At 63.6% G+C, this 57,457-nt stretch carries 41 protein-coding genes, 2 tRNA genes, 2 rRNA genes, 1 riboswitch and 1 other annotated feature (2 of these 47 cut by a window edge); of the genes, 26 read left to right on the top strand and 19 right to left on the bottom strand.

Translation table 11 applies throughout. The features are described from left to right. The 3 genes from ACWPWT_RS03440 to ACWPWT_RS03430 form a co-directional block, all read left to right on the top strand. Positions 1–706: ribosomal RNA gene (locus ACWPWT_RS03440) — 23S ribosomal RNA — on the top strand (it extends 2,085 nt beyond the left edge of the window). Between the two features lie 163 nt (positions 707–869). Next, positions 870–984, top strand: a 5S ribosomal RNA gene (gene rrf / locus ACWPWT_RS03435). A gap of 57 nt (positions 985–1,041) precedes the next feature. After that, positions 1,042–1,118, top strand: a tRNA-Met gene (locus ACWPWT_RS03430). A 162-nt stretch (positions 1,119–1,280) separates the two neighbouring features. Here the strand turns inward: ACWPWT_RS03430 and ACWPWT_RS03425 are convergent. Beyond that, positions 1,281–1,847, bottom strand: a complete 567-nt coding sequence (locus ACWPWT_RS03425; protein WP_261271227.1) for a TetR/AcrR family transcriptional regulator — start codon at positions 1,845–1,847, stop codon at positions 1,281–1,283. A gap of 98 nt (positions 1,848–1,945) precedes the next feature. Here ACWPWT_RS03425 and ACWPWT_RS03420 point away from each other — a divergent pair, with 98 nt between their 5' ends. Genes ACWPWT_RS03420 through ACWPWT_RS03410 form a run of 3 tightly spaced genes read left to right on the top strand, consistent with a single transcriptional unit; the run spans position 1,946 to position 4,328 of the window. Beyond that, positions 1,946–2,635 (top strand): DUF1349 domain-containing protein, encoded by a 690-nt coding sequence (locus tag ACWPWT_RS03420; protein ID WP_454278580.1) that lies wholly within the window; start codon positions 1,946–1,948, stop codon positions 2,633–2,635. 5 nt (positions 2,636–2,640) lie between these two features. Continuing rightward, entirely contained in the window at positions 2,641–3,189 is a 549-nt protein-coding gene (locus ACWPWT_RS03415; RefSeq protein WP_454278579.1) for a sugar O-acetyltransferase, read from the top strand. Then, positions 3,186–4,328 (top strand): acyltransferase family protein, encoded by a 1,143-nt coding sequence (locus ACWPWT_RS03410; RefSeq protein ID WP_454278578.1) that lies wholly within the window; start codon positions 3,186–3,188, stop codon positions 4,326–4,328. Before ACWPWT_RS03415 ends, ACWPWT_RS03410 begins: the two co-directional genes overlap by 4 nt. 7 nt (positions 4,329–4,335) lie before the next feature. On the opposite strand, the gene ACWPWT_RS03405 is transcribed toward ACWPWT_RS03410, so the two are convergent. Further along, positions 4,336–6,591, bottom strand: coding sequence for a TonB-dependent siderophore receptor (locus ACWPWT_RS03405; protein ID WP_454278577.1), 2,256 nt, complete (start codon positions 6,589–6,591; stop codon positions 4,336–4,338). Between the two features lie 103 nt (positions 6,592–6,694). After that, the gene (locus tag ACWPWT_RS03400) at positions 6,695–7,003 is read right to left on the bottom strand and encodes a hypothetical protein (RefSeq protein ID WP_454278576.1); all 309 of its coding nucleotides are present in this window, start codon (positions 7,001–7,003) and stop codon (positions 6,695–6,697) included. A gap of 86 nt (positions 7,004–7,089) precedes the next feature. Further along, positions 7,090–7,308, top strand: a riboswitch (cobalamin riboswitch). Positions 7,309–7,489: 181 nt separating this feature from the next. Here ACWPWT_RS03400 and ACWPWT_RS03395 point away from each other — a divergent pair. From ACWPWT_RS03395 to ACWPWT_RS03375, 5 genes are all read left to right on the top strand, one after another. Continuing rightward, positions 7,490–9,682, top strand: coding sequence for a TonB-dependent receptor (locus ACWPWT_RS03395; RefSeq protein ID WP_454278575.1), 2,193 nt, complete (start codon positions 7,490–7,492; stop codon positions 9,680–9,682). Further along, complete coding sequence (locus ACWPWT_RS03390; protein ID WP_454278574.1) at positions 9,615–11,105, top strand: PepSY domain-containing protein; 1,491 nt, start codon at positions 9,615–9,617, stop codon at positions 11,103–11,105. The genes ACWPWT_RS03395 and ACWPWT_RS03390 overlap by 68 nt, the downstream gene beginning before the upstream one ends. 52 nt (positions 11,106–11,157) lie before the next feature. Next, positions 11,158–11,829: a glutathione S-transferase family protein gene (locus tag ACWPWT_RS03385; protein WP_261271235.1), complete on the top strand. Its 672-nt coding sequence runs from the start codon at positions 11,158–11,160 to the stop codon at positions 11,827–11,829. Then, a complete protein-coding gene (locus ACWPWT_RS03380; RefSeq protein ID WP_454278572.1) occupies positions 11,816–12,178 on the top strand; it encodes a tRNA-binding protein in 363 nt (120 codons plus the stop codon). Before ACWPWT_RS03385 ends, ACWPWT_RS03380 begins: the two co-directional genes overlap by 14 nt. Positions 12,179–12,339: 161 nt before the next feature. Beyond that, the gene (locus ACWPWT_RS03375; protein ID WP_261271237.1) at positions 12,340–13,272 is read left to right on the top strand and encodes an alpha/beta hydrolase; all 933 of its coding nucleotides are present in this window, start codon (positions 12,340–12,342) and stop codon (positions 13,270–13,272) included. Positions 13,273–13,337: 65 nt separating this feature from the next. Here the strand turns inward: ACWPWT_RS03375 and pepN are convergent, their stop codons facing one another. Beyond that, positions 13,338–15,941: an aminopeptidase N gene (pepN, locus tag ACWPWT_RS03370; protein ID WP_454278570.1), complete on the bottom strand. Its 2,604-nt coding sequence runs from the start codon at positions 15,939–15,941 to the stop codon at positions 13,338–13,340. Between the two features lie 138 nt (positions 15,942–16,079). Here pepN and ACWPWT_RS03365 point away from each other — a divergent pair, with 138 nt between their 5' ends. Both ACWPWT_RS03365 and ACWPWT_RS03360 read left to right on the top strand, forming a co-directional pair. Next, positions 16,080–17,789: a M28 family peptidase gene (locus tag ACWPWT_RS03365; RefSeq protein ID WP_454278568.1), complete on the top strand. Its 1,710-nt coding sequence runs from the start codon at positions 16,080–16,082 to the stop codon at positions 17,787–17,789. 137 nt (positions 17,790–17,926) lie between these two features. Next, on the top strand, positions 17,927–18,766 hold the full coding sequence (locus tag ACWPWT_RS03360; RefSeq protein WP_454278567.1) for an NAD(P)-dependent oxidoreductase: 840 nt from the start codon (positions 17,927–17,929) through the stop codon (positions 18,764–18,766). Here ACWPWT_RS03360 and ACWPWT_RS03355 read toward each other — a convergent pair. From ACWPWT_RS03355 to ACWPWT_RS03330, 6 genes are all read right to left on the bottom strand, one after another. Beyond that, positions 18,676–19,596: a DMT family transporter gene (locus tag ACWPWT_RS03355; RefSeq protein WP_454278566.1), complete on the bottom strand. Its 921-nt coding sequence runs from the start codon at positions 19,594–19,596 to the stop codon at positions 18,676–18,678. The two genes, ACWPWT_RS03360 and ACWPWT_RS03355, sit on opposite strands and share 91 nt — an antisense overlap. Next, positions 19,593–20,609 (bottom strand): threonine aldolase family protein, encoded by a 1,017-nt coding sequence (locus ACWPWT_RS03350; protein WP_454278565.1) that lies wholly within the window; start codon positions 20,607–20,609, stop codon positions 19,593–19,595. Before ACWPWT_RS03350 ends, ACWPWT_RS03355 begins: the two co-directional genes overlap by 4 nt. Positions 20,610–20,689: 80 nt before the next feature. Beyond that, on the bottom strand, positions 20,690–22,171 hold the full coding sequence (locus ACWPWT_RS03345; RefSeq protein ID WP_454278564.1) for a SulP family inorganic anion transporter: 1,482 nt from the start codon (positions 22,169–22,171) through the stop codon (positions 20,690–20,692). A gap of 68 nt (positions 22,172–22,239) precedes the next feature. After that, positions 22,240–22,295 (bottom strand) — a sequence feature (sul1 is cis-regulatory element that is thought to sense ions involved in sulfur or methionine metabolism; They are found in Alphaproteobacteria). Between the two features lie 381 nt (positions 22,296–22,676). Continuing rightward, on the bottom strand, positions 22,677–24,782 hold the full coding sequence (locus tag ACWPWT_RS03340; RefSeq protein ID WP_454278562.1) for a transglycosylase domain-containing protein: 2,106 nt from the start codon (positions 24,780–24,782) through the stop codon (positions 22,677–22,679). A 73-nt stretch (positions 24,783–24,855) separates the two neighbouring features. Then, positions 24,856–26,148, bottom strand: coding sequence for a dicarboxylate/amino acid:cation symporter (locus ACWPWT_RS03335; RefSeq protein ID WP_454278560.1), 1,293 nt, complete (start codon positions 26,146–26,148; stop codon positions 24,856–24,858). 102 nt (positions 26,149–26,250) lie between these two features. After that, positions 26,251–26,325 (bottom strand) — tRNA-Thr (locus tag ACWPWT_RS03330). Positions 26,326–26,409: 84 nt separating this feature from the next. Between ACWPWT_RS03330 and ACWPWT_RS03325 the strand changes: the two genes are divergently transcribed. After that, on the top strand, positions 26,410–26,553 hold the full coding sequence (locus tag ACWPWT_RS03325; protein WP_454278558.1) for a hypothetical protein: 144 nt from the start codon (positions 26,410–26,412) through the stop codon (positions 26,551–26,553). Here the strand turns inward: ACWPWT_RS03325 and ACWPWT_RS03320 are convergent. Further along, entirely contained in the window at positions 26,550–27,005 is a 456-nt protein-coding gene (locus ACWPWT_RS03320) for a DUF3429 domain-containing protein (protein ID WP_454278557.1), read from the bottom strand. The genes ACWPWT_RS03325 and ACWPWT_RS03320 overlap by 4 nt on opposite strands. Before the next feature lie 454 nt (positions 27,006–27,459). On the opposite strand from ACWPWT_RS03320, the gene ACWPWT_RS03315 reads away from it, so the two are divergent. The 6 genes from ACWPWT_RS03315 (at position 27,460) to ACWPWT_RS03290 (ending at position 38,468) form a co-directional block, all read left to right on the top strand. Then, positions 27,460–29,235: a hypothetical protein gene (locus ACWPWT_RS03315; protein WP_454278555.1), complete on the top strand. Its 1,776-nt coding sequence runs from the start codon at positions 27,460–27,462 to the stop codon at positions 29,233–29,235. After that, positions 29,232–29,750 (top strand): TadE/TadG family type IV pilus assembly protein, encoded by a 519-nt coding sequence (locus ACWPWT_RS03310; RefSeq protein WP_454278554.1) that lies wholly within the window; start codon positions 29,232–29,234, stop codon positions 29,748–29,750. Before ACWPWT_RS03315 ends, ACWPWT_RS03310 begins: the two co-directional genes overlap by 4 nt. Then, a complete protein-coding gene (locus ACWPWT_RS03305) occupies positions 29,747–30,160 on the top strand; it encodes a TadE/TadG family type IV pilus assembly protein (protein WP_454278553.1) in 414 nt (137 codons plus the stop codon). Before ACWPWT_RS03310 ends, ACWPWT_RS03305 begins: the two co-directional genes overlap by 4 nt. A gap of 504 nt (positions 30,161–30,664) precedes the next feature. Then, positions 30,665–32,869 (top strand): TonB-dependent siderophore receptor, encoded by a 2,205-nt coding sequence (locus ACWPWT_RS03300; protein WP_454278551.1) that lies wholly within the window; start codon positions 30,665–30,667, stop codon positions 32,867–32,869. A 609-nt stretch (positions 32,870–33,478) separates the two neighbouring features. Then, on the top strand, positions 33,479–37,111 hold the full coding sequence (locus ACWPWT_RS03295) for an NACHT domain-containing protein (RefSeq protein ID WP_454278550.1): 3,633 nt from the start codon (positions 33,479–33,481) through the stop codon (positions 37,109–37,111). 334 nt (positions 37,112–37,445) lie between these two features. Continuing rightward, a complete protein-coding gene (locus ACWPWT_RS03290; RefSeq protein ID WP_454278549.1) occupies positions 37,446–38,468 on the top strand; it encodes a restriction endonuclease in 1,023 nt (340 codons plus the stop codon). 107 nt (positions 38,469–38,575) lie between these two features. Here ACWPWT_RS03290 and ACWPWT_RS03285 read toward each other — a convergent pair whose 3' ends face one another. The 6 genes from ACWPWT_RS03285 to ACWPWT_RS03260 all read right to left on the bottom strand — a co-directional run bounded on the left by ACWPWT_RS03285 (position 38,576) and on the right by ACWPWT_RS03260 (position 44,314). Beyond that, a complete protein-coding gene (locus ACWPWT_RS03285; protein WP_454278548.1) occupies positions 38,576–39,538 on the bottom strand; it encodes a TerB family tellurite resistance protein in 963 nt (320 codons plus the stop codon). Beyond that, entirely contained in the window at positions 39,492–39,917 is a 426-nt protein-coding gene (locus ACWPWT_RS03280; protein WP_454278547.1) for a hypothetical protein, read from the bottom strand. Before ACWPWT_RS03280 ends, ACWPWT_RS03285 begins: the two co-directional genes overlap by 47 nt. Then, positions 39,914–41,416, bottom strand: a complete 1,503-nt coding sequence (locus ACWPWT_RS03275) for a DUF2779 domain-containing protein (protein ID WP_454278546.1) — start codon at positions 41,414–41,416, stop codon at positions 39,914–39,916. The genes ACWPWT_RS03280 and ACWPWT_RS03275 overlap by 4 nt, the downstream gene beginning before the upstream one ends. Beyond that, a complete protein-coding gene (locus tag ACWPWT_RS03270; protein WP_454278545.1) occupies positions 41,413–42,528 on the bottom strand; it encodes a hypothetical protein in 1,116 nt (371 codons plus the stop codon). The genes ACWPWT_RS03275 and ACWPWT_RS03270 overlap by 4 nt, the downstream gene beginning before the upstream one ends. A gap of 14 nt (positions 42,529–42,542) precedes the next feature. Further along, entirely contained in the window at positions 42,543–43,232 is a 690-nt protein-coding gene (locus tag ACWPWT_RS03265) for a PGN_0703 family putative restriction endonuclease (RefSeq protein ID WP_454278544.1), read from the bottom strand. 62 nt (positions 43,233–43,294) lie between these two features. Continuing rightward, a complete protein-coding gene (locus tag ACWPWT_RS03260) occupies positions 43,295–44,314 on the bottom strand; it encodes a helix-turn-helix transcriptional regulator (RefSeq protein ID WP_454278543.1) in 1,020 nt (339 codons plus the stop codon). Positions 44,315–44,785: 471 nt separating this feature from the next. On the opposite strand from ACWPWT_RS03260, the gene ACWPWT_RS03255 reads away from it, so the two are divergent. Genes ACWPWT_RS03255 through ACWPWT_RS03235 form a run of 5 tightly spaced genes read left to right on the top strand, consistent with a single transcriptional unit; the run spans position 44,786 to position 54,249 of the window. After that, complete coding sequence (locus ACWPWT_RS03255) at positions 44,786–47,107, top strand: sigma-70 family RNA polymerase sigma factor (RefSeq protein WP_454278542.1); 2,322 nt, start codon at positions 44,786–44,788, stop codon at positions 47,105–47,107. Further along, a complete protein-coding gene (locus tag ACWPWT_RS03250; protein WP_454278541.1) occupies positions 47,108–48,595 on the top strand; it encodes an ATP-binding protein in 1,488 nt (495 codons plus the stop codon). After that, positions 48,592–51,459 carry a Z1 domain-containing protein gene (locus ACWPWT_RS03245; protein ID WP_454278540.1) on the top strand — a complete coding sequence of 956 codons (2,868 nt, stop codon included), beginning with the start codon at positions 48,592–48,594 and terminating at the stop codon, positions 51,457–51,459. Before ACWPWT_RS03250 ends, ACWPWT_RS03245 begins: the two co-directional genes overlap by 4 nt. Then, the gene (locus ACWPWT_RS03240; protein ID WP_454278539.1) at positions 51,443–52,450 is read left to right on the top strand and encodes a PD-(D/E)XK motif protein; all 1,008 of its coding nucleotides are present in this window, start codon (positions 51,443–51,445) and stop codon (positions 52,448–52,450) included. The genes ACWPWT_RS03245 and ACWPWT_RS03240 overlap by 17 nt, the downstream gene beginning before the upstream one ends. Next, positions 52,447–54,249: an AIPR family protein gene (locus ACWPWT_RS03235; RefSeq protein ID WP_454278538.1), complete on the top strand. Its 1,803-nt coding sequence runs from the start codon at positions 52,447–52,449 to the stop codon at positions 54,247–54,249. The genes ACWPWT_RS03240 and ACWPWT_RS03235 overlap by 4 nt, the downstream gene beginning before the upstream one ends. 4 nt (positions 54,250–54,253) lie before the next feature. Here ACWPWT_RS03235 and ACWPWT_RS03230 read toward each other — a convergent pair whose 3' ends face one another. Next, positions 54,254–55,762, bottom strand: a complete 1,509-nt coding sequence (locus ACWPWT_RS03230; RefSeq protein ID WP_454278536.1) for a DNA cytosine methyltransferase — start codon at positions 55,760–55,762, stop codon at positions 54,254–54,256. A 74-nt stretch (positions 55,763–55,836) separates the two neighbouring features. Here ACWPWT_RS03230 and ACWPWT_RS03225 point away from each other — a divergent pair, with 74 nt between their 5' ends. Then, complete coding sequence (locus ACWPWT_RS03225; protein ID WP_454278535.1) at positions 55,837–56,292, top strand: very short patch repair endonuclease; 456 nt, start codon at positions 55,837–55,839, stop codon at positions 56,290–56,292. 110 nt (positions 56,293–56,402) lie between these two features. Here ACWPWT_RS03225 and ACWPWT_RS03220 read toward each other — a convergent pair whose 3' ends face one another. After that, positions 56,403–57,457, bottom strand: partial view of a hypothetical protein gene (locus ACWPWT_RS03220; protein ID WP_454278534.1) — the 3' portion only. The gene runs 121 nt beyond the window's last position; the window shows 1,055 of its 1,176 coding nt (coding positions 122–1,176); the start codon falls outside the window, past its right edge; its stop codon occupies positions 56,403–56,405.

Here is a 57,457-nt window from a genome sequence, read left to right as displayed (position 1 = left end):
CTGTTGTTGTTTAATGTCTAACCTCGTACCGTGAAACCGGTACAGGGACCCTCTGTGGCGGGTAGTTTGACTGGGGCGGTCGCCTCCTAAAGAGTAACGGAGGCGCGCGAAGGTTGGCTCAGGCCGGTTGGAAACCGGCTGTTAGAGTGCAATGGCATAAGCCAGCCTGACTGCGAGACTGACAAGTCGAGCAGAGACGAAAGTCGGTCATAGTGATCCGGTGGTCCCTCGTGGAAGGGCCATCGCTCAACGGATAAAAGGTACGCCGGGGATAACAGGCTGATAACCCCCAAGAGCTCATATCGACGGGGTTGTTTGGCACCTCGATGTCGGCTCATCACATCCTGGGGCTGGAGCAGGTCCCAAGGGTTTGGCTGTTCGCCAATTAAAGTGGTACGTGAGCTGGGTTCAGAACGTCGCGAGACAGTTTGGTCCCTATCTGCCGTGGGCGTCGAAATTTGAGAGGAGTTGACCCTAGTACGAGAGGACCGGGTTGAACGTACCTCTGGTGTACCTGTCGTCGTGCCAACGGCGCAGCAGGGTAGCTATGTACGGACGGGATAACCGCTGAAAGCATCTAAGCGGGAAGCCTCCCTCAAGATAAGATTTCTCAGGACGGTCGAAGACCACGACCTTGATAGATCGGATGTGGAAGTGCGGTAACGCATGGAGCTAACCGATACTAATTGTCCTATTCGCGCTTGAGAGCTCCACACCCCCACCATCAGCCCTGGGCTAGATGGCAGGGTGCGGTCATTACCAAGCCAGGTGCATCGATTTTATACCCAATCCCCCGAAGCGAGGTCTCCTCCCCTCGGGGCCCCCATCAAGTACCACTTGATGGGGATTGTTATTCGCGGACTCTATTGCCTGGTGGCCATAGCGTCGGTGTCCCACCCGATCCCATCCCGAACTCGGCCGTGAAACCCGACTGCGCCAATGGTACTACTGCTCAAGCAGTGGAAGAGTAGGGCGTCGCCAGGCATTACAGCCCGCGAATACAAAAACCCATTCACTCGTCCTTGCCCCTATACCCAGTGTCGCGGGGTGGAGCAGCCCGGTAGCTCGTCAGGCTCATAACCTGAAGGCCGCAGGTTCAAATCCTGCCCCCGCAACCAACGCCTTTGAACTCGATACGCCGCCCCCACGGGCGGCGTCCGCGTTTAGGGCTTAGGCGCTGGCGACACGTCACGGCCTCCGTCAGGCAAAATAGCAACAACCCGGCTTCAATACGGATCATCTGGGAGCGGGGCGCGGCTGGGAAGCCGGAAACGCGCCTTCTATCCCGCTTGGGATTCTGCGCCCGCAATGCGGTGCACGATCGCGGCAATTGCCTGACGGTCCAGGGGCTGGGGATCGATCGAGTTGTGGATGCCGATCCCTTCCACCAGTGCGTCAAGCGCGCGGCTGGTGAGGGGATCGAAGAAACGCTCGAGCGCGGCGCGGCTGTTGTTCATCCATCCCTGCATCACGCTGGATACCGACGGATGGCGGGCGGCAAAGGCGTAGAGTTCGTAGCTGAGCAAAAGCGTGCGGGGTTCCGCCCAGACCGAACCGGCGATGATGTCGATAATGGCGTCACGGGCGCCAGCCACGTCTTCCGCCTGTGCCAGCCGGGCGCGAAAGGCGTTCGAGCTCTCCTCCGCCAATTGGGTGAACGCCGCCATCAACAACTCTTCGAGCGTGGCGAAATAATAGGTGACCGAACCCAGCGGCACACCCGCAACCGCCGCGATCCGGCGGTGGGTGGTGCCCGACACGCCCTGCTCGGCCAGCACGTCCAGCGTCGCGGTGACGATACGCTGTCGCCGGTCGGGGTCGTTCTGTCTCGATCGTCCTCCCGCCACGCAAAAACTCCATTGCATATGATGTGTACATTTGTACACATGCCCCCGACCGGAGGCAGGGATCTAGACCTGCTCTATCGCAAAAGAAGGTGAGGGCCATGCAGGAAGCGCATATTTCGCGCCGTGTGATCTTGGGCAGCGCGGTTGTGATGGGCATGCCGTCAGTTGCCGGGGCCGTACAGGCGACCGGAACGACGGTCAGCGCCTTGGGACGTTCGGACGGACGGTGGTTGAACGCTTCCCGGTCATGGCACGTCGAGCCGAATGGCGCGCTGACCCTGGTAACCGATCACAGCACCGATTTCTGGCGCGAGACCCATTATGGTTTCACCCGCGACAGCGGCCATTTCCTGGGCTTTCCGACCGGCGACGCCTTTACGGCGCAACTGCGGATTCGCGGGCGATATGAAAAGCTGTACGATCAGGCCGGGATCATGGTCCGGGTCGATGAGCGCCGCTGGGTCAAGGCGGGGATCGAATTGTCCGATGGCCGCGCAATGCTGAGCAGCGTGTTGACCGATGGTCGTTCGGACTGGGCGACCGGCCCCTATGCGGGCGATGCCAGCGATTTCTGGATGCGCGCGACGGTCGCCAAGGGCGTGTTGCGGTTGCAGGTTTCGGCGGATGGCAAGAATTGGCCTCTGGTTCGGCTGGCCCCCTTTCCGGTCGCCGCCGCCTATCAGGTCGGGCCGATGGCGTGCACCCCGGAGCGCGAGGGACTGGAGGTACGCTTTTCCGATCTGCGGATCTCGGCGCCGCTGGGCAAAGATCTGCACGATCTGAGTTGAGCGGGATGAGCCACAAGCGAAACATGCTGGCGGGCGAACTCTATCGCGCCGACGATCCCGAACTGATCGCGGATGCGGCGCGCGCATCGTCTTGGATGAGCCGGTATAATGGTTCGATCATGGCGAGCCCGGACGAGCGTCATGGCTTGCTGGTCGAGGGGCTGGGGCAAGTGGGGGCGGCCGTAGTGGTGCGGCCGCCATTCCATTGCGACTATGGTTATAACATCCATCTGGCGGAGCGGGTTTTCCTGAATTTCGGATGTGTCATCCTCGACGTGACGCGCGTCGAGATCGGCGAGGGGACGCAGATCGGCCCCGGCGTCCAGATCCTGACCGCCGATCATCCCCGCGATCCGGCTTTGCGTGCCGAGGGCTGGGAATATGGCCGCCCGATCCGCATCGGCGCCAATGTCTGGATCGGCGGAGGGGCGTTGATCCTGCCCGGTGTCACGATCGGTGACGATGCCATTATCGGCGCGGGCAGTGTCGTGACCCGCGACGTGGCGCCAGGGACGACCGTGATGGGCAATCCGGCAAGGCCCGCGCGAACATGAGCCATCCGGCCGCCCTGCATGCCGCTCCGCCGGCCGAAAGCACGCCCCGGGCCAAGCCGCATTTCGAGGTGCTGGACGGTCTGCGCGGCACCGCCGCCTTGTTGGTCGTCGCATTCCATATCCAGGGCATCACCGTCCTGTTCGAGGCGAACAGGTTGCTGCTGCCCCATGCCTATCTGGCGGTGGACTTCTTCTTCGCGCTGTCGGGCTTCGTCATCGGCTATGCCTATGACGATCGATGGGGGCGTATGACGGTGCGGGACTTCGTCGCGCGGCGGTTGATCCGGCTGCATCCGCTGGTCGTGCTGGGGGTCGTGCTGGGGCTGGTCAGCTATATGTTCGACCCCTTTTCCGGCGATCGCCAGCGGGCGCCGGGGATGCTGGTCGCGCTTGCCTTTCTGGCGGGACTGTTCGCCTTGCCGTCATGGCCGCTGCCCAATCGCCTGGGGGACAGCCATCCGCTCAATGCGCCCGCCTGGACGCTGTTGCAGGAATATATCGCCAACCTGGCCTATGCCCTGATCCTGCGGCGGCTGGCGTTGCGCTGGCTGGCCGGACTGACCATGCTCGCGGCGCTGGTGTCCGCGACGACGGCGCTGACGCTCGGCTCCTACGACACCGGCTGGGGGCTGGACAATTTCTGGGGGGCGCCGGTCCGGCTGGCCTATCCGTTTCTGGCGGGGCTGTTGCTCTATCGGTTGAGCGACCGCCTGCCGCGCGTCCGGCTGGGCTTTGGCGGATTGAGCCTGATCCTGCTGGCGGTCTTCGCCGCGCCGGTCCTGCCGGAGTCCGGGGGCATCAAGTGGAACGGCGTCTATCAGGCGGCCTGCGTCCTGATCCTGTTCCCCGCGATCCTGATGCTGGGGCGGCATTCGGGCGGAGGCGGGGTGACGCAGTCACTATGTCGGGCGGCCGGGCGGCTGTCCTATCCCCTTTACATCACCCATTATCCGTTCGTGTATGTCTATATGAACTGGGTGGTGAGCGATCGGGGGAGCAGCGGCATGACGGCGATCGTCGCGGTCTCGCTCTATCTCTTCACGATCGCCTTCGCCATGATCGCCCATCGGTTCTGGGATCGGCCGATCCGCCGCTATCTGAACCGGGGGCGGGGTGGGGCCGCCCCCGCCACCCCGTAACTCTCCCTCAATAGGTATAGCGCAGCGTCGCGTATATCGTGCGCGGGCTGCCATAATAATTGCCGCGTGCGGTCGAGTTGATACGGGCGTAATAGGTCTTGTCGAACACATTGTTGACGTTGACCGACAGGCCCAGCCGCTCGCTGACATCATAGCCGGCGCGCAAGTCCACCACGGCATAGGCGCCTTGCCGCACGATGGTGGAGGGGACGAACGTCCCTTGCGCATTGCGGGTCGCCGCCGCGCCGCCGAAGGTGGAGCTGAACCAGGTCACCCCACCGCCCAGGCTCGCCCCCTGCAACGCCCCGCCCTGCGGCTTATAGTTGGTGAACAGCTTGACCATATGCTTCGGGATGATCGGGGTCAGCGTCAGCCCTTCGACCACCGGGTTGATGTCCGACAGATATTTGGTCCGGGTCAGGCTGTAGCCGCCATTGATCCGCCAGCCCGGCACGATCTCGCCAGAGGCTTCGGCCTCGATCCCGCGTGCGCGAACCTTGCCAAGCTGATAGACGATCAGGACATTGTCGGGATCGTTGATCGTCCGGTTCCGCTGCGTGATCTGATAGGCGGCCGCCGACAGCAACAGCCGCTTGTCCATCAGCGCCAGCTTGGTCCCCGCCTCATATTGGTCGCCTACCAGCGGTTCGATCGGGCGTCCGTCGGGGCGCTGGCGCCCGCCCGAATTGACCGGGCTGAAGCTGTCCGCATAGCTGGCATAGACGTTCCAGTCCCCGGTCACATCCCACACTGCGCCCGCATAGGGGGTGAAGCGGCCGTTAAAGCCATAGCGGGTCGGCGCGGGGATGCTGCCCGATGCGAGCAGCAGGGTGCGGATCGTGGTATCCCACCATGTCACGCGCCCGCCGCCGGTCAGCGTCAGCCCCGCGACCGGGCTCAGCCGCATCTGGCCGTAAATGCCATATTGCTCCACATCGGTCCCGCTGGCGCCGTAAACCTGAGTCACCAGGCGGTTGGTGCCCGGCACGCGATAGGGAGCCGAAGGGCCATAGGGATTGAGCGGCGGCTCGGGCGGCGAGACGGGATTGAAGACGTCGATCGTCGCGAAGTTCGACAGGCGGCTATAATAGGACGTGCCCGAACTGGCCTGATAATCCCAACCCAGGATCAGCGTCTGGTCGCGCCCGAACAGCGGAAAGCTGCCGATCGCGTTGAAATCGAAGGCACGGGTGCTTTGCTTGCTATCGCCGCGATAGGCGATCTGGTTGGTGACGCCGCGATTGGCGGCGGTCACCGGCTGGCTGCCGATATAGCTGTAGATGTCGATGCGATCGACATCGGTGTAGAGCCCGGTCGCGCGCAGCGTCCAGCGGTCGCTGACCCGGTGCGCCAGTTCGGCGAACCCGCTCCACGTCTTGGATTCGAAACGATTCCAGTCGGCGCCCAGATAGGTGGAGCGATCGACCGACAGCAGCCGTCCGTCGCTGCCGTCGCTGCCGCCCACATAGCCGGGCAGGCCCGACTGGATCGCGGGGCGGAAGCGGTCGTAATGGCCGCCGACGGTCAGGGTGGTCCGCTCGCCGATCTTGAGCGACCCCGTCGCATAGGCGGCAACGCGGTTGCGGTGCGCGGTGTCGAAGAACTGATCCTGATCCTGGCCCATCACCCCGAAGCGGAAGCCCAACCGATCGCTGGCGGGGAGCGAGGCGTCCAACTCCAGCCGGACATTGTCGAAGCTGCCCAGTCCCGCCACCGCCTGCACCCGCGCTGTGTCGAGCGGGCGCTTGCGCACCAGGTTGATGCTGCCCGCCGGATTGCCCGCCCCGCTGAACAGCCCGGCGGGGCCGCGCAGCACTTCGACTCGGTCATAGAAGAACAGGTCCGGCACCACGGCGGGGAAAGCCAGCGCGAAGGTGGGTACGCCATCGATCAGGTAATTGTTGATCGCGAACCCGCGCGAGAAATAGGACGGGTCCTCGCTGCCCACGCCGTTGACGGTGATCCCGTTGGTCGCGGTCAGCGCGTCCTCCAGCGTGAAGAGATTCTGCGCCTCGATCTGGTCGCGCTCGATCACCGTGACGGTGTTGGGAATGTCCTTGAGCGGGGTGACGGTCTTGCCCACCTCTCGGCCATAGCTTTTGCCCAGCACCACGATGTCGTTGCCGGTCTGGTCGAGGTCGTCACGCTCGGCCGACGGCACGGTGCGATCCGCCATGACCGGCGGTCCCACTTCGGCAAGCGCCGGTGCCGCCACCCCCGACAAAGCCAGCGCAAGCGTCTTCAATGCCGAACCAGTCAGCATGTCGTTCCCCATCTTCTATTGATATGCAGTCGCAATAGAGGGGGTGGGCATCGGGGTAAAGCGAAATCATGACAAAAACATCATGATCCTGAACGGCCTGGTTCTAGCGACCCCTGCGCCTTCTCTTCCCGGTCGGAGACATGCCCTCGGGCGGCTCGGTGGATTCGACCAGTTCGACCACGTCAAAAGCATAGCCGACCCAGCCGCGCTGGCGCATCGCCTCGGCCATGGCGGCGTCGTTGGCCTGCGCGTCCTTCCGCGACTTGGCATGGCCCCAGAAGACTTCGGTGCGTCCGCCACCCAGATCGGCGACGATCCGCCAATAATGGGTGAAGGGGGCGGAGGTGGGGCCGATCGTTTTCACATAGCCATCGGGCATCGTCGCGGTCAGATAGCGGGTCTTGCGTGCCATGACGCCGCCATAGCGCGGTTCGCCCGCTCGCTCATCCCGCTTGACGACGTGATGGCGTCGCGCCTACCGATGCGACGCCGGAATGTTCCGGCAATGATCGCGCCGGTTCCCCCGACAAGGGGGATTAAAAGGGAACGCGGTGAGGGCGGCGACGCCCGAATCCGAGGCTGTCCCTGCAACTGTAAGCGGTGAGCGGAGGCGCAACGGACCGGTGAAGACCGGGCCAGCCACTGGGGCAACCTGGGAAGGCGCGCCATTCGCGATGACCCGTGAGCCAGGAGACCTGCCGGCGTCAGGTCGCTCATGCCTGGTCCAGGGGATGGCCGAGGCTAAGGTCCTTTCCGACGAGCGACGCCAATGGTGGCGGAGGCGCAATGGTTTGCCATGGCGAGTGCGGAATAGCGTCCGGTACGCATGGCATCCGGCCGTTCGGAAACGCAACGGAAGGCCTCGGCTTGTTCGCGACAGGACGCTATGGACTATAGAATGATATATCGTAACGGATTCGCATGGGCGCAATGGAGCCTGTGGAGTGGTGCCGCGCTTCTGCTCGGGGCCGGGGAAGCCAGCGCGCAACGGGCAGAGAGGCCGGGGGCCGAGGGGCAGGGGGCGGATGCCACCGTCTTGGTCGTCGGCACGCGCGAGAAACAGGCGTTGGACACACCCAATGCCACGGCCAGCCGGCTGGGCCTGACCCCGCTGGAAACGCCCGCGAGCATCGTGTCGCTGGACGGCGAGACGATCCGCGCGCGGGGCGACCTGTCGATCGTCGAGGCGGAGGCGCGCGCACCGGGCATCGCCAGCGTCGCCAATCCCGGCAATGGCGGCACCGCGCTGTCGGCCCGGGGCTTTTCGGGCCAGGGATCGGTGCTGCAACTGATCGATGGGGTGCGGCTGTTCCCGGCGGCGGGGACGATCACCTTTCCGACCGATCCCTGGATGGTCGAGCGGATCGATATACTCAGCGGCCCCGCGTCGGTCCTGTACGGGCAGGGCGCGCTGGGCGGCGCGGTCAATGTCGTGATGCGGGGGCCGACCGCCCGAACCCATGGCCAGGCCGAGATCGGATATGGCGCGCAGGACAGTTTTCGCGCAAGCGCCGGGATTGGCGGGCCGCTGGGCGATAGCTTGGGCTACCGCGTCGATGCCAGCTATCGCCGATCGGACGGCTATGTCGATCGGGGGCATTCGGACGGCGTCGCGCTGTCGGGGACGTTGAAATGGACGCCATCGCCGGTCTTCGCGGTGACGGTGCGCGGCGATCATGGCGACCAGCGGCCGATCGGCTATTTCGGCACGCCGCTGATCGACGGGAAACTCGATCTGCGGATACGCGACCGCAACTATAATGTCGGTGACAGTCGGATGCGGTTTCGCGATGACCGTGCCTCGGTCCGGATCGACTGGACGCCGAGTGCGAATGTCAGCCTGTCCAACATCGCCTATTATCTGACCAGCGATCGATTCTGGCGCAACCTGGAGGAATATTGCTGGGTCTCCGCAAACGGCCGGTGCGCGGACGGTTCGACGGGCATGCCGGGCACGATCCGGCGGAGCAGCAATTACGGCATTCGCCACGACCAGACCCAATGGGGCGATCAGGCGAGTGTGACGTGGCGCGCCGGGCTGGCCCCCGGCATCGCCAATGCGCTGGTGATCGGCGGGGAGGCCAATCTGGTCCGCTTCACCCATGAGAATGACTTCGGGTCGGACGGGCAGGTCGACGCGGTCGATCCCTTTGCCTTCGATCCGGGCCGTTTCCTGGATACGCAGGGGATCGCGCCCCGTTACCGGACCCGCACGGCGGCGCTGGCAATATTTGCCGAGGATCGGGTGACGCTGGGCCGCCACTGGTCGGTGGTCGGCGGCTTCCGCTACGAGGAAAATCAGGTGAGGCGCTGGGCAATCGCCTATCCGGGGGGCGTGCGGACCGACAGCTTCGCCTTCGAAAAGACCTTCCGCAACGCCACCTGGCGGGCGGGCGTCGTCTATCAGCCCATGCCGACCCTGTCGCTCTACGGCCAATATGCCACGGGCGTCGATCCGCTGGGCACGCTGACCACCGTGTCGACGGGGCAGGTGGCGTTCAGCAATGCGCGCGGCAACCAGATCGAGGCCGGAGCCAAATGGCTGTTCCTGAACGGGCGCGGCACCGCGGCGCTGGCGGCCTATCGCATCGTGAAGACCGGACTGCTGGCGCAGCGCACTCTGTCGAGCCCGGTCGAACAGGTCGGGCAGCGATCCGCGCAAGGCGTGGAGGCGGCGGTGACGCTCGACCTGCCGCAGGGGTTCGGGATCGATGCCAATGGCACGCTGCTGGACGCGCGGTTCGACGATTTCCGTTCGGGCGGGACCGACTATGGCGGGCGGACGCCGCCCAATGTGCCCGAGGCGCTTGCCAATCTCTGGCTGCGCTGGGACGCCACGACGCGGGTCCAGGCCCGCGGTGGCCTGCGCTATGTCGGGCGGCGCTTCTCGGACAATGGCAATGCCTTTCGCATTCCCGGCTATGCGACGGTGGATGCCACCCTGTCCTATGCGCTGACTCCGCAAATGGCGGTCGATGTCCGAGTCTACAACCTGTTCGACAAGGCCTATGCGATCACCGCCTATGGCGACCAGCAATGGATATTGGGGCGTCCGCGCTCGCTGGACATCGGCCTTCGTGCCGCGTTCTGATCGATCCTGGGGAAGGGCGGCCGTGCGGCTGGCCTTCCTCACCCATCGCTGGGCGGGGATCGTCGCCTGCCTGTTCTTCGCGATGTGGTTCGCAAGCGGGCTGGTGATGATCTACGTGCCCTATCCCGCGCTGCCCCCGGCGGATGCCTGGGCGGGGGCGGAGCCGATCGACTGGAGCCGGGTCGTCCATCCGCCCGCCGGGACCGAAGCCCGGCGGATCACGCTGGAGATGCGCGACGGCGCGCCGGTCTGGCGGATCGAGGACGGGGAGGGCGACACCCGCATCCTGTCGGCGGCGACGGGCATCGCCCCCGGTGCGGTCGATGCCCCGCTGGCCGCCCGCGTGGCGGCTCGCTTCGGACGGGCATCGGTCGAGCATGTCGAGCGGGTTACCCGCGACCAATGGACCGTCGCGGGTGGATTCGACCGGCATCGGCCCTTGTGGAAGGCGACGTTGGCCGATGTCGCCGGGACCCAGATCTATATCTCCGACCTGACCGGCCAGCCGGTGCAGCGAACGACCCGGGGGCAGCGCTTCTGGAACTGGCTGGGATCGGTACCGCACTGGATCTACCCGACGGTGCTGCGCCGGGACAATCAGGCATGGCGGCAGGTCGTCATGTGGCTGTCCGGCCCGTGCATCGCAGTGGCGCTGACCGGAATGTGGATCGGCATCTTGCGGATGCGGATCGGGCGGCGGCGTTATCGCGGCGGGCGGGTGACGCCCTATCATGGCTGGATGGTCTGGCATCATGTCAGCGGCCTGCTGGGGGGCGTGATGCTGACGACCTGGATCGTCAGCGGATGGTTGTCGGTCGATCCGTGGCATGGCTTTGCCGGAGGCGTCGCACCCGAGGCAGCGATGCGCGCCTATGCGGGACAGGCGGGCTCACCCCGAGCGCTGGGCCGGTTGCGGCAGATCGCCCAAGGTGCGCGAAGCGTCGAATGGAGCGGCGATGCCGGGCTCCGCCGGATCGCGATCGATCGTGCCTCCCCGCATCCACGCTGGCTGGAACAGGCAAGCCTAGCACCGGCGCGTCCTGCCGATCCGGTCGGGGCGGCGGCGCTGTTGGTCCCGGCCGGGCATGTCGTGCGGACCGAGACCCTGATCGAACCCGATTTCTACTGGACCGATGCCGCGCGTCTGCCGCTGATCCGGCTGCGCTTCGACGATGCCGCGCGGACCTGGCTCTATGTCGACCCGATGAGCGGTGCGCTGGTCCGGCGACAGGATCGGATGCGGCGGGCCTATCGCTGGATCTATTCCTTTCTCCACACCTGGGACTGGCCCTGGCTGACCGCGCGACGCCCGGTCTGGGACCTGTGGATGTGGCTATGGTCGATCGCCGGACTGGTGCTGTCGATCAGCGGCGTGGTGCTCGGCTGGCGGCGGTTGCGCCGCCCCGTCGCGCGAAGGCGTTAAAACATCATTGCCGGGGTTGGCGCGAGGGGGGCACGCCGCTTAGATGGGCGGCATGTGGCAACTCTTTCAATTCCCGCTCTGTCCCTTTTCGCGCAAGGTCCGGCTGCTGCTCGGGGAAAAGGGCGTCGGATATGAGTTGGTCCGGGAGTCGCCGTGGCAGCGTCGCGACGAGTTCCTCGACATGAACCCCGCCGGCCAGACCCCGGTGATGGTCGATGAAGAGCGCGGCGTCCTGCTGGTCGACTCGATGGCGATCTCCGAATATTTCGAGGAGACGGTCGAAAAGTCGGCGATGATCAACGGCACCGCGGTCAACCGCGCCGAGATCCGGCGGCTGGTGACGTGGTTCGACACGCATTTCTATCAGGACGTGACCGGCCCCTTGCTCCACGAGCGCATGGTCAAGCGGGTCGCACGCGTCGGCAGCCCCGATGCCAAGGGCCTGCGCGAGGCGATGAAGGCGGCGGTCGGGCATCTCGACTACACCGATTATCTGCTCGATCATCGCAACTGGCTGGGCGGTGCGACGATGAGCCTCGCCGATCTGGCGGCGGCGGCGCAGATTTCGGTCGCCGATTATCTGGGCGGCATCGACTGGAAGGGACACGAACAGACCGCGCGCTGGTATCGCGGGCTGAAGAGCCGTCCCTCCTTCCGCCCGCTTCTGTCCGAGCGGATGGAGATGGTCGCGCCGCCATCGCATTATGACAATGTCGACTTCTGACGCCGCGCCCGCCGGGCGGATCGGCATCGAGGATTTCCTGGCAATCGACATCCGCGTCGGCACCGTCATCGCCGCCGAGCCCTTCCCGGAGGCGCGCAAGCCCGCGATCAAGCTGACCATCGATTTCGGGGCGGTGATCGGCGTCAAGCGGTCCTCGGCACAGATCACCCGGCATTATACCCCCGAGACACTGGTGGGGCGGCAGGTGGCGGCGGTGGTCAACTTCCCGCCGCGCCAGATCGGGCCGATGATGTCCGAGGTTCTGACCCTGGGTTTCCCCGATGCGGAGGGGCAGGTGGTGCTGATCGCGCCGGACCTGGCCGTGCCCAATGGCGGGCGGTTGTTCTAGGAGATTCGCTTGGCCTTCGGCTTTGCTCCGTTCAACCTGAGCGAAGTCGAAGGCTATATGTCAGCCTCTGTTAGCCTTAACATTTCCCTTGCGCCTTGTGCCCCGACGCGTACCATCCCGCCTCGACCGTAGGGCATAACCCACGGAGAATAGGAGGGGTTATGAAATCCAATCGCTTGGCCCGCCATGCGCTGGCCGCCTTGCTAACGCTCTCGGTGGCGGCACCCGCCATCGCGCAGAGCGACAAGATGGCGCCGATCGCCATTCCTGCGCAGCCCAATGCCATTCCGCTGAACACCGGTCCGCTGCCCGGTGCGAAGAACAAGGAAAGCTGGCACAGCCAGTATGACAGCGTCTTCGCCCGCAACGTGACGCAGGCGACGCTGACCCCCTTCCTCCCCGATCCCGCCAAGGCGACCGGCACCGCCGTGATCGTCGCGCCCGGCGGCGGCTTTCGTACCCTGTCGATGCAGAATGAGGGCTGGGACGTGGCCAAGGCCTTGGCCGATCGCGGGATCGCGGCCTTCGTCCTCAAATACCGGTTGAACCAGACGCCCGCCGACATGGGCGAGTTCGAAAAGTCGATGACGGCGATGTTCTCCGCCGTGGCGCGTCCCACCACGCGCCCCAGCCCGGAGGAGGCGCTGAAGGGGCTGGCACCCCAGATCGCCGACTCGCGCGCCGCCTTCGCATTGGTCCGCCAGCGGGCGGGCGAGTGGAAGGTCGATCCCAACCGGATCGGCATGGTTGGCTTCTCGGCGGGTGCGATGCTGACCGTCGCGACCGTGCTCGACGGACAGGCCAAGCCCGCCTTTATCGGCGACATTTATGGCCCGCTCCAGCCGATGACGGTTCCTGCCGACGCGCCACCAATGTTCGCCGCGATCGCCGCCGACGATCCGCTGTTCGCGGGCAAGGGCTTCGGCCTGATCGATGGCTGGATGGCGGCGAAGAAGCCGGTCGAGTTCCACCTCTATGGCCAGGGCGGTCATGGCTTCGGCATGTATCCGAAGAAGACCACCAGCACCGGCTGGTTCGACGCCTTCTACCGCTGGATGGTGATGGAAGGATTCCAAACGCCCAAGGCGAACTGATCCTTCCGTGTAAGTTCAGGGTGACCACTCTGTAGGTGGTCACCCCCTTCCCGCGCCGGGGAGGATCATTCGATGCTCTTCGACGCCTGCTCGAACAGGTCCTTGGACAGGCCCGGCGTGCCGACGATCCGGATCAACTCCGCACACATCAACTGCGAGCGCTTGGTGTCGAACCGCCGCCAGCGACCGAGCGGCGGCAACAGCTTGGCCGCCGTCTGCGGGTTCAACCGGTCGAGCGCGATCAACTGATCCGCCAGGAAGCGATAACCAGAGCCATCGGCGGCATTGAGCGCACGCTGGTTCATCCCGAATGCGCCGATCAGCGCGCGGGCCCGGTTGGGATTGGCGAGGGTGAAGTCGGGATGCTCGGCCAGCTTCGTGACCATCGCCCCGGTGTCGCTGCGCGAGGATAAGGCCTGGGTCTGGAACCATTTGTCGAGAACCAGCGGATTGTCGGCATAGCGGTCGTGAAAGCGCGCCAGCGCCACCTCCCGCTCGGGTGCGTCGGAATTGACCAGCGTGGTCAGCGCCGCCTGACGGTCGGTCATATTGTCCGCCGCCTCGAACTGCGCAAAGGCGAGCGCCGCCGCATCGGGCGCGCCGCTGGCCGCGATATAACCCAGCGCGACGTTGCGCAGGCGTCGCCGACCCTTGGCATCGGGCGAATAGGCATAGGGGCCCTGCGCCATTTCGGCATAGAGCCGCCGCCACACCGGCTCCAGCGCATGGCCCAGCCGCTGGCGCAGTTCCTCGCGCGCGGCGTGGATCGCGTCGGGATCGACCGTCACCAGCTGATCGCCGATGAAATTCTCCGAGGGCAGCAATACGGCTTCGGCTAGGAAGGCGGGCTCCAGCCCTTCCGATTCCAGTGTGCGCGCGACCGCGTCGATCACCGCATCGGCCTGGACCGTGCCGTCGATCGTGCCCGCGACCAGCGTGTCGAGCATCAACTGCTGCATCGCCTCGTACCGGGCGAAGGGATCGTCGTCATGCGCCGACAGAAAGGCCAGATCCGCCGCCGTCCGGTCGCTTTCGATCACCACCGGCGCGGAAAAGCCGCGATTGATCGACAGGACGGGGCGCTCGGTGATGGCCTCGAACACGATCGTCTCGGCCACCTGATCGAGCAGGATCAGCTGCTCGTCGGTCAGCGGGCGTCCCGTCTCCGCGCCGAACAGCCGGACCTTGAGCGGCAGCAGCATCGGCTGCTTCACATTCTGTCCCGGTGTGGCGGGGACGTGCTGCGCCAGTCGCAATTCGGCGCGGCCGCCACCGGCTTCATGGTGCAAGCCCGCCGACACGCGCGGCGTGCCCGCCTGGCTGTACCAGAGGCGGAACTGGGTCAGGTCGACGCCGCCCGCTTCCTCCATACAGGCGACGAAATCCTCGCAGGTGGCGGCGGTGCCGTCGAAGCGGCTGAAATACAGGTCGGTGGCGGCGCGAAACTTCGTCGGGCCCAGGATCGTCGCCATCATGCGGATCAGCTCGGCACCCTTGTTATAGATGGTCGCCGTGTAGAAATTGCTGATCTCGATATAGCTTTCCGGGCGAACCGGATGCGCGAGCGGGCCGGAATCCTCGGGGAACTGGCTGGCGCGCAGCCCGCGCACATCCTCGATCCGCTTGACCGCGGCCGATCCCTGATCGGCGGAGAAACTCTGGTCGCGGTAGACGGTGAAGCCTTCCTTGAGGCTCAACTGGAACCAGTCGCGGCAGGTGATCCGGTTGCCCGACCAGTTGTGGAAATATTCATGCGCGACGACGGCGGCGATCGCGTCATAGTCGTAATCGGTCGCGGTGTCGGGATCGGCCAGGATGTAGCGGCTGTTGAAGATATTCAGCCCCTTATTTTCCATCGCGCCGAAGTTGAAATCGTCGACCGCGACGATGTTGAACACGTCCAGGTCATATTCGCGGCCATAGACGCGCTCGTCCCACGCCATGGACAGCTTCAGGGCGTGGAGCGCATGATCGGTCTTCGCCAGATCGGCGGCGCGCACCCAGATGCCGAGCTGTACCTCGCGCCCGCTCATCGTGGTGAAGGTCGCGGCGTTGACCGCCAGATCGCCCGCCACCAGCGCGAAGAGATAGGAGGGCTTGGGGAAGGGATCGTGCCACTCCGCCCAATGGGTGCCGTCGTCATTCTCGCCCTTTGCCACCGGATCGCCATTGGCGAGCAGCACCGGATAGCGCCCCCGGTCGGCGGTCATCCGCACCCGGTAGACGCTCAGGACATCGGGCCGGTCGGGAAAGAAGGTGATGCGGCGAAACCCCTCCGCCTCGCACTGGGTGCACAGATTGCCGCCCGAGGCATAGAGGCCCATCAACTGCGTGTTGCTTTCGGGAGCGATCGTCACCTCGGTCTCGACGACATGCGCGTCGCCGGACAGCGGCACGACCAGTTGCTCGCCGTCGATCCGCCAGTCGTCGACCACCACGCCATCGACCATGACCGACAACGGCGTCTGGCCCGCACCGTCGAGGCGCAGCGGCTCGTCATGTGCCCCGCCCCGCTCGACCGTCAGCGCGGCGCGGACCCGCGTCTCGGCGGGGTCGAGCCGGAAGTCGAGCGCGACCTGCGGCACCGCCCAGGCCGGCGGCGTATAATCCTCTCGCCGGATAGCGGCGGGGGTTATATTGGGCTGGGCGGCGCTGCGCTGAATGTCCATGGCCGGAATATAGCCCTGGTGGGCCCGTCCGACCACCTGCGCGGCGGGAAAAACCGGAATTCAGTCTCACGGGCGGGGTTGATCGCGGGAGGGGGCGTGATACGCCTATGCCACACCCTCTCCCCCGAAAGGTCCTGCATGTCGCGTTCGACGGCTCTGCTGCCGCTGTTTCTCCTGTCCACCGCCGCCTTCGCGCATGACCATGATCACCTGGCTCATCAGGCCGCCGGCGCTGCGCCCGCACAGGCGGCCAGCCCACGCAGCCCGGCCGAGCGCAATGCCATCGTCACCGCCGCGCTTCCCGAGGATCAGGCCGCGATGAAGGCGCATGTGATGTTCCTCGCCTCCGACGCGATGGCGGGCCGGGAGGCCGGAACGCGCGATTACGACATCGCCGCACAATATGTCGCCGCGCAATTCTATGCCGCGGGCCTTCGCCCCGGCGGCGATGACGGCGGCTATCTGCAGAAGGTGCCGCTGGTCGCCTATAATGTCGCCGACCAGGGCAGCGCGATGTGGATCCCGGCGGGCGGCCAGGCGCGGGAATTGGTGTTCGGGGAGGATTTCGTGCCCTCGCCCGTGCCCGATGCCAAGGAAACCAGCCTGTCCGCGCCGGTCGTCTTCGTCGGCTATGGCATCGACGCGCCGCAATATGGCCTGAGCGATTACAAGGGCGTCGATGTGCGCGGCAAGATCGTCGCCTTCGTCCCCGGCACGCCCGAGGGGTTCGGCGGCGAGGAGCGCGCCTTTTTCGGATCGGCGGGGAACAAGGCGTCGCTTGCCGCCGCGCGTGGCGCGGTCGGCGCGGTCCAGATCGACATGCCGCGCGCGGGTGGGCGACAGCGGCCCTTCGCCGCGCTCGCCCGCTATTACAATGCGCCGCGCGTGACCTGGGCGAATCCGGACGGCACCGCCCATGCGATGACGCCTTCGACGCCGGTGCTCGGCACCCTGTCGCAGGCCGGGGCGGCCAAGCTGTTCGGCCAGGGATGGGGTGCCGTAGTCAAGGCCGCCGCGAACCCCAAGCCCGCCTATAAGCCGTTGATGCCCAAGGGCCAGTTGACGGTCGCCTCGAAGACCAGCTTCAAGCCGATGGACAGCGGCAACGTCATTGGCCTGATCCCCGGCAGCGATCCCAGGCTGAAGGACGAGGTGGTCGTGCTGTCGGCGCATCTCGACCATATCGGCACCAATGAAGGCGGCGATGGCGACCGGATCAACAATGGCGCGCTCGACAACGCCATCGGCATCGCCAGCCTGATCGAGGAGGCCAAGCGGTTCAAGACCGCCGCCACCCCGCCCAAGCGGACCGTGATGTTCCTGGCGGTGACGGCGGAGGAAAAGGGGCTGGTCGGCTCGGACTATTTCGCCAACCATCCGACCGTGCCGCTCAAGTCGATCGTCGCCGACGTCAATCTCGACATGCCGATCCTGACCTATAAGTTCGAGGATATGGTGGTGTTCGGCGCCGACCGATCGACGCTGGGCCCGATCGTGCGCAAGGCGGTGGGGGCGATGGGCCTGCCCGTCTCGCCCGATCCGATGCCGGAGGAGGGGATTTTCGTCCGCTCCGACCATTTCCGCTTCGTGCAGAAGGGCATCCCCTCGGTCTTCCTGTGGCCGGGCCAGAAGGGGCCGGGCAAGGCGGCGGTCGAGGATTTCATGAGCCACCGCTATCACCGCCCCGGCGACGAGGTGGACCAGGGCATCGACTGGAGCCAGGGGCCGCGCTTCGTCAGCGTGAACTATGCCATCGCCCGCGAAATCGCCGATGCGCCCGAGCGGCCGGTGTGGAACAAGGGCGATTATTTCGGCACGCTCTATAAGGGGCTGATGGCGGCGAAGTGATGCGTGCCACCGCAGCCAAGCCGCCCCCCATCCGTTCAGCCGGAGCAAAGTCGAAGGCCAAGGCTAAGGGATGACCTTGGCCAGGTGGCCCGTCCGGGGCATGCACTTCGACTTCGATCAGTGCGAACGGAGGTAGGGTGAGCAAGCTATTCGTCTTCGGCATGGGCTATGCTGCCGGTCATCTGGCGGCTTTGCTGGAAGGGCGCGGCTGGTCCGTTTCGGGCACCACCCGCGACGGGCGCGGCGGCACGCTCCGCTTCGACGACCGGGAACGCGTCGAGGCGCAGATCGCCGCCGCCACGCATATCCTGTCCTCCGTCCCACCCGAGGGCGAGCATGATCCGGTGCTGGTCGCTTACGGCGCGCACCTCGTGAAATCGGACGCCTGGATCGGCTATCTGTCCTCGACCGGCGTGTATGGCGACACCGGCGGCGCGTGGGTGGACGAAACCGCGCCGATCGGCTCGGGCCGCCGCGCGGCGCGGGCGGTGGCGGATGCGGACTGGCAGGCGCTGGGCGCGCGGGTGTTTCGCCTGCCCGGCATCTATGGTCCCGGCCGCTCGCCGATCGACCGGGTTCGCGGCGGTCGGGCACACCGTGTCGGGCTGGCGGGGCAGGTGTTCAGCCGGGTGCATATCGCCGATATCGTATCGGGCGTGATCGCCGGGTTCGATGGCCCGGCGGGCGCCTATAACCTGGCCGACGATTTCCCCTGCGACCAGGATGCCGTCGTCTCCTATGCCGCCACGCTTGCAGGGATGCCGCCGCCGCCGCTGGTCCCACTTGAGAGCCTGTCGGCGGCGGCGCGGGGTTTCTATGCCGAGAACCGGCGGGTGGCCAACGGCAAGGCGAAGCGGGTGCTGAACTGGCGCCCGCTCTATCCCGATTACCGGTTGGGCCTGCGGGCCTTGAGCGCGATGACCAGCCCCAGCGCGGTCACGCCCGCACCCGCGCCCGCCAGCAACGACCAGCGATAGCCCTCGAACACCGTCGACAGGCTCATCGCGATCACCGGCACGATGACGCTGGAATAGGCCGCCTTGGCCGGGCCGATCGCGCGCAGCACCCGGTAATAGAGCGGAAAGGCCAGGGCCGAGGCGAACAGGCCGAGATATAGGATGCCGGCGACATAGCCGACCCGCATCTCGAACACCGGCGGGCCGTTCAGGCTATAGGCGATGATCGCGTCCAGCGCCGCGCCCGTCAGCATCGCGACGCTCAAGGTCGCGTGCATCGGGAAGCGCTTGGCGGTCTTGGTCGCCTGCATGACGTTGGCGGTGGAGGCGGACAGGATCGCGATGATGGTCAGCGCGATGCCGGTCAGCGCGCGCGTGGGACCGGCGGGATCGACCCGCGCCTCATGCACGAACAACAGGGCCGCGCCGGCCATCGCGATCCCCGATCCGATCAGCAATTGCCGCCCCATACGCTGGCCCAGAAACAGCCGCGCGAAACCGGCATTGGGGATCAGCAGCATCGCGAACACCACCGCGACCAGCCCGGAGGTGATGTACGCCTCCGCCCGGTAGACGAAGTTGAAGTTCAGCACGAACTGGAACAGCCCGATCCCGGCGGCGAACAGCCAGCCGGTGGTATCCAGGCGGAAACTCTCCCGCCGTGCCAGGGCAAAGGCCCCCATGGCGAGCCCGCCGATCAGGAAGCGATAGCTGACCGACCAGGTTGCGGGGACGACGGTGATCTGGTCGCGGATGACCAGCCAGGTCGATCCCCAGATGAGCGTGACGATCGCAAAGGGGATCAGGATCGCGGCGCGGGTCGAACGTGGGGCGGTGTCGAACTCGCTCATGTCGAAACCGTGCCCAGGGCGGCGATCGCATCGGCCAGCCGCGCGACCTGATGGCCGTCGCTGTCCCAGGCGGTGACGAGGCGAATTTCCCCCTCCGCCCAGTCGTAGAAGTCGAATCCCTGGGCGCGGAGGCTTGCGGCTTCCTCGGGGGTGGCGCGCAGGAAGAGCTCGTTCGCCTCGACCGGGTGGACCAGCCGGTCGCCGCCCGCGCCCGCCAGCCGCTCGGCACAGGCATTGGCGAGTGCGCCATTGGCGATCCACAGGTCATCCTCGACCATCGCCAGCACCTGCGCCGCCAGATAGCGGCCCTTGGACATCAACAACCCCGCACGCTTGCGGCGGCGGCGGGTGACGTCGGCCAGGCCGGGCTTGAAGAAGACCAGCGCCTCCGCGCTCATCGCGCCATTCTTGACGAAGCCGAAGGACAAGGCCTCGACCCCCGCCTGCCAGGTCAGCGCGGCGGGCGTGCAACCCAGCCGCGCGACGGCATTGGCGAAGCGCGCGCCGTCCATGTGGAAGCCGAGGCTCCGTTCCTTCGCCAACGCGCCGATCGCGGCGACCTCGTCGGGGTTGTAGACGCGGCCATATTCGGTGGCGTTGGTGATCGAGATGGCGTGTGGCTGGACCCGGTGCACGTCGTTGGCGATGGCGTCGATCACCGTCCGGATCGTATCGGGGGTCATCTTCGCCCCCTCGCCATCGGCCAGCATCAGCTTGGCACCATGGGTGTAGAATTCGGGCGCGCCGCCCTCGTCATTCTGGATATGCGAGTCGCGGTGGCAGACCACACCACCATGAGGCGGGCAGAGCGCGGCCAGCGCCAGGCAGTTGGCGGCGGTCCCGGTGGGCACCCACAGCACTTCCACCTCGGTCCCGAACAGCTCGGACAGCCGCTCGTCCAGCGCCCGGGACCAGCGATCGCCGTCATAGGCGGTGTCCATCTGGTCCGCCGCGGCGATGGCCTTCATCACCTTGGGGTGGATACGGGCGGCGTTGTCCGAGAAGAAGCGCATGACCCAGCCGTTTGGGGGAGGCGGCGGATCACGTCAACACCACCTCCCTATTCGATGGGATCGGCGGTTCGCCGTCCCGATCAGTGCGGCGCCATGCCCAGTTCCACCCCGGTCTTGTCGTGCAGGGCGAAGCGGTCGATCAGATCGGCGCTCGCCTGGTTATAGCCGATCACTTCGACCAGCGAGCCGTCGCGGCGCAACCGCGCCACGATCTTGTCGAGCGCGCCGACACCCGAAATGTCCCAGAAATGCGCTGCGGATACGTCGATCAGCACCGGCCGCCCCTGTTCGGGAAGGAAGGCGCGGGTGAAGCGGTCGACAGAGGCGAAGAATATCTGCCCCGTCACCCGGTAGCGTATCGCCGCATTCTCCTCGGTCCGCTCGACCGCGAACAGGCGGCGGACCTTGCCTGCGAAGAAGATGCCCGACAGCAGCACCCCCGCCAGCACCCCCTGCGCCAGGTCGCGGGTCGCGACCACGACCGCAACCGTCACCAGCATGACGACCGACGATGTCGGTGGATGGCGGCGCAGATTGGCGATCGAGTTCCAGCTGAACGTCCCGATCGACACCATGATCATGACGGCGACCAGCGCGGGCATCGGGATGCGCCCGACGATCGGCCCCAGCCCGGCGAGCAGGATCAACAGCACCACGCCGGCCGTCAGGGTCGACAGCCGCTTGCGCCCCCCTGAACTGACATTGATGACCGACTGGCCGATCATCGCGCAACCGCCCATGCCCCCGACCAGCGCGGCGGCGATATTGGCGCCGCCCTGTCCCATGCATTCGCGGCGTTTGTCGCTGTCGGTGTCGGTCATGTCGTCGACGATCTGCGCGGTCAGCAACGATTCGAGCAGGCCGACCGCGGCCATGGTCAGCGAATAGGGCAGGATAATCCGCAACGTCTCGAAGGTCAGCGGCACGTTGGGGAGGGCGAGGCTGGGCAAGCCTTCGGGCAGGCGGCCCATGTCGCCGACCGTCCGGACGGGCATGCCCATGGCGATGCTGATCCCGGCCAGCACCAGGATCGCGACCAGCGGCGAGGGGACCGCCTTGGTCACGCGCGGCAAGAGGTAGATGATGGCGAGTCCGCCCGCGACCATCGCATAGCTGTGCCAGGTCACGCCGGTCAGTTGCGGCAGCTGCGCCATGAAGATCAGGATGGCGAGTGCGTTGACGAAGCCGGTGATGACCGAGCGCGAGACGAACTGCATCATCAGGTCGAGGCGCAATATCCCTGCGACGATCTGGATCAGCCCCATCAGGATGGTCGCGGCGAACAGATAGTCGACGCCGTGGTCGCGGACCAGCGGCGTGACCACGACCGCGACGGCGGCGGTCGCGGCGGAGATCATCGCGGGCCGCCCGCCAAGGAAGGAGATGACGATCGCGATCGCGACCGAGGCATAGAGCCCGACGCGCGGATCGACGCCGGAGATGATCGAAAAGCCGATCGCCTCGGGAATCAGGGCCAGCGCTACGACGAGCCCGGCGAGCACGTCGCGACGCGCTTCGCCCAGGCTGGCGAACCATTGGGTTCGATAGGTTTGAGCAGTCATGAAAATACCAGAATATCGCGCATGACGCTCGCTCTCTCGGAACGGGAGCGGGGCAGGGCCATGCATTCTGTTGTCCGGCGGATCGGCGGCCGGAATAGCCACCCGGAATTGCACCGGGTCCTTGCGAATGGCCGCGCGTTTAACGGCGAAGGGGGGGACAGGGCAAGCCCTTACGTCTCATGGTTTTGGTTCGCAGAGGCGCGGAGGACGCAAAGAGCATGATAGTGATCTGCTCTCAATTCCTCCCCTGCAAGGGGAGGGGGACCATCCGTAGGATGGTGGAGGGGTGTCACCAGGCGTGAGCGTGGTCTCACCTAACGAGTGGGTACACCCCTCCGTCAGGCCTTCGGCCTGCCACCTCCCCTTGCAAGGGGAGGAATGTCGATTGTTTCTCTGCGCCTCCGCACCTCTGCGCGAACCAAATTTCTTCGCGCCATCGCGTCTTTGCATGAGCTATGAGTGGATGCGCGAAGCCGCGATGACATCCCCCGCCCGGAAGCGTGCGTTATTCCTCTTCGTCGCGCTCGTCGGGCGGGCGGCGATCCTCGGGCGGCGGGCCTGCGCGGTCGGGGCGACGGCGGCCGGGGCCGACGGTGATCGATCCGTCGTCGCCCATCCGCATATCCAGGCCCATGCCCTGGATGATGTCGCCGACGGGATCGCTTTCCTCCGGCATGACTTCCTCGTCCATGCCATTGGTGATGGCGTCGGGATCGACCTGTTCCTCGACCACCGGTGCCGCAACCGGCGGGATGTCGAGCGCGGACTGCATGAACGCGCGCCAGATACGCGCGGGCACGCCGCCGCCCGACAGGCCGGGATTGGGCTTGTTGTCGTCATTGCCAACCCATACGCCCACCACCAGATCGCGCGCGAAACCCATGAACAGCGCGTCGCGCGAGTCCTGCGTCGTGCCGGTCTTGCCATAGGCATCGACGGTCAGCAGCGCCTGCCGCCCCGTCCCCGTCTTGATTGAGGAGGACAGCAGGTCGAGCATCCCGTCATGCACGGCGGAGGAAAAGCCCGTCTTGCGGTTGGTCAGCGACTGATACCAGCCCTTGTCGCGCACCTCGGTCAACCCATGGGGCGTGACCGGGTAACTTTCATTGGCGACTGCGGCATAGGCGGCGGTCAACTCCAGAAGGCTGACGGTTGAGGTGCCCAGGCCGATCGTCGCCTCGTTGGCTATCGGGGTGGTGATGCCCAGGTCGCGCGCCGCCTTGATCACCGACTTCACGCCCACCGCCTGGGTCAGCCGCGCGGCGGCGACGTTAGACGACCGGGCAAAGGCCTGGCGCAACGTGATCTTGCCCAGATAGCGCCCATCGCTGTTGCGCGGCTTCCACCCGGCGATGTCGATCGGCTCGTCCTCGATCGTCGAGTCCGGCGTCATGCCCGAACGCAGCGCGGCGAGGTAGACGAACAGCTTGAACGCCGAACCCGGCTGGCGCCGCGCCTGGGTGGCGCGATTGAACGGGCTCTTGGAATAATCCTTGCCGCCGACCATCGCGACGACACGTCCGTCGGGGCGCATCGCGACCAGCGCGACCTGTGCCTGGTTGAGCCCGGCGCTGCGCACCGTCCGCTCGGCAATCCGCTGGAGCCGCGGGTTGAGCGTCGTCTGGACCGTCGCCTCGGTCTTGATCTCACCCGCCTGGTCGCGGGCCTCGGGCAGCACCCAGTCGGCGAAATAGGTGCCGCTGGGCAGCGTCTCAGGCCGCGAGGCGAGCACACGCTGTGGCTGGACCGCGTCGGCTTCACGCTTGGTCAGGAAGCCCGCATCCTCCATCGCCGCGACGACGACCGCCTGCCGCGCCCGCGCGCCTTTCAGGTTGGTGGTGGGGGCAAGGCGGGAGGGCGCCTTGACTAGGCCCGCCAGCATCGCCGCCTGGCCGATGTTCAGCCTGTCCGGCGTGCGGCCGAAATAATGTTTCGAGGCGGCGGTAATGCCATACACATTGTCGCCGAAATAGACGTTGGACAGATAGCGCGACAGGATCTCGTCCTTGGTCAGCCACGCCTCCAGCCAGAAGGCGATCATCGCCTCGCGGATCTTGCGGCCCGCCGTGCGGTCGGAGTCCAGAAACGCGTTCTTCGCCAGCTGTTGGGTGATGGTCGATCCACCCTCGCGCACCCCGCCCGATCCGACATTGTGCCAGGCGGCGCGCAGGATGCCGCGCGGGTCGATGCCCCAGTGCGAATAGAAACGCCGGTCCTCGATCGCCATGAACGCCTCGCGCACATGGGCGGGCAGCTTGGCGGCATCGACCGGCGCCCCGATGATCGCCCCGCGCCGGGCGATCGGCGTGCCGTCATCGGCGGTCAGCGTGATCGAGGGCGGCGTCGGCGGCTGGAGCGATCGCGACAGCGGTGCGGTGATCGCCAGCCAGATGATCGCCAGCACCAGCAGGATGATGCCCGCGCCCGCGCCCCGCGCGATCCACCGGCCCCAGCGAATGGGGCGACGCCGCGGCTCCGGCCCGGCATCCTCCTCGTCGGGGCCGAAGGACCAGCTTTGGGTCTCCGCATCGTAAAGCGGATAATGGGCCCCCACCGGCTCATAGGGGCGGTCCAAAGGGGTACGATCGGGATTGAACGGGTCGGGGCGCATCACAGGGTTCCGGCGGTCGGCCACTCGCGTGTATTACTCCACCAGAACACCGCGCGCAAGCTCATGCCGATGTTTACCCTGTTTGCGGCACCTCGGGCAAGCGCTCGACCGAGGGCGTGTCCTCGATCAGGCCGGCACGGTGCGCGACGATGGTCGGGACCAGCGCCTGGCCTGCGACATTGATCGCGGTGCGCCCCATGTCGAGGATCGGATCGATCGCCAGCAACAGCCCGGCGCCCTCCAGTGGAAGGCCCAGCGTCGACAGGGTCAGCGTCAGCATGACGACCGCACCGGTCAGCCCGGCGGTCGCCGCCGAACCCAGCACCGAGACGAGCACGATCAGCACATAATCGCCGACATGCAGCGGCAGGCCATAATATTGGGCGACGAACAGCGCCGAGATGGCGGGATAGATGGCGGCGCACCCATCCATCTTGGTCGTCGCGGCAAAGGGCACCGCAAAGGCCGAATAGGCGCGCGGCACGCCCAGCCGCCGCTCCACCGCATCCTCGGTGACGGGCAGGGTGGCGATCGAGGAACGCGACACGAAGCCCAGTTGGATCGCAGGCCAGGCGGCGGCATAGAAGCGCTTGGGCGACAGGCCATTGGCGAGCAGCAGCAGCGGATAGACGACGAACAGGACAAGGCCGAGCCCGATATAGATGGCGAGCGCAAAGCTGCCGAGCGCGGACAGCGACTGCCAGCCATAACGCACGATCGCGTTGCCCAGAAGCGCGCCCGACCCGATCGGGGTGAGCCGAATCACCCAGGACAGGATTCGCCGGAAGATCGCGAGCGCCGAGGCGTTGAACGACAGGAAGCCCTCGCCCTTCTCGCCCACGCGCACCGCCGCCACGCCGATCGCGACCGCCATGACGATGATCTGAAGGATGTTGAACGACAGCCCGGTCTTCAGCGCCCCGTTGTCCCCCGCGCTGGTCGATGCGGAGAGGCCGAGTATGTTGGAGGGGATCAGCCCGCGCAGAAAGTCGAGCCAAGAGCCCGCCGTATCGGGCCGCACCGCGCTGCCCGGCGCGACGCCCGCATGCAATCCCGGTTGCAATACCGTGCCCAGCGCCAGGCCGATGGTCACCGCGATCAGGGCGGTGATCGCGAACCAGACAAAGGTGGCGGCGACCAGCCGCGCCGCATTGTTCAGATCGCGAAGCGCCGCGATCGACGCGACGATCGCGGTGAACACCAGCGGCACGACCAGCACCTTGAGCAACTGGACGAAGCTTTCGCCGATGATGCGCAACGCCTCCGCCAGCCCGGCGACGTTCTGGCTTCGCGCGACCAGCCCGAGCAACAGCCCGACGGCCATGCCGACAAACACCTGCGCCCCGAAGGAAAAACGGAATCTCATGCTGCCATAGCTAGCGAGCGGATGAAACGATCCCAACCAAGATTTGCAAGGGGGGAAGAAAGCTGGAGGATCGCCCCGACCCGTTTTGCGGGTCAGGGAGAATGGTGCTGCCGGTGAGGATTGAACTCACGACCTCAGCCTTACCAAGGATGCGCTCTACCACTGAGCTACGGCAGCACTCGCGTCTCGACGCGGGAAGCGCGCCTAGAGACGATCGGGCGGACATTGTCAAGCGCTTGTCGATGGGATTATGCGCAATTCATGGAAAAAGACGAACGCGCGGAACGGCTGGCGGCGTTGCTGCGGGAAAATCTGAAGCGCCGCAAGGCCCAGGCGCGCGGGCAGGACGAAAGCCGGGATGGCGAAGGAGAGGGGGCGGCTTCTCCGACCGGGCGCAACCCTTAACGCCAGGCGAGCGCGGCCAGGATCAGGCTCATCGCGCCCAGTCCGAAGGACAGGAGCAGCCGCAGGCGTCCCCAGCCCGGCATGTCCCGCACCACCGACCCGGTCCGGGTATCGCCCAACGGCGTCAGCAAGAGCGCCGCTCCCAGGATCAGCAGGGCGGCGGACACCGGCACGTCCGCAATGACCGTCGCCAGCAATGCCGCCCACCCGATCAGACTGGGCACCACGGCCACGCCGTAAGGCCAGAGGCGCACTTCGCTGCGCAACAGTGCCTCCATCCACCATAGTCCGCCCAAGAAGGACAGAATCAGTGCGGCATAAAGAGCGCCCGCCATCGCGACCGGCAGGATGAACCCGGCCTCGCTCGACGCCAGCGCAATGCACAAAAGACCAGGCAGCAGGCCCGCGACACCCCAATAGAGCGGCGCGCGCGGCAATGGGCGATGCGTCATCGATACCTCCAACGACGCTACGCAGCGAACGGGGATTGGTTCACACGGCGGCACGGAGACTTGCCGGGCTCCGTTGATGCGGATGGCAAATCCCGCCTGTCCCGACGCATCGAGCACCGTCCGCGTCACCCTTCGGGCATGTTACATCCTCAGTGAGGCGACGTTGACGTGCCCGGCCTTTTGGCCGGGCTCCGGCCGCTATCTCCGGAGTCGCAGATCCCCTCTGCCGGAGCCGCCCTAGCCTGATAAAATATCAACGATGTTGCGATGGCAGACCAAGCAATGGCAGGAATATCAAAATTCTTAAGCCAGTGTCGTAAGTTAAACGATTGATGTTGATTAGTATGCTTTTAACTGTAGCGGTACCATAATGCCGATGGAGAATCATGGAAAGTAACATAGATGATAAAATGGAGGGGATCATCTTGCCGTTATGAAAAATCTGGTTTCGTAAATGCTTGGAAGCCATAGCGGATCTGTAAGCGTCCTTGGTGCTCTGGCGCTCGTCAGTCTGATAGGTAGCGCTGCCCTCGCGGTCGAACTGGGCCAGGGCTATCGGGCGAAGATCGCCTATCCAGGTCCGGCGGATGCGGCCGCGCTCGCCGCCGCCAATGCGTATGTGCAAAATCCCCATGACGCGGTGCTGGTGACGACCGCCCAGGACATCGCCCGTGCCAATGGCATTGCCGTGCAAAAACTGGCGGTGCAGCACCTCAAAAACTACAGCGCGACCGTCAGCGACGCGGTGCAGGTGCGGATCACGATCTCGATCCCGCTGTATTTCGCGCGTGTCCTGACCAGCAACGCCAGCTACGGCGTCACGATAACCTCCATCGCATCGCTGCCGAGCCGGCAGACCGCGCCCTGCATCCTGGCCCTGGCCAATGCCGACGGCATTTCGCTGAGCGGAGGTACGTCCATCAGTGCTCCCGACTGCGCGGTCGTCTCGCAAAGCTCGGTTTCGATCGCGGGCGGCTCGACCATCGGCGCCAAGGCGGTCTCGTCCTCGGCCGATATCGGCCTCAACGGCGGCAGCACGATCAAGGCCGACACGATCACCTATGGATCGAGCATCCGAACCACGGGCGGCAGCAGCGTCACTGGCAAGCAGATCAGGGCCCCCAACGGCGTCTCCGATCCCCTGGCCGACAATGCGGCGCTGGCGGCGGCCTTCGCCAAATTGGGATCCTATACCGCACCGAAGACGGTCGCCGTTCCGGGCGGTGACGATCTGAGCCTGTCCTATTATCCGACCACCATGACCTTCCAGGGGAAGGTGGGCACGCTTTCCGACAGTGTGTGGACCTTCCCAGCGGGCGAATATCATATCGCCAATCTGAACACCGGCTCGCTGAAACTGCGGATTCTCGGGCCATCCGTCGTGACGGTCAGCAGCAGCGTGACCATCGGCGGGGGTGGTGGCCTGCTCCTGCCGGACGGTCCAGTCACCATCAATGCGCCGATCAGCCTGAGCGGCGGAGCGGTGATGGTGATCGGGGCAGGCCGCCATTATTTCGGTCAGATCACGATCGGCGGGGGATCGACCGCCACGGTCGGGGCGGGCGACATGGACGTCAATGGCGCCATACTCGTCGATGGCGGCGACAGTCGCTTCACCGTCGGGGCGGGGGATTATGCGATCGGCAGGGACGGTTCGGGCCGCTCCATCAATCTCTCGGGGGGAAGCGCCGCCCGCTTCTCTGACGGCGCGTTCAGCGTCAGCGGGGGGATCAAGACGGCGGGCGGCAGCAACATCGTCTTCGGTGCGACGGCCAACCACTTCATCAACGGCGATCTCGACCTGAACGGCAGTTCGACGTTCGGATCGGGAATCTACACGATCAATGGCGGCTTCACCAACAATACGGGAGGGACCATGTCGGGAAGCGACGTCTCCTTCATCCTGGCGGGTACGCTGGTGGCGTCGGGGGGCACGTCCATCAATCTCAGCGCGCCCTCAAGCACGTCGTCCCGCGGGATCGCGGATATCCTGTTCGCCACGCGATCCAGTGCGGTCACCTCGCTGGGAGGGGGGACGCAGGATGTCTATTCGGGCATCGTCTATGCCCCCAATTCGGATTTCCAGATGAAGGGCGGCGCGACGGTGGGGGGCGGTTGCTTCTCGCTCGTGGCCAGGACGGTGACTTTGTCGGGTGGGCCGGCGGCGGCGACCGCCTGTGGCAGCATGGGCGGCGGGGCCACCAACACCAGCGTGGGGCTCATCCGATGAGGCGGTTTTCCTTCGCATTCCTCTCTGCGGATCGCCGGGGAGTCGCGGCGATCGAGTTTGCGCTCTGGTCGCTTCTGATCTTCGGCGCGCTGGTCCCGGCGCTTGATTTCGGCCTGTACCTGCTGACGAACGCGAAGCTGAGCGGCGCGGTGGGGCAGGCGTCGATGCTGACCTATAACATGCGCAATGCCAGTAATCTGGATGTCGGCAAGATATCCTCCTATGTCACGGCGGCCAGCGGCCTTCCCGCCGATGGCGTCGTGGTGAGCGTCACATGCAATGGCGGGGCACAGGACTGTTCCGCGCCGGCAGCCAGCCGGGTCTGCGCCTGCGTGTCGGACGGCCCGCCCATCAGCTATCTGCCGACCTCTACCTGCGGTGCGCCATGCGCCAGCGGCGCCACCTCGGGCTTTTACGTCTCGGTCGGCGCGACGTCGCGATACCGTTCGGTCGTCAAGAATCCGTGGCTCGACGGATCGACCATGTCGAACGTCACGACCGTGAGACTGCAATGACGACGCGGGGCGATATTTCCCATGATCGTCGGGGCGCGAGCGCCGTGGAATTCGCGCTGATCGTGCCGGTGTTGTTGGCGTTCGTCTTCCTGTTGATCGAAGGGGCGCGGCTCGAATGGAGTCAGCAGGCACTTCAGCAGGTCGCCTCCGAGACGGCGCGATGTTACGCTCTTGGCGCCCCTGGGTGCGAAACCGCGCAGGCAACGCAGATATTCGCCGTGAAACTCGCGCGCGACCGGGGAATCTCGGTCGCCGAAAACGCCGTCGCGGTCGCGCGGAATCAACGCTGCCACGATGTCGACGGAATGAGCATGGTGACGATCCAGGTCCCGTCCGCGATCGAAACCTCGCTCCTGCCGCGTTCCCTGTCGACCTTGGAAGCCTCGTCCTGCTTCATCGCGCCGTCGTGAAGTCGGTTGGCGACGATTGTCGCGGGTGTTTATCCCGCCCCCTGGCCGTCGATAGGCCCGTTGCCATTATGATCCATCCTGCTTTTAGCCCGATCTGAGCGGACGTTTTCTGGTTCTTTGAGGTCCCAACTTTTGTCGTCCAGCGATGCCGGTCTGCAAAGGCCATATGGCGGCCGCTCAATAAGCGCGCCTTTCAAAAGATCAGTCAGGAACGACCGTTTCGTCCCAAACCTCGCCTATCGAAGGCTTGCCGGCGCAGATGAATGAACGGCGGGTTTAGGGGAGCGCAACGAGCCAGATGAATGCCAGGATGGTGCGCTTGCAGGACCAGCTGCCCCCGAGACGCCCTGCTCCGTCTCGACCTCCGTCTCGACTGGGAACCATCAGCGAGACGGCCGGGCGTTCTCGTTAGGATGGTAAAATAGAAATTTCGAGGCGGAGGCATACCAAAGTTGAACTCAAAAATTCCCCTTGCTAATGCGAACTGGTATCAAGGGGAATGAGATGGATTTTGGTGCGCATGCGCCGGTTATGTGGTGCCGGTTTATATTGGGCTCTCTGCTGGCGAGCGTTGCATTTCCTTCGATCGCGGTGGCACAGTCAGCGCAGTCCGTACCTGCAAAGCGCGGTGAGCAAGAAAGCCGTGCGGCCAGCGACGATCAGTCGAAGGAGCGCGACGATATTACCGTTATCGGGCGCTACACTACCAACGACCGTCTTGATTCTGCTACCGGGCTCGGCCTCACCATCCAGGAGACGCCACAGTCCGTGACGGTGGTGACGTCCCAACGGCTCGACGACCAACAGCTCCGCAGCCTGACCGATGTCGCCAACAATGCCGCCGGCATCTCAGCCAAGGCGTTCGACAGTTCGCGCAACGTCTTTGCGGCACGCGGTTTCGATATCGACAATTACCAGATCGACGGGATGCCGCTCCAGTACATGGCGGCTTACAGCGCCGGCGAGTCCGAACTGGACCTGTCCATTTACGATCGCATCGAGATCGTGCGAGGCGCCACCGGACTTTTGACCGGCGCCGGAAATCCGTCCGCCTCGATCAATCTCATTCGTAAGCACGCCACCAGCGACCATCTGACGGGATCGTTCATGGCATCGGCCGGGCGCTGGAACGATTACCTCGTGCAGGCCGATGTCAGCAGTCCGGTAACTCGCGACGGCAGCGTTCGCGTGCGCGGCGTTGCCCGGTTTCAGGATTCCGACTCCTACGTCGATCTGCTCGGCAACCGGAAGGTCGTGCTCTACGGAGTCGTGGACGCGGACCTTTCGCCATCGACACGGCTCAGTGCGGGCGCCAGCTACCAGGATAACAGCCCGCGCGCGACGCTGTGGGGCGGGCTCCCGACATGGTATGCGGACGGCAGCCGGACCGACTGGTCGCGGTCGAAGACCATCGGTGCCGACTGGACGCGTTGGGATTCGAAGCAACGTACTGCCTTCGTGAACCTCGAGCATGATTTCGGGCGCGACTGGACGCTCCGCCTCTATGGGAACTACAGCAAGAACAGCGGCGATATGCGGCTCCTCTACCTGTATGGCCAACCGGATCGCACCACCGGTCTTGGCCTCGTGCCGATCCCGGCAAGATATGACAGCCGATTGTCGCAACTGGACTTGACCGCCCGCTTGAACGGCACGTTCGAACTGTTCGGGCGCCGTCATAACGTGATCGCCGGCGCGAGCTACGCCAAGCAGAACCTGGATTTCTTTGGATACGATAGCAGTAACATAGCGGCGGCGGGCGACTTCAACGTATGGGACGGCTCCTATCCCGAGCCGATGTGGGGCGTACGCTCGCAAGTGGTCGATGTCAGCACCAAGCAGTGGGGCTATTTCGCGGCGACCCGCTTGTCGCTCGCCGACTCGCTCAAGGTCATTCTAGGCGCGCGCCTGGCCTCATGGGAGCGGAAGGGTGTTTCCTACGGTACGGTCGCCGACTACGGCAACCGGAACGAATTCATCCCCTATGGCGGCATCCTCTACGACTTGACGCCCAATCATACCGTCTATGTCAGTTACACTAAGATATTCCAGCCGCAGGATGCGCAGGACCGCAATGGCGGCTATCTTCCGGCGGTCACCGGGGTCAATTACGAAGCCGGCCTGAAGAGCAGCTTCTTCGGCGGACGGTTAAAGACCGCCTTGTCGGTATTCCGGGTGGAGCAGGACAATCTGGCGCAGATCGATCCCGGCTATCTGATACCCGGCACGATCAACCAAGCCTATTATGCTGCGAAAGGCGCGCGGAGCACCGGTTTTGAGGCCGAAGCCAATGGCGAGATCAAAACGGGCTGGGCTATCAGTGTAAACTATACCCAATTCAAGGTACGCGACCAAAACGATGAAAGGGTCAACAGCAACTATCCCGATCGCCTGTTGCGCCTTTTCACTACCTATGAGTTGCGAGATGGCAGCTTGAAGGGCCTCACGATCGGCGGGGGCGTCAATTGGGAGGGTTCGAGTTACACCGATACGACCAATCCCGTCACCGGCAATGCCGAGCGATTGAGGATCAACAGCTACGCACTCGTCAATCTCATGGCGCGGTATCCGGTGACGGACAAGTTGTCCGTGCAGGTCAATGCCGACAACATTTTTGACAAAAAATATTACTCGCAGATCGGCTTCTATAATCAATTGGCCTATGGCCGCCCGGCCGACGTGAAGGCCACGCTCCGCTACGCTTTCTAAGGGTGCCTCCGCTATCATGCCGCCGCGAGAAGCGGCATGATAGCCGTTTTCGAGGGTTGTGCGTAAGCCACTTTCATGCGGTCGGTGCCCATCAGGGCCTAAGCCAGCTTGAATAATGCCTGCTGTGTACGATGTGCCGCTACTAAAGTCGGCCGATATCGTGTTGGCTTCAACTGTGCCTGTCAAAGGCGCCCCAAACAGGACCCACGCGAGAACCCAGCCGAAAGGCTCTTCCGCCTTGGCTGCCGCCGCTTCCCTTGTGGATGTGCTATAAAAAGGATGGTGCCCCACAGAGGACAAAGCTGGGCACTCAGATTATTGGAAAATCTCGGTTTGGCGCGGCTGATAATGGGCCGTCTGCGGCCAGACAGCTTCTGATCGGCTGACCCGCGACAGCGGACATCAACGGCTTGCGTGGCAACGCTCAATTGGCGGATGGAATACGCGCCAGGGGCTAAAGAACGAGTTATTCAAGGGCGTCGAGGCGGACGCGGGGATGCTCGCCGCCCGATCCGCCCGATCGAAACATGCGACATCACGGAAATATTGCACGCTTGAAACCCCGTCTGGCAAGAGTTGGTTTCTACTCGAAACCAACCTAACCAGACGATGACCGACTTGACGCAAAACTCTCCCGCCGCCGACCCAAATGCCTTGCCCGACCGCAACGGTGGTGGGACCGGCAATGCCGGTGGCACCGAAGTTCACGCGATGGCCATGGTCTTGGCCGCCGTGAACATGATGCGCGGAACGAAAATCGGCTGGCTTGATGGGGTGGCCGAGGATGTGCCCGTCGCCATCACCGCCGAAACCGGTGGACCGGGCGACGATATCGGCCTCGACCTGATCAACGGCGAGAAGGTCGAGGTTCAGTCGAAGAAGAACCTGCAGCGGGGCAAGGACCTTTGGGAGGCGCTCGATGCCTTGGCGCTCGGCATCGAGAAGGGTGTGATCCAGTACGGCGTGCTAGCCGTGACGCCCGACAGCAGCGGATCGATCCGCAACAAGCTGGCCGCAGACATCGTGAAGATCGGTCAGGGGACGCACGATTCGCTCGACGACATTGGCGAAGAGCTGTTGCGGCGGCTGAAAGAGGCGAAGCGCGATCCGAAAACGTGCGCGAGAATCCGTATCCAGACGCTTGATCTGCTCCAAGGGCAGAATGCCGATCGCCGTATCGCCATCGAGGGGCTTCGCGCGATTTGCGCCCAACTCGATCAGGCGGAAGCCGCATACGCCTTCATCTGTCGCGATGCGATTGCCGCCATGCGCCTGCGTGGTCGATGGTCGATACCGACACTGGTCGGCTTCCTGCAGTCCTACGGTATCACGCTCCGCGAGAACGCGACGCCCGCCGGCATCGTCGCCAAGCTTGCGCGATGGTCGGAGGAAGCACAGGCGACCTTCACGCTGCCAGGAGCGCGCAATAGCCTGCCGATCCGCGACATGCTCCCGCCTCGCCTGAGAATCACGACGCGCGAGGCCCCTGAAGCGGTCGACGCGTCAGCGGCGCTCGAGCGATATCACTCCGGCGCGTCCTTTTCGATCGGTGACACACTCATCAATGGCGAGTGGGCCGGCCGCTTCCATCGCCTAAGTGTCGTTGTGGCTGGTCCCGGTCTCGGCAAGACCACGCTGGCGAGCAGGATCGCTTGGGAATATGCAGTGGACGGCATCCCAGCGCTCATCGTCCCGCTAAAGCGCCTCGCTGCCGCCATCGAAAACGGCCTGTCGATCGAGGCCGCCATTGAGCTTCACGGCCTCAGCGGTTCGGCCGTCGATGGTGCCGAGCTTCGCAACGCCAGATCGCGCATGGTGATCATTGCCGACGCTCTCGACGAGGCCGGGAAGCTCCACGACGAAATTGCCAATGGCCTTGTCGGTTATGCCGCCGGACATCCCGAGGCGACGATCATCGTTACGACTAGGCCAATCGGATATGAGACCGGGCGCCTTGCGGAGTGGCGCCATTACCGCCTCGAAGGCCCGGACGAGAAGATGGGCGGCGAAAATCTTGGCCGCCTCATCGCTGCCACCCGCGGCCGGCGCGTTGACGATCGTGACAGCCGCACCATCGCGGATCGCGAGCTTGCGAAAACGGCGGCCAAGGAAGCGATCGCGCGCAGCCCGTTGTTGCTGGGCATGTCGGCGACCCTCATTGCCCGCAACGAGAGGCTGCCGGCCACGCGCCCGGCAATGTACGAAGCGATGGTCGCGCTGTTCGAGGAACGCGACACCACAACGCCCGCCGAAGCGCTCAGCAGTGCAGAGGCCAAGCGGATACTCGACATCATCGGGTGGCACCTGACCGCCGACCCGTTGCTGACCTGGGATAAGCTCGCTGCGCGCGGTCAACAGCAACTCGCCAAGGACCTCGCTAAGCCACCGCTAGCCGTCGCCGCCCTGTTCGAACGAGGCTTTGAACATTGGGAGCGCGCCGGGATCGTCGAGCGGGTACACCATGCCGGCACCCGTTTGGTGACTTTCGTCCACAAGACATTCGGCGAGTTCGCGGCGGCCCGCTTCCTTATCGATATGACCGAAACCCGGCATGCCGAGATGGAGCGCATTGTCGACACCCCGGCACTGGGCGAAATCGTCGCCTTCGCTGGGGCACTGGGGCTGGGCAATGATCTGGCGCAGCTGTTCGTCGGTCGACGGACGGCGGGCGCGCCCGGGCAACTCGAACGCGCTCTCGCGCTAGCCGGCGACCGCGACGCCAAAGTCGATGACGAGAAGGTTCGCGAACTTGCCGTCATCGCTTTCGACATCGCCGCTTCCACCGCCGACGATCGCTTTGTGGTCGGCCTGAAACTTGCCGAACTCGGGGGGCGCCGCCGTCGGATTGTCGGTCCGGTCGCACAGGCCAAACTCGATGACCCGAATGCGGATGTGCGACTCGTCGCTTGGGCAACTGCTGTCGCTGCGGGCGCGGATTATTACGACACCGCTCGCCTCGACGAACAGCTTAGAGCGTTCGTACCGATGATCGTCGGCGCCGAACCGACGCGTCGCGCCGGCATTCGGCCCGCTCCTATGGGTGATGATGTCGAGCTCATCCAGCAAATCGCGTTGGCGGCGCTTCGAGCGAAGCCGGCCAATGAAAGGCAAGCCTTTGCCGACACCATATTGTCTGATCGTCCCTTCACGACCTGGGGATTCACCAGTTTGGTAAAGGCGATACTCGCTGAAGGTGGCGGCAATCTGTCCGAGATAATGTTCGGGCGGAAACGCGGCCAGGGGATTTCGCTGTTCGGGCCGAACGATGCTTGGGACCGAGCGGCCAATCGCGCGCTTCACAGTCTGGCCGTCGCGGCTGCCGATGGCGTAGGCGACGGTGCCGAGCCCCGACATGACGGGCGATTCCCGGAGTTCAGCGCGCTCGTTCAGCTGACCGGGATGATGGAGGCCGATGCCTCAGATGTCGGCAAGTGGGCGAAGCCATTCGATCAGGAGGCGGTGACCGAGGCCGTTCGCGGCCTGATCGCCGCATCGGCGATCGACGCGACACAATTGTCGGTCGAAGCCCGGCAGATTCGTGAGCGCCTCGACGCTAACCGCGAGGACCGTCTGCAAGACGCCCTTGGAAATCCCGATGTGCCCGAGGTGACTTGGGCATCCGTCGCCAATCTGCCTTTCGATCGGGCGAAGATCGAGACCGCTTTCCATCATGGCTCCGCCTGGATGCTTTCGATCGCTGCCAACCTGCTCGCCGTGCTGCCGATGACACGGATCGAGTGCGAAGGGCTTTTGCAGGAAGCTGTCAGCGTCGAGCTCTTCTACGCGTCGCAGGTCGTCGCGCATCACATGCCACCACTAGAATGGCGCGATCTGGTCCTCGAGCGGCTCAATGACGACATCTCCGATGGCCACCATCATTTGCTGGAGGCTCTCGCGACCGCATCGGTAGAGTTGCCCGACAATACGGACGAGGTCATCGAACGCGCCTTACAGGACGACGACCCACGTGTAGTCGAGGCGGCGGCGAAACTCGGCGTTCGCTGGATAGAGCGCGACGGTACGTTTGATGTCGATCTCGCGCTCGCGGCCTTCGACAAGAAGCTGTCCCGCGAAGGGCGGATAGCGGGAACGAGAATACATAGCGACTATCGCTCCGAACTGCTGAAGCTCATGCTGGCGGCGGACGCATGCGACGATATGGCGCTGGAGCCATTGCGCACCGACTCCGATACCAAGGTCCGCGCTATCGCCGAGGCCGAGTTCGTCCGACGCCAAGCGTAATCGACTTGACGAGGAGGGGCGATCGACCAGTGCGCTGATCGCACCTCTCGGGGGCTCGTTATTCGGTAGCGCCGCCGCCGAGCCGTTCTTCGTTATCGCGAAATGTCTGTTCAAACACGCGGAACCCTGCCGCCGGATCGGCAACTGCTCACCACCAGTGCAGCAATTCAACCGACCCCTTTGGGCGTTTGACGTATGAGGCTAAGCGTCTGGAATGGGGCGCGTTGCCGACCACAGAGCCGACCGGCGCGAACAGCGGCTAACGAACCAAAATCGGGCGTAGCCAACACGTTACGTCAACCATAAGAACAGCATATAACAAGCTAGTTTCGAGGTGGCGGCGGTGGCAATTAAACGGACGGTCGCAGCACAGATCGGCGGTGTTGCAGGACCCCGCATGAAGCCACCGAGATTCAAGATGCCGATGATTACGGTGCGCCCGATCCATTTCGAGGATTTCGATGGCCACGAGTTCGAACGCTTGGTGTTCGCCTATCTCGTGAGAGCGGGGTGGCGTGACGTCGAATGGTACGGGCAGACCGGCAGCGATCTCGGCCGCGATATAATCGGCATTGAGCCATTTGATGGCGAGCCCGATCGCCGCACCGTAGTACAATGCGTGAATCGCGCCACGCTGACGATTACGAAGGCGAAGCACGACATGAAGAACGCGGCCGGCCCCGAGAAGGGGAGGCTCGACGCGTTCCTTTTTGTTTGCCGCAGCACCGTCTCCTCGCAACTCCGCGACAAGGTGAAAGGTGCTGCTAAGGCGCTGGGCACTGAACATTGCACCATCTGGTCGGGCGCGGAGTTTGAGGAGCATCTTCGGCTGCGCGCCGAATTTCTGTTGAAGCGGATGGTTGAGGGTGTTCCGTTTCCCGATGCCGGCGAAGGGCTACGTAAGTTCGCTAACCAGTTCGCCGACCTGACCGATGAGGAGGCGCTTTCACTTCTCGGCTTGCCATTCGACAGGCCTGCTTTCTGGACACCGTTCGCCGAAGAATGTCGGCTACCCGACTTTCGGGAGGCAATCGAAAACACGATCGGTGCGCTCAATACGGGTATCTGGAAGTCGCGCGACGGCGTGGAAATCCGACGATTGCCGTCGATTCTGCATATTCAGAATCCGAAGGCGCAGAAGGAGCTCACCGGAATTGTCCGTGACCTCGACGATCTGCGGCGACTCTTCAACCGGCGACTGAAGGATGGCTCGATCGTGCCGTGTCAGTGCAGCGATCCGACCTGCGACGTTTTCCAGTTCTATAACGGCGCGGACCGCGAGCTCGACGACGCACGTCATGCGATCCTAGACAGGGCGCGGCGCACGATTCCGGGGTTCGGCGTGAACATTCGATAAAAAGTTCGCAAATCGTCGCCCACCCACTACTCTAACAAGCCGCTGGCGCGAGCCAAGGCGCGGCTGATCACTGTTCGGCCTCAAGTCACGCCTGGAGTTAGGCTTCCTCACGCGTCGCCGCCGCCCGCCGTGCCTTGCTTCCCGCTGAGCGGGTTGAGATTTCTCATTTTGTCCGGCAGGGTCTGCGCGACCGCTGCGACCGCATCCGTAGTCGCCGACCATGCACGGCTCGCACCGTCCCCAAGTCTCGCGATCACTCCAAGCTCTGACTCCGCCATAACGCCGGCGATGGCGTCGATAGCAAAGTCTTCGCGTTCGTCGATGCGTCCATCGGCCATCGCAATGTCCTTCAAGAATGCGGTCAGCGTTCCGGACATTGCGGTCGCGTTGCAGTCAGGGTTGGCGGCCATAAACTTCGCCAGTTCGCCTGCGAGTTCCTTGATCGTCGCCTTGGCGATGTTTGCCTGAAACACGAACAGTGCCTGTTCGACGTAATCTCGATCCATGCCCCAATCGGCAACGAAGTGATCGACGATAGTCTCGACCTCGCGATCGTCGATGTCACCGTCGATGGCGGCCACTCGGATCGCCAGCCCGCCCATCAGGTCCAGCAGGGCAGCGCCGAGGACGTCGATCGGCGTGTTGATGAACTTCGGTATCGTGTCGACCCGTGATCCGGCATAGCGGCCGAACAGGCGCGTGACGCCGTAATAGGCACCCGCCGACGTCACCGCCGCCGCCACGACCCATCCGACCGGCGTCGCCGCGGTGCCAAGGCCGAGCAGTGCCATGAAGCCGGTCGGCGCGAAGAACGTGCTGGCGACGATCTTCGACGAGGCCACCGCCGCGCCGGTCCCGCCCCAACTGCTGATATCCCACACCTTCAGGACGTTGTTCTTGAGGCGCAGCGAGGTGTACGCGTCCTCACCAATGCCGAGACGCAGCTTGAAGTGTACCGGATCCGCCACCACGCGGTCGATGGTGGCGAAGCCCGCCTTCAGCGTCAGGTCGGATGCATCACCTTCACGCATGATGCGTCGCGGATGCGAAATGGCGTTCCAGCGCGCCAACCCGTGCTCGTAGCGGGGCGTCCTTGAGATCTGCGATCGCGCCGGCAGCCAGACCGAATGCCAGCAATAGCGGCGAAAGAAGCGGGCCGAGCACAAGGCCCAGCAGCGGGATCGACGCGATCAGCGTGGAGACCACCAAAGCGACGATCACGCCGAAGGCGCTGTTCGGAAAGCGTTCGACCAGATCGAAGATGAAGGCGAGGATACGTCGGCCGACGTCGATGACACGACCACCGACCTCTATCGCCATCTCGAGCAGATCGTTCAGCAGCGCCTTTGCATCCGCCGACACCGACAGGCGGTCGATACGGTCGCGAAGCGCGCGCTTCGGCGGCATCGATTCCAGCACCAGCGAATTGGCATCGTCGTCCATCGTCATATCTCCCCTCCGCATACATCATCATGAAGTTGCAGCCGTCGCGCCAGCACGATCATCGCCTCGGTATCGCGACCGCAATAGGCGCGCAGTGCGGCGTCCAGCGCCAGCCGGCGTTCGGCCGTGCAGTCCGCAGCGATCGCCTCGGCATAGGCTTCCTGCGCGCTGCCGCCGTCCTTCACTTCGAGCGTGGCGTAATCCAATTCGGCGGCGATCGTCGGCAGCACGGCCTTGATCGACCAGCTGCCACGCTGGTCGCGGTGATACCAGTTGGCGCGGGTCACTGGCAGCAGGTCGACGACGCGCGCCGCCATCGCGGACAGCGCGTCGGCAAGGTCCGGGAACGCGGCGGCCAGTTCGAGGATGCGCCCCTTTTCGAAGCTGGCGTTGTAGCCGATGACCGCGCCGGTCGGCGGCACCATTTCGACCAGCGCCTCGGCGCACGCGCGGCGCGGATCACCCCCATCAAGGCTGAGGAATTCGCGGTGCATGATGACGCCGTCCGCGGTCTCGACATGGGCAGAGAACTGGAACGGCACTTGGCTGTACGGTCGCGTGCCGATCCAGCGCGGCACTGCAAAGCCGATCGTCTCGAAATCTAGCCAGGTGCGCGGGAACGCCCAGCCGGCCATCGCTGCGCGGGCGCCCTCGACATCGTGATACACCTCGCCTGATACGGTTGCGCGATGTACGCGAGCGTGGACGGCGTTGGTCAGCGCGGCGGGATCGACGGCCAGCAGATCGACGACACCCTGCTCGATCCAACGCTTGCCGCCGCCGTGCGGCAGCACTGTCACCGGCCATTCCGGTCCGGCGGGCAGCGCCGCATGGCAATAGCCGGCGAACTCGCACGGAAACGGTGCATCGCAGTGCGCGCCGGGCGCGTTATCCGGTTCAGTACCGGCCAGCGTCGCCCGCGCGGCCGCCACGGTTTCGCCTCGACTGGCGATGATCGGCTCGGCCTGCGCCATCAGATCGGTGTCGGCGAACAGGCCATCGTAATCGCCGTCGCGTTCGAGGGCGAAGCTGCTGTCGATATGGCGGATCGCGGCGCTGCTGATCGGCACGCCGGCGTTGCGCGCGACCCACAGCTGGGTCGCGAGGTCGCCGACGTGATAGTCCTTGGCCTTGGTCGAACTCTTGACCTCGGCCATATGCCAGCCGCCCGCGTCGTCCGGCTCCAGCACGTCGATCCGGACAAGGACGCCATCGTGTTGCAACGTCGCCTCGAAGATCGGCCGGTCATACCCGTTTTCGAGCAGCGCTTGGGTGGCGGCTAGCGCGGCCGCGAGGTCCGGCTCCGCCTCGACCATCACGCCTTCCGGCAGCAACCCGCACGCGATCGCCCCGACCTCGTGCCCGGTGGCGAAGCGCGCTTCGGCACCGTCGTCCTGTTCGGCCAGCTCCCGGCGATGCACCGACAACCACAGCCGCTTGGGACACTGCTCGAACATCGTGATCTTCGACTTGGACAGGCCGAAGCGGCGCGGGCGATCGGTCATCTAGCGACCTCCGCCTGGCTCAGCAGTCGCCTCAGGTAATCGGACAGCGCGCCGACGATCGCCGGGTCGTTGAGCTTGCGCACGTCGAAGCCAGGAAAGCCGTTCAGTGTCTTCGTGCTGAGTGTTCCGACGATAGCCGCGAGATCGTCATAGAGACGCTGGCGAACCGTTTCGTCTGCGAATGCCGGGCGGTAGATCAAGTGGCCCAAGTAGAGCTGAACCGACCCCTTGCGCTCGCTGGATAGCCGGAAAGGATACAGCGGTCCTCCGGACGTATCGAAGACTGACAGGATCGAGCCCTGCGATGAGGTCACCTCCGCGCGTCCGCCGAGCTGATCGACCATGGCGACGAAGGCGTCGGCGGCGGCAACGGCATCATTGCCGCACGGACCGAGCTTCGCCTCGATCCACGCCTCGCGCGCAATCGGCGGCAGCGTTCCGCGGGCCGCCTTCTCGGTCTGCGCACGCTCGGTTTCACCGATGATCCGTGGCGTCAGTGCGGTCACACCGCCCTCGCTCTCGAACCACGACAGCTCGACCGCCCGCACGTCGGCCTTCATCTGCTCGTTGAGAAACTCGACGATCCGAGCCAGTTCGCGGGGGATGGTATCGGCGACGAAGACCATCTTGATCCGGCCCGCAGAGAAATTGGCGTCGACCTGCTGCCAGAACTCCTCCGGCTCGGTCGTGCCGGCAAGGAAGGTCGCCAGCTCGGCATCGGCGTCGCGCCCCTGCTCGTTCATCGCTGCGGCGAAGCTCTCGGCGATCCGGCCGCCCTGCCAGTAGGCGGTGCCGTTCGCGGCGTAGTCGAGCATCTGGCCGATCACCTCACGCCGCAGCCGCGTGTCGACCGCGCGCTTCAGTTCGACCAGCACCGGCACACCGCTGCGCGTTACGAACAGGTGATCGAGCGACCAGCGCCCACCGCCGTCCTCGCGATCGGCGATCGGCTGCTCACGGCGGATCAGCAGCAATGCACCATCCTGATCGGCGATCAGCTCGGGATGCGCGGCAACCAGCTTCTGCATGAAGTCCTCGCGGCGGGGCTCCGATGGCCGCATCGCGGTGAGTGTACCGGCGGCATCGACGGTGTAGATGGTGGTACGGGACAAGGACGATCTCCGGATCAGGGTTGAAAGCGCTCCGCGAGCGCATCGGCATGCTCGCGGGCATCATCGGTCCAGCCGACGAGCCATTCGCGCCAGGAACAGGCGGCGAAGCGGACTTCGGCATCCGCCACCGACGCGCCGAATTCGGCTATCTCGGCACGATGGCGCTCGATTGCGGAGATCGGAATCGACGAGACGCCGCGGTGAGTAGGTTCCGCGTAGAGATACAGCAGCACCGGCGCCTTGCCGAGGCGGCGTCCTTCGGAGACCAGTCCGAACGCGTGCTTCACCAGCTGCGCGGCATCCAGATGGTGATAAGCGCCATCCCCTGCGCGCAAGCGGTCACGCATCGCAGTGAACGGCGTCATCTGGTCGCCCCATACGTCGCGATCATAGGCATCGGAGAGGTTGACCGTCTTGGCGTCGCGGAACGGTTCGAACCGCTTTGATTCGATGCCGATGACATGGCTGCTGGTCTCGACCGCCGCGTCGAGCCAAGGGTGGCGTCCGCCGCGCCACGGGAACCGCATCTGCCGCTCGACATCGACGCGCACGGCGGGCCAGCCGAGATCGGCAAGGCCCGGGAATGGCGGCAGGTCCTCGGGGCGTTCGATGAACCAGCCGAACGCATTGACGGCCAGCGCCGCGCTGCTCTCCGGGCTGTCCAGCTTGCCGCTTTCGATCTCGTTGCCGCCCGCCTTCGCCAAGGCGGCGCGAACAAGTTTATCCGGCACGCCGGACAGGAAAGTCGGGAAGCGAATCGTCATGCCTATCCTGTCACGACGTCCTGCGACAGGATCGGTCGCATGTCATTTGACGGAAGCATGGTCAGCGTCGCCGCGATGCGTTCACGCATGACCGCGACGAGCATATCTGGTTCTTCGATCACGATTTCTCCGCCCCAGGTGAACAGATGCTCGGCGAGTTCGCGCATGCCGCCGGTGGCGAACCGGACGCGAAGGCTGCCATCGGAAAGGTCTTCGATCTGCTGCCGGGCATGAAACCGCCAGTGCCGCGCGCGGGGAGCGGACGATGCCGGCACGCGCAACACGACCTCCTGCTTATCGTCGCGCCACACCCCGAAACTGTCGGCGAGCCAGACATCAAGATTCCAGTCGTCCGGCGCGCAGCCGGCCGTATCGCTCACCATCACTGCGGTCATGCGGTCGAGCCGGAAATAGACCGGCTGGTCAACGCGGCCGGGCATCTTGCCGAGCAGGTAGGTCAGCGGTCCGTGAACCAGTCCGTAGGGAATCACGCGCCGCCAGCGCGGCTCCGGCCGTTCGTCGGTCGCATAGTGGAACTCGACACAACGACCGCAGAGGATGGCGCTCTGTATAGTTGTGACGGTTTCCGGCGCGACGACGGCAATTGGCCCGGCCGTCACCATCGTTCGCTGGAGCCGGGCGAGAGCATCGAGGTCCGGATCGATCCGCCGCTTCTCCCGGTCGTCGAGCGCGCCCTTCACCTTGGCAAGCAGGCTCGCCAGTTGCTCCGCGCGGGCGTTCTGCCCCGCAAATATGCGCCCATCCACCTCTGCCTGAAGGGCGGCGACCTCGGCGGCGGTGGGCCGGGTGTAGACGCGGCGCAGGCTGTCGCGAATCAGGAAGCGCTTGCGGCGGTCGTCGGCGATTTCGTCCAGATCGAAGTGCCGGGCAATGACGTTCCTCATCCGCTCCGCCGTGCGCCGATTGACATCGAGCCGCTCTGCCATTTCGTCGAGCGTCAGTCCCTCGATTGTTTCGGATAGCGCATGGACAAGTGCGAGCAGCCGGTCCAGCTTGGCCATTCTTTCAGTCATGCGCCCCTCTGCGTCCGCTTCTGTCGCATGTTCATTCCAGCTGACTCAGGTGACAAGAACCAAATCGAATATTTCGCCAGAATGTCGAGGCTTGACGAGCTTCGGATCGCGCGGAAGCATCGCGTCTTGGCACAGCTACGCCGCTAGATTTTTTGGGGACTGGATGTTCACGACAGGATTCATCGTTCGATCACAAGGCCGCCCGTTGTGTGCTGGCCGCCGCACGGATCGATCGGCGACTTGGGTGGGGCACGCCTTGGACGAAACCCTGTTGGCGAATGACCGCGTGAAAATGGTGGAATCGAAGCCGCTGTTCGATGCTGGGGTTTCGGCACCAAGCCGGCTGAGCGGCTTGGCGGCGGGCCACCTCCCTGACACGGTACGCATGTCGCAAGCAGTGCGTCACCTGCACTTGGCCGACCGAAGGTGGTGAGGTCCGTGTCGTTTGGTGTCGCATCGATGACCGAAGAGGAGCGGGCCTATCGCGCATCTTGCGACCCTGCCCACTTGGTCGAAGTGGACGCAGGGGGACGATCGCACCTCCACCTCGCTGCGATGTCCGGCAAGGCAGCCGTGTGCCGGATCTACATCGCTGCCGGCTGTGACCCTTCGACACGGGACAATTCAGGTCGGACCGCTGCGGACCTTGCCAAGGCTGCGGGATATGCTGCCCTTGCCCGTTCGCTGGATGCGCTACCTCCCCGCCGTGAAGCGGCTGGCATCGTCAAGCCGACGTCGACTCGCCCGGAACTGCTGGACGCCGCCGAACAGCGCGGGCTCGTATCCGGTGATGAGCGTGTCATTTCCTCGATCATCGCGAATGGCCGGCTGGGCTGTCGCAACCCTAAAGGCGATACCCCGCTTCATTTGGCCGCTGCGGGCGGCCATCTGACCGCGTGCAACGCGCTCTTCGAAGCGGGCGCCGATCCCGAAGCCCGGAACGACGCGAAGCAGACCCCCGCGGCGATGGCGGCAGAAGCCGGTCATCTTGACCTCGCCCGACTTCTTGCCGGCCCGGAACCGGAACCGGCAGCGCCAAGCCCCTCTCTCTCGGTTCTCACCAAGCTGCAACCGGAGGTGGAAGCGGCGCAGCCGCTCACAGACGCTGGTGTCGACCTGATCGATTTTGACGGGATCGAGGAGCCAGCAGAATATTTCGCGCGGCAGCCGAACGAAATGGCGTCGGCCATTTTCACCGCCATCTCCCCCCGGTGCGGAATGCGCACCGGGGGATTGGAAGAGAATGAAGAATGGGAACTGCCAGCAAGTCTCGCTACGGTAAACGTAGCAGGTCTGTCGCGATCTGAGGGCAGCCGATCCCTTGGCCTCGACGACGATGCGGATTTCTCGCATTCTTCTGCGCGCCGTCGATCGCGACAACCCCGGAAGCTCAGAAATACAAGCTTCGCACTATCCGAGGATGTTGCACAGACTTGGGTGGCCGAAGCCCTTGCCATGGGCACCGTGACTGATCAGGCAATCCGGGATTTGGTAGGCGCATGCCGGGGGAACCCGCATCGGAAAGATATCGAGGGCAACTTGCGCAAGGTGCTCACGGCTGCGGGTATACCCGTGATTCGAGATGCCCAAGATTTTCGGCTCCTTCCCGACGTTGCCCTCGACCTGATCGATGCGACCGTACTGAGTGAGGCAATCATTGCCGCCTGCACCCGTCATACCGTTGTTCCTGGCAGCGCCGCCTTCACTCTCGACCGGGCTAGCGAAGAGATAATTCTTCGCGAAATTGCAAACGCCCGTCGGGATTTGCTGGACGGCATTCTCGACACTCACGGTGTATTGGGCGAGGTCGTCAGGCGCGGCGAGCTTGTCTTGGCAGGCGAGCTTGCACCCGACGACTTCACGGACCTGGGTATCGATGTCGACGCCGACTCAGATGTGGAAGAGTTTCGAGGAAATATTGAAATCCTGCACAATGCGGTCGAGCAGGGTATCGAAAACGGAGGTCGATTCCGGCGAAATGCGATTCAAGCGCTTGAGGACCTGGAAATTCGCCAAGATTGTTTGGTCGAACTTGCGGCCAGCCAAGGCGACACAGCTGGCGAGACGATACGCGGGCTGATGAGCGTCTGCGACCGCGCGACCGAAAAGCTCGTCCTTTCGCATCTTTCATTCATGCGTCGAGAAACAGCCAAGATTGTCAAGGACGATGAGGATGCGGAAGAGCTTTTCCAAGAAGCATATTTCGGTCTTCGGCGGGCGTCGGAACGCTTCGATCCCGAACGCGGAGTTCGCTTCTATTTGTACGCCCTGCTCTGGATCAGGCAGCGGATAAGTCGTTGGAGGGCGGACCAAGGGTCCATGATTCGTGTCCCCGTGCATCGCATGCAACTTTACGACAAGATCAAGGCACATATCGAGGAATTCGAGTATACACATGCACGCTCGCCAACAGAGTTTGAGCTGGCTGAAGCTGCCGGTATCGAGGTCACGACGATTAGGATGCTCCAATTTGCTCTTTCGGACCCAGTTGCACTTCATCGTGCTCTTACTGTGATTCCATCTCAGTCCGAAGGGCCAGACGAAACCGTCGCGAGAAGCCAACTTTCCAGTTTCATCAAACGTGAGCTGAACCAATTGTCGGAACGCCAAGAAGCGATAATCCGAATGCGCTTCGGCATCGGTCGAGAAAGCGACATGACACTTGAGGAGGTCGGCAAGGTTTTCGGCGTCACACGTGAGCGAATTCGGCAGATTGAATCGAAGGTTCTTCAGAAATTTTCACATCCAAGCCGGCAACGCGCCCTGCGCGAGCTTCTCTGAATGGCGCCCACGAGAAATGTCCCGCCGGCTGCCGGCGCTATGCTCGAGTCACTTCGCGGGCTCGGTTACACTACGGCAACCGCAATTGCCGATCTGGTAGACAATTCCGTCAGTGCGGACGCCGGTCAGGTGGACGTGCTGTTCGAATGGAACGGTTCGGACAGCTGGATCAGGATCGGTGACAACGGCCGTGGAATGAGCGACGCGGAACTCGAAGCCGCAATGCGGCTGGGCGCGCGTGATCCGCGGGCACAACGGCGTGCCGATGATCTCGGCAGATTTGGCATGGGCCTGAAGACGGCAAGTTTCTCGCAAGGGCGAATACTGACCGTTGCGACCACCAAGGCCGATCACGAGCGAAGCTGCCTTCGCTGGGATCTGGATCAGCTCGGCGGCGCAGAAGGAAGCTGGCTGCTGCATGAGGGGGCGCGGTCCGGTTCGGAAAGTCGCATTGCCGCCGGACTGACCGGCGAGACGGGCACAGTTGTTTTATGGGAAAACCTCGATCGAGTCGTGACGGACGGCTTCACCGCGCAGGACATGATTGATCTGATCGAACAGGTCGAAAGTCATCTTGCGATGACGTTTCACCGGCTGATTGATGATGGGTTGAAACTCCGGATCAATGGTCGGCCCGTACAAAGCTGGGATCCGTTTCTTACAGGCCATCCGGGGAAGGCCATGGAAAGCGTGGAGTACCGCCTGCAGAACGCAGCAGGTGTTATGGCGCAGTGCCACGTCCTTCCGCACAGGGATTTGCTGAAGCCTGCCGAATACGAGGCGGCAGCCGGCCCGGTTGGCTGGCCCGCCCAGGAAGGGTTCTACATTTACAGGAACCGTCGCCTGCTTCTCGCCGGCGGATGGCTGGGACTGGGCGACCGCGGACGACGCTGGACACGCGACGAGGCTCACCGCCTTGCGCGTATACGCCTGGATATCCCGAACACGGCCGACGCCGAATGGAAGATCAATATACTGAAGTCGACGGCCAGCGTGCCGGTCCGCCTGCGAACGCAGCTTACGCGGCTAGCATCGGAAACCCGGGATGTCGCCAAACGGGTCTTTGCGCATCGCGGCCGGCTGACCACCGGACGGGCAGAGGCCAGTGGCGGCATCCCCGACGTATGGGCTGTGCATCATTCTACGAAGGGCAATTCGTACCACATATCCAAGCAGCATGATCTGGTCGCCTCGATCCTAGACCGCGCGGGACCGCTGAGGTCCGACATAATATCCCTGCTCAGTCTGATTGCCGAGACCGTGCCGGTGCAGAAAATTTGGCTCGATACCGCCGAGCAGACCAACGTGTCCCGGGGTGGCTTTGCAGCGGCACCCGACGAAATCGAGACGACACTGAACAGTCTGTTCGAAGCTCTGGTCGAATTTAGAGGACTTAGCCCAGATGAAGCGCGGCTGCGGCTTTCTCGCACGCCACCGTTCGACCAGCATCCCGATATTGTCCAAAGAATTGGCGGAAACAGCGAATGACGACAACAGATCAGCGGGCCTTCGACTCGATCTTGAGCATGGCACAGAATCTCCTTCGACGCACATCTGCCAAGACGGGCGACGCAATCACGCCCGAGATGATCGATTCCGAGCTCAACAAGCTCGAGGCGATCATGGAAGACGACTTCGAGTTGGTGGAGCGTGACCGGCTCGTAGACGAACTGATCCGTCGTTACAGCCACACGATCGGCCGTAACGCGACCCTTTCCGACGACACCGATCACGTTCCCTGGCTCACAGCGGAACGGAAAAAGGACTGGCTCTACTGGCGCCGATATTCGGAATACATGGAAGCAAAGATTCCGCTTGTCGCGCTCGATGCGCTGGATGAGGCCACCGACGAAGTTCTGGGGCACCTCGAAGATCCGAGACGCACCGGCACATGGGACCGGCGTGGACTGGTGGTAGGTCACGTCCAGTCTGGCAAGACCGGAAACTACACGGGGCTCATCTGCAAAGCGGCCGATGCAGGATACAAGATAATAATCGTCCTTGCTGGGCTTCACAACAATCTGAGGGCGCAGACGCAAATTCGTCTTGATGAAGGTTTCCTCGGATTTGCCACCCTTGCGAATGCTGACGATCTCCCACCCGTTGGTGTGGGTCTTATTGATGCAGACCATTCGATCCGGCCGAACTATGCAACCAACCGCACGGAGAACGGTGATTTCAACAAGCAGGCTGCCGCCAAGCTTGGGGTTACTCCTGAGCAGAGACCGTGGTTGTTTGTTATCAAGAAGAACAAGACGGTCCTCGAACGGCTGCTCGGCTGGATTCGAAACCGGGTTGCGGACTACACGGATCCGGTGACAGGGCGGAGGCTGGTAACCAATCTGCCGATACTGGTGATCGACGATGAGTCGGATCACGGGTCGGTCGATACCGGCGAGGATGTGCTTGACGAGAATGGCAAGCCGGATCTTGAACACCAGCCTACCACCATCAATCGGCTGATCCGGTCCGTCCTGCATCATTTCGCCCGGTCGGCATATGTCGGCTACACCGCCACCCCGTTCGCGAATATCTTCATCCACGATAAGGGTGCCACGGAAGAGCATGGCCCTGATCTTTTCCCGTCGGCGTTCATCACGAACCTTGCTGCCCCGTCGAACTATATCGGCCCGGGAAGGGTCTTCGGCTCCGCGTCGTCGACTGCGGCAGACCTGCCGCTGACGAGAGCGCTTACCGATGCCGAATACAGTTCGTGGATGCCGCAACGGCACAAGAACGGTTACCGCCCAAGGTGGGACGGGCAGGCCAAGTTGCCGGATTCGCTGGAGGAGGCGGTGCGCTCGTTCATGTATGCCTGCGCCGTCAGGAAGCTCAGGGGACAGGGAAGCCGTCACGCCTCGATGTTGGTTCACGTGACACGTTTCACGTCCGTCCAAGCAGAAGTGGTGTTGCAGGTCGCCGAGTATGTCAGGCAGTTGAAGGGGCGTTACCAGCGCGGCATCGACCTGACTGATACCGAGGCCCTGATGCGGGAGGAGTACGAGAGCCGCTTCCGGCCGGGCATGGCCCGTATCCGGGCGGATCTAGTTGAGGACGAGAAGCTCAAGGATTTCGACTGGTCACAGGTTCGGGACGTGCTTCCCGACGTCATCGCCGATATCAAGGTCAGGGAGATAAACGGCACAGCCAAGGATGCCCTCGACTATGCAGAAAATGAACAGACGGGCCTTAAGGTCATAGCCATCGGTGGCGACAAGCTTGCGCGCGGCCTGACCCTGGAAGGCTTGTGCACAAGCTACTTCCTGCGCAGCGCGCGGATGTACGATACGCTCATGCAGATGGGTCGCTGGTTCGGCTACAGGGACGGCTATCTCGACGTCTGCAGGCTGTATACCACGACCGAACTTGTGGAGTGGTTCGGCCACATCGCCGATGCCGCCGAAGAGCTGAGGCAAGAGTTCGACAACATGGTGGCCGCCGGGGGCACACCCAAGGACTTCGGGCTTCGCGTCAGGTCGCATTCCGTCTTGACGATAACGTCCCGGGCGAAAATGCGAAACGCGCGGCCCGTATCCTTCACCTACTCCGGCGACCTGCTTCAGACGATCGTGTTTCCCAACAGGGCAGACGAGATCGCGGCCAATTTTGCCGCGACCGAACGGTTTGTCGCGAGGCTCGGACCTGCCCTCGACCTCGCCGACCAGCATTACGTGCCGGAGGGCCAGAGATGGGCAGGCCACATGTGGCGGGAGGTTCCCTCGCAGCAGGTTACGACTTTCCTGCGGGAATACCGGACACATCCTGCAAGCTTCCGGATCATGAGCCCGCTGATTGCCGATTTCATCGATGAGATGAACAAGGACGACGAGCTCACGAAATGGACCGTGGCACTGGTGTCGAAGGACAATCCCGGCCCGGAGGACAAGCGCCTGATCGCCGGCCTCGAAACAGCCATGCTCACCCGCAAGAAAACCGTGGACCATGAGGATCGCTACTCCATCAAGACGCTGATCTCGCCTCGCGACCAAGCGATCGATCTGACGAAGGCGCAATGGGAGGCCGCGCTTGAGCTGAGTCGCGAAACTTGGCGCCGCGATGCGGAACGGAACGACGGGCGGGAAGCGCCGGCTGAACCGAGGGGGCCTGCAATCCGGAAAACGCTCGGCGAGGGAAATCCTGCAACTGGCGTGTCCGCACAGCCCGAGCGTGGACTGCTTCTCCTGTACCTGCTGAATCCGGCCGATAGCGGTGTTGACGCGATCAGGGATGCCGATCCGGTGGTTGCCTTTGCTGTCAGCTTCCCTGGCAGCAGTTCGACACGAAGGGTGAGCAATGCCGCCTATATGGGCAACAGCGTGATGTGGGAGGCGCTCAATGCCTGGGTGGACTGAGGATGGGCTGATCCGATCTTGGCGTGCCCTCGCCGAGCCGCAAGGCGACGAGGAGTGGCGTCTGGTGAGCCTGACCACCATCGGTCTGGTCACGGTGCAAGCGGGTCGTCACTTTCCCGACAGCAGGGAAGCGCTGGTCGTAGCCTTTCCGTCCGGTTGGTTTGGAAGATCGACCAGCCTTCCGGATGGTCGTGGCTTCGAAGCGGCAATGATTGGGGGGCATGCCGCCTTCATGGGCAAGGACGTGGTCGCGCTTATCCGGCGCGTCGAAGGCGCGTTCGACATATTCGCCATCATGGCGGTCGACCTGCTGCGATTTCTGGATGACCGGAAGATGCAGGACGGCCGGGCGCTCGTCGCGGCATTCCTGCAGCGTGTACGGGAGTGGCAGGCCTTCATGTCCCGCGGCTCCAGACCGCTTTCGCAGGAAGCACAGGCCGGCCTCTACGGCGAAATCGCCACCTTGCGCCTTCTTGCCGATGTAATGCCCGGCAGCCTTCCTTTCGATTCATGGAAGGGACCGATGCACTCGGCGCAGGATTTCCATCTTGGATCAGGCGCCCTTGAGGTGAAGACAACTTCGACCAATGACTCATTCAAGGCGCGGATCAACAGCATCGAGCAGCTCGATTCCGAAAGGCAACCGATGTTCGTCGGCGCGGTCCGTCTGACTGACGACCCGGCCGGCATCAGCTTGTCGTCGCTCGTCGCTGTCATGCGTGACCTTGCCGACGATCGAGGCCGGCGGAGGGCGTTCGACGCAATGCTGGTCCTCGCCGGATATTACGACGAACACGCTTCGCTGTACGAACGCCCTTTCAACGTTAGCGAATTCAGATGCTTCGCAGTTGACCAGGAATTTCCCGCGCTTCGTCGGGCAGCCCTGCCAGCTCAGATCACTGGCGCAGCATATACACTAGACCTGAGTTCCGTGCCGCAGGCGGGTATGGAACTTCCGGAAGCCCTGTCCGCGCTGGGAATCGTTGAATGAGCATCGAAGAATTCCATCGTAACCTGCGTGCCGAGTTGCAGGCTGTCGTTGCTGAGAGACTCAGTAGCGATGAAGGCAGCTTCCCGTCCGAGGAACTCATTTACGCTGAACTTGCGATGGATCAGATCGCAAATGCCAATATCTGCGAGTCGCCGACCGTCTGCCACTGGACCGGCACAATCGGAAACGCACGATTGCGGATCACAGGATACGCACAATCTGCGGACGAAACCTGCCTCGACTTGTTCGTCACCCGTTACTTTGGCACCGACGAGATCGAGACGCTCCGTGACGCGGAAGCGGCGTCCACTGCGAAGGAGGGTATCAAGTTTCTGTTCGAAGCCGCCAGCGGTCGGCTCGGCACAAGGATTGAAGCAAGTGGCGAGATCTACGAGCTAGTCCTTTTCATAAGAGAGCAATGGTCGAGCCTCCAGCAACTGCGTATCTTCGTAGTGACCGATGGTCTGACAAAGTCGAAGCGGTTCGCACCGAAGGAGGTTCAGGGGAAGATCGTTGCGATCGAGGCTATGGATATCGAACGGCTGTATCGGCACACGTCCGGCAAGCCGCGCGAGGAAGTTTCGATAAGTTTCGAGCAGACAATTGGGCGACCACTCCCGTGCATTCATGTGCCGGACCCGGACGCCGATTACGAGTATGCACTAACCGCGATCCCCGGCGAAGTGATCCGCGAACTATACCTTCGCTATGGACCGCGATTGCTGGAGGCGAATGTTCGTACGTTTCTTGGCTATCGAAGCAGGGTCAACCAAGGAATCGCGGACACGCTTCTGCGGGAACCCGAACATTTCATGGCGTTCAACAACGGACTCGTCATGGTCTGTGACAGCGCGCAGCTGAGCAGATGCGAGGACGGCGGTCTCGGTTTCTCGTTGATGAGCGGCCTTCAGATCGTAAACGGCGGACAGACCACGTCGTCGATCTTCTTTGCCTCGCGCGACCGCAAGGAAATCGACCTCAGCCATGTGATGGTTCCGGCAAAGATCATCATCCTCAAGGGTGAGGACGATGATGCGCGCGAGCGACTGATCGGTAACATTTCACGGTTCGCGAACAGCCAGAACGCAGTCAAGACATCGGACCTCTCCGCCAACAGGCCGTTCCATGTTCAGTTAGAGAAGCTGTCGGAGGAGGTCTGGTGTGCCGATGGAGCAAGCCGCTGGTTCTACGAAAGAGCAGCAGGAGCCTATCAGGTGCGGCTGCTCCGCGAGCGCACGGACGCCAAGCGGCGGGAATTCCAACGTATGGTTCCGACGCGGCACAAGCTCTCGAAGAACGACATTGCGAAGTTTCACGAAGCGTGGAGGGGCCGGCCAGCGCAGGTCGCCCTTGCCGGAGAGAAGAACTTCGCGGCGTTCATGTCGGCGCTTGACGAAAATCCCGAGCTTGTACCCAACCCGCTCACTCCCGATTGGTATCGTGCAATGATCGCGAAGGTGATCATTTTTAGGGCGATCGAGAGCGCAATCAAGAAAAAGGAGGCCAAGGAGATTTTCCGCCAAGGCTGGGTCAACATCACGACGTATACGGTTGCTGCCTTGTCGGAAAGGCTTGCCGGTCAGATAGACTTCGATCTGGTGTGGCAGCAGCAGACCGTATCCGCTCAATTCATGCGCCTCCTTTGGGACTGGGCAAGGGTCGTGAACACGACCTTTGAAAAGATTGCCCCCGGCCGACAATTTTCGGAAGTAGCCAAACGGGCTGACACATGGAAAGCGATCAAGGCTGCCAGCTTCCCCGAACCACCAAAAGGCATTCCGGAGTTGGCCGAGCGTTGACCTGTTAGATGCTGCCGTCGATCAGATCGTGCACGACCTGTGCTATCTGTCGTGCGAGCAACGCCGGAACGGCATTGCCGACCTGTCTGTATTGTTCGGTCCTCGGTCCACAGAAGAAATAGTTGTCGGGAAAAGTCTGGAGACGGGCAGCCTCTCTCACTGTCAGTGATCTGCACTGCGTCGGGTCAGGATGAACGAAATAATGCCCGTCCTTCGCGATATGGCTTGTTACCGTGGTCGATGGCCCCCTTGCCAGTTGAACACGGAACCTGTCGGCAAACGCGCCGGTCTGCCGGTTAGCGTGATGTGGCTGAAGGTAGTCCGGGAACTCGACAAGGCTTGGCGATCGCTCGTTGATCTGGCCAAAACCCGCTGCAAATAGATAGCGTCCGATATCTGCTGGAATATGTCCTCGCGTTTCGTGATCGAGAAGCACGTCCAGTTTCGGATCCTCGAGCCAGAGCGCAAGAGGGGCGGAACAGATCGGTGAAGCCTGCCGGCTGGTAGCGCGGGTGAGCGACTGTGCTGGACAGGAATTCGCCACATTACGAAATTCGGCCCGAAGTTCTGGAGAGAGAGCAGAGTCGTTTGCCAACTGCTGAGCCCAATTGCCAACAGTTTGTACCCATGCCGTCCCGGTGTCATTCCGGCTGAGACCGCTTCGCAGTTTCGGCATGTTGCCTATTGTCGATATCACCGAGTTATCAGCCGAGGGTCGCGTTCGGACGAGCAGGGGGCCTGTGAAACGGCGACCCCGGGCGACGTCGGATCGCAGGCCTACGATGATTACTCTGTGCCTTGCCTGGGGAACGCCGTGTTCCTCGGCCCGCAGGACAAATTCCCGCGGATGGCGGTCGCCCAGAAGGTCGCCTTCCGCTGTGAGCGGAAGCAGCACATAGCCGTCGCCGGCGCCGCGCAGATCGTCGAACACCCTGTCCGCTATTGCCCCGCCGGACACCCGACTCGACAGCATCCCCTTGACGTTCTCCATGACGAATACGGCCGGCCTGAGGCGATCGAGTATCGAGACATATTCACGGTAAAGGAAATGCCGGTTGTCGCTCTCCGCGACATAAGCCCTGTTCCCCGCGTTGCGGGACCTGCCCGCCAATGAATATGCCTGGCAGGGCGGTCCGCCGATGAGGATCGTGCGCCCAGCGCATCTCTCCCGCGCTTTGTCGAGTGTAGTGGAAAGGCTCTCGAATACACCTGGCAAGCCTAGTTCAAGTTGCTGCGCTTCCTCGAGCGCATGCTTCCAGTTCGCCGGATGAAGATTGCCCCAGTCCGGCAAAGGACGCATGTCATTCAATGCGTCGTAATAAGAGGAAGGAAAACCGCCTTCGAAGCTGCGCAGAAAGGCACGCAGCCGAAGAGTCCGGATCGCGTACGGATCCTTCTCGACCGAGAGCCTTATCGTCATCGGATTGGCCGTTTGACGCCCGGCCGTAGCGAATCCCTCACCGAGCCCGCCGGGACCGGCAAACAGGTCTATAATTTCAATTGCGCCGCTCACATGGCCTCCCTGAGAAAGTTTCCTATATGTTTTCCGGTGGCCCTGACCAGGCCGAAACCGCTGGAGCCTGCCGATTGGCCGACATAGTTTCACCGGAAACCCGGTCCCGGATGATGTCGGGCATCCGGGGACGGAATACGCGGCCCGAACTCGTCCTGAGATCCGCATTGCATGCGCGCGGGTTCAGGTTCCGCCTTCACGTCCGGGACCTTCCCGGAAAACCCGATCTGGTGTTTCCGAAACATCGTGCCGTCATTCAGGTGCACGGATGTTTTTGGCATCGTCATGGCTGCAAGAAGACAACCAACCCGTCGACGAATTCCGAGTTTTGGGCGTTGAAGTTTCGCCAAAACGTTGAGCGCGATGTAAAGACCGAGGCCGAGCTTGTGGAACTGGGCTGGCGCTTCGGATTGGTCTGGGAATGCGCGTTGAGTAAAGATACGGAGATTACGACAGTAGATCGGGTGGAGCAGTTTTTGCTCTCCTCGTCGATCGGACGATTCGAATGGCCGTTATGTTTGCCGGAATGAACAGCATCGCGGACTATTGTCCTGTCACCGCCTATTGATATTTTGTCGGTCCGTATTTTCGAAAGGATTTAATAGTCTGAACGAAGCTAACTGCGTTGACCAAGCGGACATCAATCTCCGACCAAGCGCGGTAGCAACAGACGACTGTCGTCCGAAAATACGAGCCTGATCCCTTCTTCATCTGCAACCGCTGCCACGGGCCGATCAACCGCGAAAACCATGGTAGGTGTCGGGAACATCAACCAGACGGCGCTAGTCATGGTGGCGAAGGTCGCGACAATATCCGACAGATCCGCGCCGTTGGCCCGCAGGAACTCGTAGAAGGCGAGACGCGGATGATCAGCGACGAGGCCCATATGGTCAAAGCCCTGCTGGACACCGCTTGCGATGATCATATCGAGCATGGCCCGATGTGCATCATACCCCAGCGCCGCGCTGGCCAGCCGCCATACCGCATCCCGTACAGCGGTGCCGCGGCCCTTGTCCCATAACGAATGCCCGTAACTGGCGGCGCTGCCGTTCAGCCTTACGGTGGTTTCCTGATCGAAGTTGAAGAGCGGTCGATCTCGCAGATCACGTGCGAGATTGCCGTAGCCGATCTTCGCTGCAGATCGCGCGTCTAGGGCAGCGCTGGGGCTTGCGAACCAGGTTACCGGCGGAGGACTGGACCAAGGGCGGCAGGCCTTCATGTGCCCAGCAATCGCCGCACCGGCAGTGGCGCGATCGGTAGGATGCGTCGCGAGAACGTCTGCTGCGATGGCTGCGGCGCGGGGCAAGAAATGCTCCAAGGCGCTGGCGGGAATGCTCAGCGGCTGGACGGGGACGGGCAAGTCCCATTCGTCAGTGTCCCAGATCGTATCATCGAATGGGGCATCCGCGTGGCTGCCGAACGATTCGCCGTCACCCCAGCGATCGCCCATCTCGAGCACGCCAGGCGCGCTGATGCGAATGCGAACCCCTTCAAGGCTGCAACCCCAACGGCCAAAGCCGAAAACCCCACCGTCGCCATCAACATCAGGATCGCCGATGAGAGGGCGAAAGCGCGCAGAGCCGAGGGGAACGCTGTCCTGCGTGCCATCGAAAGCGCTTGGCCTGAGGTAAACGCGCCGGCTCCCACGCGCATCCATATCAGCCAGGAATGCAAGGATTGCTTCGCGGTTGGCGT

This window comes from Sphingomonas sp. Marseille-Q8236, assembly GCF_965112005.1.
This window is presented reverse-complemented; position numbering and strand designations above follow the sequence as displayed.

Excerpts from the sequence above, each read along its gene's own strand:
- ACWPWT_RS03420 (WP_454278580.1), top strand. The coding sequence starts at position 1,946 with ATGCAGGAAGCGCATATTTCGCGCCGTGTGATCTTGGGCAGCGCGGTT.
- ACWPWT_RS03415 (WP_454278579.1), top strand. The coding sequence starts at position 2,641 with ATGAGCCACAAGCGAAACATGCTGGCGGGCGAACTCTATCGCGCCGAC.
- ACWPWT_RS03410 (WP_454278578.1), top strand. The coding sequence starts at position 3,186 with ATGAGCCATCCGGCCGCCCTGCATGCCGCTCCGCCGGCCGAAAGCACG.
- ACWPWT_RS03405 (WP_454278577.1), bottom strand. The coding sequence starts at position 6,591 with ATGCTGACTGGTTCGGCATTGAAGACGCTTGCGCTGGCTTTGTCGGGG.
- ACWPWT_RS03400 (WP_454278576.1), bottom strand. The coding sequence starts at position 7,003 with ATGGCACGCAAGACCCGCTATCTGACCGCGACGATGCCCGATGGCTAT.
- ACWPWT_RS03395 (WP_454278575.1), top strand. The coding sequence starts at position 7,490 with ATGATATATCGTAACGGATTCGCATGGGCGCAATGGAGCCTGTGGAGT.
- ACWPWT_RS03390 (WP_454278574.1), top strand. The coding sequence starts at position 9,615 with ATGGCGACCAGCAATGGATATTGGGGCGTCCGCGCTCGCTGGACATCG.
- ACWPWT_RS03385 (WP_261271235.1), top strand. The coding sequence starts at position 11,158 with ATGTGGCAACTCTTTCAATTCCCGCTCTGTCCCTTTTCGCGCAAGGTC.
- ACWPWT_RS03380 (WP_454278572.1), top strand. The coding sequence starts at position 11,816 with ATGTCGACTTCTGACGCCGCGCCCGCCGGGCGGATCGGCATCGAGGAT.
- ACWPWT_RS03375 (WP_261271237.1), top strand. The coding sequence starts at position 12,340 with ATGAAATCCAATCGCTTGGCCCGCCATGCGCTGGCCGCCTTGCTAACG.
- pepN (WP_454278570.1), bottom strand. The coding sequence starts at position 15,941 with ATGGACATTCAGCGCAGCGCCGCCCAGCCCAATATAACCCCCGCCGCT.
- ACWPWT_RS03365 (WP_454278568.1), top strand. The coding sequence starts at position 16,080 with ATGTCGCGTTCGACGGCTCTGCTGCCGCTGTTTCTCCTGTCCACCGCC.
- ACWPWT_RS03355 (WP_454278566.1), bottom strand. The coding sequence starts at position 19,596 with ATGAGCGAGTTCGACACCGCCCCACGTTCGACCCGCGCCGCGATCCTG.
- ACWPWT_RS03350 (WP_454278565.1), bottom strand. The coding sequence starts at position 20,609 with ATGCGCTTCTTCTCGGACAACGCCGCCCGTATCCACCCCAAGGTGATG.
- ACWPWT_RS03345 (WP_454278564.1), bottom strand. The coding sequence starts at position 22,171 with ATGACTGCTCAAACCTATCGAACCCAATGGTTCGCCAGCCTGGGCGAA.
- ACWPWT_RS03340 (WP_454278562.1), bottom strand. The coding sequence starts at position 24,782 with ATGCGCCCCGACCCGTTCAATCCCGATCGTACCCCTTTGGACCGCCCC.
- ACWPWT_RS03335 (WP_454278560.1), bottom strand. The coding sequence starts at position 26,148 with ATGAGATTCCGTTTTTCCTTCGGGGCGCAGGTGTTTGTCGGCATGGCC.
- ACWPWT_RS03325 (WP_454278558.1), top strand. The coding sequence starts at position 26,410 with ATGGAAAAAGACGAACGCGCGGAACGGCTGGCGGCGTTGCTGCGGGAA.
- ACWPWT_RS03320 (WP_454278557.1), bottom strand. The coding sequence starts at position 27,005 with ATGACGCATCGCCCATTGCCGCGCGCGCCGCTCTATTGGGGTGTCGCG.
- ACWPWT_RS03315 (WP_454278555.1), top strand. The coding sequence starts at position 27,460 with ATGCTTGGAAGCCATAGCGGATCTGTAAGCGTCCTTGGTGCTCTGGCG.
- ACWPWT_RS03310 (WP_454278554.1), top strand. The coding sequence starts at position 29,232 with ATGAGGCGGTTTTCCTTCGCATTCCTCTCTGCGGATCGCCGGGGAGTC.
- ACWPWT_RS03305 (WP_454278553.1), top strand. The coding sequence starts at position 29,747 with ATGACGACGCGGGGCGATATTTCCCATGATCGTCGGGGCGCGAGCGCC.
- ACWPWT_RS03300 (WP_454278551.1), top strand. The coding sequence starts at position 30,665 with ATGGATTTTGGTGCGCATGCGCCGGTTATGTGGTGCCGGTTTATATTG.
- ACWPWT_RS03295 (WP_454278550.1), top strand. The coding sequence starts at position 33,479 with ATGACCGACTTGACGCAAAACTCTCCCGCCGCCGACCCAAATGCCTTG.
- ACWPWT_RS03280 (WP_454278547.1), bottom strand. The coding sequence starts at position 39,917 with ATGACGATGGACGACGATGCCAATTCGCTGGTGCTGGAATCGATGCCG.
- ACWPWT_RS03275 (WP_454278546.1), bottom strand. The coding sequence starts at position 41,416 with ATGACCGATCGCCCGCGCCGCTTCGGCCTGTCCAAGTCGAAGATCACG.
- ACWPWT_RS03260 (WP_454278543.1), bottom strand. The coding sequence starts at position 44,314 with ATGGCCAAGCTGGACCGGCTGCTCGCACTTGTCCATGCGCTATCCGAA.
- ACWPWT_RS03255 (WP_454278542.1), top strand. The coding sequence starts at position 44,786 with ATGACCGAAGAGGAGCGGGCCTATCGCGCATCTTGCGACCCTGCCCAC.
- ACWPWT_RS03250 (WP_454278541.1), top strand. The coding sequence starts at position 47,108 with ATGGCGCCCACGAGAAATGTCCCGCCGGCTGCCGGCGCTATGCTCGAG.
- ACWPWT_RS03245 (WP_454278540.1), top strand. The coding sequence starts at position 48,592 with ATGACGACAACAGATCAGCGGGCCTTCGACTCGATCTTGAGCATGGCA.
- ACWPWT_RS03240 (WP_454278539.1), top strand. The coding sequence starts at position 51,443 with ATGCCTGGGTGGACTGAGGATGGGCTGATCCGATCTTGGCGTGCCCTC.
- ACWPWT_RS03235 (WP_454278538.1), top strand. The coding sequence starts at position 52,447 with ATGAGCATCGAAGAATTCCATCGTAACCTGCGTGCCGAGTTGCAGGCT.